The sequence below is a fragment of the Nocardia sp. NPDC005746 genome (genome assembly GCF_040630785.1).
GTDB lineage: Bacteria > Actinomycetota > Actinomycetes > Mycobacteriales > Mycobacteriaceae > Nocardia.
Map to the genome: position 1 here is coordinate 1 of NZ_JBEXYE010000003.1, position 57009 is coordinate 57009.

At 68.7% G+C, this 57009-nt stretch carries 54 protein-coding genes (1 of these 54 only partly in view); 23 read left to right on the top strand and 31 right to left on the bottom strand.

Annotated elements, in window-relative coordinates; genetic code table 11:
* The first annotated feature begins 234 nt into the window (after window positions 1-234).
* The gene (locus tag ABZ412_RS06635) at window positions 235-1641 is read left to right on the top strand and encodes a selenium-binding protein SBP56-related protein (RefSeq protein WP_357277169.1); all 1407 of its coding nucleotides are present in this window, start codon (window positions 235-237) and stop codon (window positions 1639-1641) included.
* Between the two features lie 250 nt (window positions 1642-1891).
* Here ABZ412_RS06635 and ABZ412_RS06640 read toward each other — a convergent pair whose 3' ends face one another.
* A complete protein-coding gene (locus ABZ412_RS06640) occupies window positions 1892-3265 on the bottom strand; it encodes an alpha/beta hydrolase domain-containing protein (protein ID WP_357277171.1) in 1374 nt (457 codons plus the stop codon).
* 240 nt (window positions 3266-3505) lie between these two features.
* The gene (locus tag ABZ412_RS06645; RefSeq protein ID WP_357277174.1) at window positions 3506-4873 is read right to left on the bottom strand and encodes an FAD-dependent oxidoreductase; all 1368 of its coding nucleotides are present in this window, start codon (window positions 4871-4873) and stop codon (window positions 3506-3508) included.
* A gap of 527 nt (window positions 4874-5400) precedes the next feature.
* Here ABZ412_RS06645 and ABZ412_RS06650 point away from each other — a divergent pair.
* Complete coding sequence (locus ABZ412_RS06650; protein ID WP_357277176.1) at window positions 5401-7161, top strand: leucine-rich repeat domain-containing protein; 1761 nt, start codon at window positions 5401-5403, stop codon at window positions 7159-7161.
* 134 nt (window positions 7162-7295) lie between these two features.
* On the opposite strand, the gene ABZ412_RS06655 is transcribed toward ABZ412_RS06650, so the two are convergent.
* Window positions 7296-7592 carry a hypothetical protein gene (locus tag ABZ412_RS06655; RefSeq protein ID WP_357277179.1) on the bottom strand — a complete coding sequence of 99 codons (297 nt, stop codon included), beginning with the start codon at window positions 7590-7592 and terminating at the stop codon, window positions 7296-7298.
* 358 nt (window positions 7593-7950) lie between these two features.
* Here ABZ412_RS06655 and ABZ412_RS06660 point away from each other — a divergent pair, with 358 nt between their 5' ends.
* Window positions 7951-8217 (top strand): hypothetical protein, encoded by a 267-nt coding sequence (locus tag ABZ412_RS06660; RefSeq protein ID WP_357277181.1) that lies wholly within the window; start codon window positions 7951-7953, stop codon window positions 8215-8217.
* 624 nt (window positions 8218-8841) lie between these two features.
* Here ABZ412_RS06660 and ABZ412_RS06665 read toward each other — a convergent pair.
* The 6 genes from ABZ412_RS06665 to ABZ412_RS06690 all read right to left on the bottom strand — a co-directional run bounded on the left by ABZ412_RS06665 (window position 8842) and on the right by ABZ412_RS06690 (window position 14286).
* On the bottom strand, window positions 8842-9066 hold the full coding sequence (locus ABZ412_RS06665; protein WP_357277183.1) for a hypothetical protein: 225 nt from the start codon (window positions 9064-9066) through the stop codon (window positions 8842-8844).
* A gap of 268 nt (window positions 9067-9334) precedes the next feature.
* Complete coding sequence (locus tag ABZ412_RS06670; protein WP_357277185.1) at window positions 9335-9835, bottom strand: hypothetical protein; 501 nt, start codon at window positions 9833-9835, stop codon at window positions 9335-9337.
* 25 nt (window positions 9836-9860) lie between these two features.
* Window positions 9861-11042 carry a hypothetical protein gene (locus ABZ412_RS06675; RefSeq protein ID WP_357277187.1) on the bottom strand — a complete coding sequence of 394 codons (1182 nt, stop codon included), beginning with the start codon at window positions 11040-11042 and terminating at the stop codon, window positions 9861-9863.
* 771 nt (window positions 11043-11813) lie between these two features.
* Complete coding sequence (locus ABZ412_RS06680; RefSeq protein ID WP_357277189.1) at window positions 11814-12998, bottom strand: SPFH domain-containing protein; 1185 nt, start codon at window positions 12996-12998, stop codon at window positions 11814-11816.
* A 189-nt stretch (window positions 12999-13187) separates the two neighbouring features.
* Window positions 13188-13397, bottom strand: coding sequence for a DUF397 domain-containing protein (locus tag ABZ412_RS06685; protein WP_357277191.1), 210 nt, complete (start codon window positions 13395-13397; stop codon window positions 13188-13190).
* On the bottom strand, window positions 13387-14286 hold the full coding sequence (locus ABZ412_RS06690; RefSeq protein ID WP_357277193.1) for a helix-turn-helix transcriptional regulator: 900 nt from the start codon (window positions 14284-14286) through the stop codon (window positions 13387-13389). Before ABZ412_RS06690 ends, ABZ412_RS06685 begins: the two co-directional genes overlap by 11 nt.
* A 178-nt stretch (window positions 14287-14464) precedes the next feature.
* On the opposite strand from ABZ412_RS06690, the gene ABZ412_RS06695 reads away from it, so the two are divergent.
* Both ABZ412_RS06695 and ABZ412_RS06700 read left to right on the top strand, forming a co-directional pair.
* On the top strand, window positions 14465-14848 hold the full coding sequence (locus tag ABZ412_RS06695) for a hypothetical protein (protein ID WP_357277196.1): 384 nt from the start codon (window positions 14465-14467) through the stop codon (window positions 14846-14848).
* Window positions 14835-15140, top strand: a complete 306-nt coding sequence (locus ABZ412_RS06700) for a hypothetical protein (protein WP_357277198.1) — start codon at window positions 14835-14837, stop codon at window positions 15138-15140. Before ABZ412_RS06695 ends, ABZ412_RS06700 begins: the two co-directional genes overlap by 14 nt.
* Before the next feature lie 21 nt (window positions 15141-15161).
* Here the strand turns inward: ABZ412_RS06700 and ABZ412_RS06705 are convergent, their stop codons facing one another.
* Window positions 15162-15815, bottom strand: a complete 654-nt coding sequence (locus tag ABZ412_RS06705) for a hypothetical protein (protein WP_357277201.1) — start codon at window positions 15813-15815, stop codon at window positions 15162-15164.
* Window positions 15816-15833: 18 nt separating this feature from the next.
* Here ABZ412_RS06705 and ABZ412_RS06710 point away from each other — a divergent pair, with 18 nt between their 5' ends.
* Window positions 15834-15992, top strand: a complete 159-nt coding sequence (locus ABZ412_RS06710; RefSeq protein ID WP_357277203.1) for a hypothetical protein — start codon at window positions 15834-15836, stop codon at window positions 15990-15992.
* Window positions 15993-16019: 27 nt separating this feature from the next.
* On the opposite strand, the gene ABZ412_RS06715 is transcribed toward ABZ412_RS06710, so the two are convergent.
* Window positions 16020-16607, bottom strand: coding sequence for a suppressor of fused domain protein (locus ABZ412_RS06715; RefSeq protein ID WP_357277205.1), 588 nt, complete (start codon window positions 16605-16607; stop codon window positions 16020-16022).
* A gap of 241 nt (window positions 16608-16848) precedes the next feature.
* On the opposite strand from ABZ412_RS06715, the gene ABZ412_RS06720 reads away from it, so the two are divergent.
* Complete coding sequence (locus tag ABZ412_RS06720) at window positions 16849-17064, top strand: hypothetical protein (RefSeq protein ID WP_357277208.1); 216 nt, start codon at window positions 16849-16851, stop codon at window positions 17062-17064.
* A 164-nt stretch (window positions 17065-17228) separates the two neighbouring features.
* Here ABZ412_RS06720 and ABZ412_RS06725 read toward each other — a convergent pair whose 3' ends face one another.
* The 3 genes from ABZ412_RS06725 to ABZ412_RS06735 form a co-directional block, all read right to left on the bottom strand.
* On the bottom strand, window positions 17229-18119 hold the full coding sequence (locus ABZ412_RS06725; RefSeq protein ID WP_357277210.1) for an SAM-dependent methyltransferase: 891 nt from the start codon (window positions 18117-18119) through the stop codon (window positions 17229-17231).
* A 413-nt stretch (window positions 18120-18532) separates the two neighbouring features.
* Window positions 18533-19360, bottom strand: coding sequence for an SDR family NAD(P)-dependent oxidoreductase (locus tag ABZ412_RS06730; protein ID WP_357277212.1), 828 nt, complete (start codon window positions 19358-19360; stop codon window positions 18533-18535).
* 34 nt (window positions 19361-19394) lie between these two features.
* A complete protein-coding gene (locus tag ABZ412_RS06735; RefSeq protein ID WP_357277215.1) occupies window positions 19395-20966 on the bottom strand; it encodes a succinic semialdehyde dehydrogenase in 1572 nt (523 codons plus the stop codon).
* A 101-nt stretch (window positions 20967-21067) separates the two neighbouring features.
* Between ABZ412_RS06735 and ABZ412_RS06740 the strand changes: the two genes are divergently transcribed.
* Window positions 21068-21757: a TetR/AcrR family transcriptional regulator gene (locus ABZ412_RS06740; RefSeq protein WP_357277217.1), complete on the top strand. Its 690-nt coding sequence runs from the start codon at window positions 21068-21070 to the stop codon at window positions 21755-21757.
* Window positions 21758-21828: 71 nt separating this feature from the next.
* On the opposite strand, the gene ABZ412_RS06745 is transcribed toward ABZ412_RS06740, so the two are convergent.
* Window positions 21829-23088: a glycosyltransferase gene (locus tag ABZ412_RS06745; protein WP_357277219.1), complete on the bottom strand. Its 1260-nt coding sequence runs from the start codon at window positions 23086-23088 to the stop codon at window positions 21829-21831.
* Between the two features lie 348 nt (window positions 23089-23436).
* On the opposite strand from ABZ412_RS06745, the gene ABZ412_RS06750 reads away from it, so the two are divergent.
* Entirely contained in the window at window positions 23437-24537 is a 1101-nt protein-coding gene (locus ABZ412_RS06750; protein ID WP_357277222.1) for a hypothetical protein, read from the top strand.
* A gap of 54 nt (window positions 24538-24591) precedes the next feature.
* Window positions 24592-25560, top strand: coding sequence for an EamA family transporter (locus ABZ412_RS06755; protein WP_357277224.1), 969 nt, complete (start codon window positions 24592-24594; stop codon window positions 25558-25560).
* Here the strand turns inward: ABZ412_RS06755 and ABZ412_RS06760 are convergent.
* Complete coding sequence (locus tag ABZ412_RS06760) at window positions 25514-26014, bottom strand: DUF2199 domain-containing protein (RefSeq protein WP_357277225.1); 501 nt, start codon at window positions 26012-26014, stop codon at window positions 25514-25516. The genes ABZ412_RS06755 and ABZ412_RS06760 overlap by 47 nt on opposite strands.
* 198 nt (window positions 26015-26212) lie before the next feature.
* On the opposite strand from ABZ412_RS06760, the gene ABZ412_RS06765 reads away from it, so the two are divergent.
* Both ABZ412_RS06765 and ABZ412_RS06770 read left to right on the top strand, forming a co-directional pair.
* Window positions 26213-26950, top strand: coding sequence for an ankyrin repeat domain-containing protein (locus ABZ412_RS06765; protein WP_357277227.1), 738 nt, complete (start codon window positions 26213-26215; stop codon window positions 26948-26950).
* A gap of 145 nt (window positions 26951-27095) precedes the next feature.
* Entirely contained in the window at window positions 27096-28151 is a 1056-nt protein-coding gene (locus tag ABZ412_RS06770; protein WP_357277230.1) for an IS630 family transposase, read from the top strand.
* Between the two features lie 7 nt (window positions 28152-28158).
* Here ABZ412_RS06770 and ABZ412_RS06775 read toward each other — a convergent pair whose 3' ends face one another.
* The 5 genes from ABZ412_RS06775 to recC form a co-directional block, all read right to left on the bottom strand.
* On the bottom strand, window positions 28159-29613 hold the full coding sequence (locus ABZ412_RS06775; RefSeq protein WP_357277231.1) for an NAD(P)/FAD-dependent oxidoreductase: 1455 nt from the start codon (window positions 29611-29613) through the stop codon (window positions 28159-28161).
* Between the two features lie 45 nt (window positions 29614-29658).
* A complete protein-coding gene (locus ABZ412_RS06780; protein WP_357277234.1) occupies window positions 29659-30501 on the bottom strand; it encodes an alpha/beta hydrolase in 843 nt (280 codons plus the stop codon).
* Window positions 30502-30645: 144 nt separating this feature from the next.
* Window positions 30646-32607 carry an exodeoxyribonuclease V subunit alpha gene (gene recD / locus ABZ412_RS06785; protein ID WP_357277236.1) on the bottom strand — a complete coding sequence of 654 codons (1962 nt, stop codon included), beginning with the start codon at window positions 32605-32607 and terminating at the stop codon, window positions 30646-30648.
* A complete protein-coding gene (locus ABZ412_RS06790; protein WP_357277238.1) occupies window positions 32604-36395 on the bottom strand; it encodes a UvrD-helicase domain-containing protein in 3792 nt (1263 codons plus the stop codon). The genes recD and ABZ412_RS06790 overlap by 4 nt, the downstream gene beginning before the upstream one ends.
* 49 nt (window positions 36396-36444) lie before the next feature.
* Complete coding sequence (gene recC, locus ABZ412_RS06795) at window positions 36445-39795, bottom strand: exodeoxyribonuclease V subunit gamma (protein ID WP_357277241.1); 3351 nt, start codon at window positions 39793-39795, stop codon at window positions 36445-36447.
* A 178-nt stretch (window positions 39796-39973) separates the two neighbouring features.
* On the opposite strand from recC, the gene ABZ412_RS06800 reads away from it, so the two are divergent.
* The 6 genes from ABZ412_RS06800 to ABZ412_RS06825 all read left to right on the top strand — a co-directional run bounded on the left by ABZ412_RS06800 (window position 39974) and on the right by ABZ412_RS06825 (window position 44101).
* A complete protein-coding gene (locus ABZ412_RS06800) occupies window positions 39974-40180 on the top strand; it encodes a hypothetical protein (RefSeq protein ID WP_357277243.1) in 207 nt (68 codons plus the stop codon).
* A 121-nt stretch (window positions 40181-40301) separates the two neighbouring features.
* The gene (locus tag ABZ412_RS06805) at window positions 40302-41180 is read left to right on the top strand and encodes a tat pathway signal sequence (protein ID WP_357277245.1); all 879 of its coding nucleotides are present in this window, start codon (window positions 40302-40304) and stop codon (window positions 41178-41180) included.
* A 217-nt stretch (window positions 41181-41397) separates the two neighbouring features.
* Window positions 41398-42849 carry an NAD(P)/FAD-dependent oxidoreductase gene (locus ABZ412_RS06810; protein WP_357277247.1) on the top strand — a complete coding sequence of 484 codons (1452 nt, stop codon included), beginning with the start codon at window positions 41398-41400 and terminating at the stop codon, window positions 42847-42849.
* Between the two features lie 120 nt (window positions 42850-42969).
* Window positions 42970-43293 carry a hypothetical protein gene (locus ABZ412_RS06815; protein WP_357277249.1) on the top strand — a complete coding sequence of 108 codons (324 nt, stop codon included), beginning with the start codon at window positions 42970-42972 and terminating at the stop codon, window positions 43291-43293.
* A 29-nt stretch (window positions 43294-43322) separates the two neighbouring features.
* Complete coding sequence (locus ABZ412_RS06820) at window positions 43323-43601, top strand: hypothetical protein (protein WP_357277252.1); 279 nt, start codon at window positions 43323-43325, stop codon at window positions 43599-43601.
* Window positions 43602-43789: 188 nt separating this feature from the next.
* Window positions 43790-44101, top strand: coding sequence for a hypothetical protein (locus ABZ412_RS06825; RefSeq protein ID WP_357277254.1), 312 nt, complete (start codon window positions 43790-43792; stop codon window positions 44099-44101).
* Between the two features lie 155 nt (window positions 44102-44256).
* Here ABZ412_RS06825 and ABZ412_RS06830 read toward each other — a convergent pair whose 3' ends face one another.
* The 4 genes from ABZ412_RS06830 to ABZ412_RS06845 all read right to left on the bottom strand — a co-directional run bounded on the left by ABZ412_RS06830 (window position 44257) and on the right by ABZ412_RS06845 (window position 46610).
* Window positions 44257-44907, bottom strand: coding sequence for an urease accessory protein UreD (locus ABZ412_RS06830; RefSeq protein WP_357278125.1), 651 nt, complete (start codon window positions 44905-44907; stop codon window positions 44257-44259).
* Window positions 44897-45628 (bottom strand): urease accessory protein UreG, encoded by a 732-nt coding sequence (ureG, locus tag ABZ412_RS06835; protein ID WP_357277257.1) that lies wholly within the window; start codon window positions 45626-45628, stop codon window positions 44897-44899. Before ureG ends, ABZ412_RS06830 begins: the two co-directional genes overlap by 11 nt.
* A 66-nt stretch (window positions 45629-45694) precedes the next feature.
* Window positions 45695-46327 (bottom strand): urease accessory UreF family protein, encoded by a 633-nt coding sequence (locus ABZ412_RS06840; protein ID WP_357277259.1) that lies wholly within the window; start codon window positions 46325-46327, stop codon window positions 45695-45697.
* A 61-nt stretch (window positions 46328-46388) separates the two neighbouring features.
* Window positions 46389-46610 (bottom strand): hypothetical protein, encoded by a 222-nt coding sequence (locus tag ABZ412_RS06845; protein ID WP_357277261.1) that lies wholly within the window; start codon window positions 46608-46610, stop codon window positions 46389-46391.
* 167 nt (window positions 46611-46777) lie between these two features.
* Here ABZ412_RS06845 and ABZ412_RS06850 point away from each other — a divergent pair, with 167 nt between their 5' ends.
* Window positions 46778-47755, top strand: coding sequence for a zinc-binding dehydrogenase (locus tag ABZ412_RS06850; RefSeq protein WP_357277263.1), 978 nt, complete (start codon window positions 46778-46780; stop codon window positions 47753-47755).
* On the opposite strand, the gene ABZ412_RS06855 is transcribed toward ABZ412_RS06850, so the two are convergent.
* Entirely contained in the window at window positions 47744-48640 is an 897-nt protein-coding gene (locus ABZ412_RS06855; protein ID WP_357277265.1) for an SDR family NAD(P)-dependent oxidoreductase, read from the bottom strand. The two genes, ABZ412_RS06850 and ABZ412_RS06855, sit on opposite strands and share 12 nt — an antisense overlap.
* Before the next feature lie 114 nt (window positions 48641-48754).
* Here ABZ412_RS06855 and ABZ412_RS06860 point away from each other — a divergent pair, with 114 nt between their 5' ends.
* Window positions 48755-49594 carry a hypothetical protein gene (locus ABZ412_RS06860; protein ID WP_357277267.1) on the top strand — a complete coding sequence of 280 codons (840 nt, stop codon included), beginning with the start codon at window positions 48755-48757 and terminating at the stop codon, window positions 49592-49594.
* Here ABZ412_RS06860 and ABZ412_RS06865 read toward each other — a convergent pair.
* Window positions 49591-51087, bottom strand: a complete 1497-nt coding sequence (locus ABZ412_RS06865) for an MFS transporter (RefSeq protein ID WP_357277270.1) — start codon at window positions 51085-51087, stop codon at window positions 49591-49593. The genes ABZ412_RS06860 and ABZ412_RS06865 overlap by 4 nt on opposite strands.
* Before the next feature lie 127 nt (window positions 51088-51214).
* Here ABZ412_RS06865 and ABZ412_RS06870 point away from each other — a divergent pair, with 127 nt between their 5' ends.
* Window positions 51215-51883, top strand: a complete 669-nt coding sequence (locus ABZ412_RS06870) for a TetR/AcrR family transcriptional regulator (protein ID WP_357277272.1) — start codon at window positions 51215-51217, stop codon at window positions 51881-51883.
* Window positions 51884-52098: 215 nt separating this feature from the next.
* Window positions 52099-54450: an arylsulfatase gene (locus tag ABZ412_RS06875; RefSeq protein WP_357277275.1), complete on the top strand. Its 2352-nt coding sequence runs from the start codon at window positions 52099-52101 to the stop codon at window positions 54448-54450.
* Between the two features lie 150 nt (window positions 54451-54600).
* Here ABZ412_RS06875 and ABZ412_RS06880 read toward each other — a convergent pair whose 3' ends face one another.
* Window positions 54601-55011, bottom strand: a complete 411-nt coding sequence (locus ABZ412_RS06880; RefSeq protein WP_357277277.1) for a YchJ family metal-binding protein — start codon at window positions 55009-55011, stop codon at window positions 54601-54603.
* A gap of 4 nt (window positions 55012-55015) precedes the next feature.
* Window positions 55016-55423 (bottom strand): nuclear transport factor 2 family protein, encoded by a 408-nt coding sequence (locus ABZ412_RS06885; RefSeq protein ID WP_357278127.1) that lies wholly within the window; start codon window positions 55421-55423, stop codon window positions 55016-55018.
* An 89-nt stretch (window positions 55424-55512) separates the two neighbouring features.
* Between ABZ412_RS06885 and ABZ412_RS06890 the strand changes: the two genes are divergently transcribed.
* Window positions 55513-56055, top strand: coding sequence for a PadR family transcriptional regulator (locus ABZ412_RS06890; RefSeq protein WP_357277280.1), 543 nt, complete (start codon window positions 55513-55515; stop codon window positions 56053-56055).
* Window positions 56056-56059: 4 nt separating this feature from the next.
* Here ABZ412_RS06890 and ABZ412_RS06895 read toward each other — a convergent pair whose 3' ends face one another.
* The gene (locus ABZ412_RS06895; RefSeq protein ID WP_357277282.1) at window positions 56060-56731 is read right to left on the bottom strand and encodes an O-methyltransferase; all 672 of its coding nucleotides are present in this window, start codon (window positions 56729-56731) and stop codon (window positions 56060-56062) included.
* Window positions 56732-56796: 65 nt separating this feature from the next.
* On the bottom strand, window positions 56797-57009 hold the 3' end of the coding sequence (locus ABZ412_RS06900) for an amidohydrolase family protein (protein WP_357277284.1). The gene runs 912 nt beyond the window's last position; only the last 213 of its 1125 coding nucleotides appear in the window; its start codon lies off the right edge, out of view — the gene reads right to left on this strand; the stop codon is at window positions 56797-56799.

The following is a 57009-nucleotide window of genomic DNA, read 5'->3' on the forward strand; positions in this document are numbered from 1 at the left end:
CGCAACCAGCACGCCAGACCCGTCCGCGACTTCGCAGTCGGATCCAAGATCCGCCGACCGGATTACCTATCCAACGTTGCCTGACGCGGCACTAGCTGGTGGATCTACGTCGAAAGGCCGAGACTGGTTACTGCCTGTCCGCGCCATTGCGACCACTCGGGTCGCCCCACCTCGGATCCGCCAGATCGGGCGACGTGCGTGAGTCTCCGCCTATCGACACGAAGGAGGCTGGAAATGGAGCACTCAGACTTGGACCCGACCTTCTATCGGAGCGCAGCGGAGGCGGCTGCCGCGCCGCCGGAGCGGCTCGCCTACGTTGTCGCGTTCGACCGGGCGGCGCAGCAGCCGGATGCGCTGTCGGTGGTCGATGTGGATCCGGGCTCGGCCACCTACGGCAAGGTGGTGGGCTGGACCGAGGTGCCCCACCTGGGCAACGAGCTGCACCATTTCGGCTGGAACGTCTGCAGCAGCGCGCTGAAGCACGAGGGCCACCACATCGACGGGATGGCTCGGCGCTACCTGATCGTGCCGGGTCTGCGCTCGTCGCACCTGTACGTGTTCGACACCCAGCCCGACCCACGTCGGCCCACCCTTTCCAAGATCGTGGACAGCTCCGAGCTCGCGGCCAAGGCCGGCTACTCCCGCCCGCACACGCTGCACTGCGGGCCGGACGGTGTCTTCATGACCTGCCTGGGTGGGGCAGACGGATCGGACGGGCCGGGCGGGATCGCGCTGCTCGATCACGGCACGTTCGATGTGTTGCGGCAATGGGAGACCGACCGCGGGCCGCAATACCTCGCGTACGACGCCTGGTGGCATCTCAACCAGAACACCCTGATCAGCAGCGAATGGGGCACTCCGTCCATGATCGAGGACGGGTTGCAGCCGGAGTTGCTGCTGGCCAACAAGTACGGCCACGCGATCCACTTCTGGGACCTCACCGCCGGTCGGCACCAGCAGCGGGTCGATCTCGGGGAACAGAACCAGATGGCACTCGAGCTGCGCCCTTCGCACGATCCGGACGCCACCTGGGGATTCGTCGGCGTGGTGATCTCGACCGAGGATTTGTCGGCCTCCGTATGGCGTTGGCACCACGACGGGGGTGTGTGGGCGGTCGACAAGGTGATCACCATCCCGGCCGAGCCGGCTGATCCCGACCTGCTGCCACCGGCACTGAAACCGTTCGGCGCGGTGCCGCCGCTGGTCACCGACATCGACCTGTCGGTTGATGACGCATACCTCTACGTCTCGTGCTGGGGCACCGGGGAGCTCAAGCAGTTCGACGTGCGCGATCCGGCCAGCCCGAAACAGACCGCGTCCGTCCGGCTCGGCGGGATCGTGGGCCGCGCCGCCCATCCGGCCGCGCCGAACCAGCCGCTTGCGGGTGGCCCCCAGATGGTCGAGATCAGCCGTAACGGTCAGCGGGTCTACCTCACCAACTCGCTCTACGGCGCATGGGACGATCAGTTCTACCCGGATGGGGTCGGCGCCTGGATGGCCGTGCTGCACACCGATCCCGACGGCGGAATGACCATCGACGAGTCGTTCTTCCCACACGACGAGGACTTTCGAGGTCTGCGGGTGCACCAGGTGCGCCTCCAGGGCGGTGACGCCTCCTCCGATTCCTACTGCTACCGCTAGCTGGACCGCCCCGACGACGACTGGACCCGATGTGGGCACGGCTCACTCGCCGCATTGTGCTGCAGATCGCGAATTGCCGCCGCTCGAACCGGCCGACCTGGCAGCCGGAAAGTGAACGGCCAGTGATCATCTCGGCCTCCTACCCGCATCCGCAGACTCGTCGACGGCCATGGAGCAGATCAGCGGTAGATCACCGCCCTCCCCGTATCGCTCTGGTTGAAAACGGTGACCACCAACTGATCGGTGATGGCTACCGGGTTGCCTGCTTGGTGCTCAACGCTTGATTCGCGGCTGCCACGGCGAGGATTTCCGGAACATCCTCGGCCAGCAGGAAGCCTGCCGCGACCGTGTTGTTGGTTGCCGCTCGGAACGCTGCGAGGTAGTCGGCCGGCGGGGGACCCGGGAGCGGTCGCGTGCAGCCGAACATGATCGCCGGGCCGCCGCCCTCCTGCCCGAGCCCGGACAACACCACCAGTGGTACGTCCAGCCATGGCGTGCGGATGCCACCCAGCGCGTTGCCGTGGACGTCCAGCACCAGTTCCCCGGCGGATACCGTGAGCCGATCGGCCTGCGCCGGAGCGGGTCCGCCGTCGGCCCATTGGGACAGCGCCGCGATGGCTGTCTGCACGACGTAGTGATGTTGCGGACCGGAATTGATCGGCTCGGGGAAATCGACGCCCAGCGGATTGCGGCGCGGAGCCATCCGCTCGACCAGTTCCTCCGCGGTCAGAGAACCCGAGTCGGTGAACGATGCGCCGACGGTGTAGGAGTCCGCGTGCGCGGCACCGGCCAGTTCCCAGAGCCGGAACCGGTCGGAGTCGGGCTGGCGGGAGGCAATCGAGCGCATGAGACCGACCACCTCGAACTCGGTTTGGAGCACCAGCACCGGCGCGGTCGAATCCGCACGCACCCGCGTACCGCCGTCCAGCGACTCGGGGTCCACCGAACCGGTCAGCGTGGCAGGGCGGCCCGGCCGTCCGTCGATGAGGTACGCATCGTACGGCGAGCCATGCGGCGCAATGGCATTCACAAATGTGACGAGCGCGGCCGCGGATTGCGACTGCCCGGCCGCGAGCAGCTGCCGGGTCCCCGGCTGCAGTCTTCGAATCACCTCTCCCGCCTGCCGGTAGATGTCGTAGCAGTAGGCATCGCCAGGATGCGAAAGATCGGCATACCGAACCGGATCCGCCTGCTTCAGCGGCGGCAGCAGGACCGAATTCCAGGTGTCGTCCTCCTCGGCCGCCGCGGCCATGAGGCTGCCGCCGTGAATCGGCGCGTACTGTGCGGAAACGCCGATCCAGGCCATCCGGGCCCGGATGAGATGCCGGTGTGCCAGCAGCCAGATCGGCGGCGTGTCCGCTCCAGAGGACGCGTTGAGCCACTCCACGACAGCCGTTCCGCAGTAGCCCTCGACCGGCCGGTACACCACCAGTCTGGTCGTGAACGGTGCAAGGCCGTCCGGCTCGGTCACCCACTCCCCGTCGTCACCAGCCGAGCCACTCAGGCGGTAGGAGCCGGCTGTGCCGGACAAGAAGTACTCCTCGGCGATGTAACCGACATCGGCCAGTGGGAAGAACGTTGAGATCAGGTTGATCGGACCTGCCGCCGGACCGGAAAGCTCCACCGCGAAACCCTAACAAGTGCTTGGTTTTTGGACAATCGCCAGACTCGCGCCGACCCAGCATCGGGCGGGTCACTCCGGCTCGGCCGGCCAGCCCGCCAGCATGTAGCCCACATCGGCACGTGAGCAATCCATACGACCGCATCGATCCCGCCCATCGAAACGCGCTGCAGTGCCCGTGGTGGCGGTGGCGATCCAGGACCGCGCGGTCGAGATCGCCCGCTGGCGGCCGGGCGCTGAAACCTACCTCGCCACAACGCCTTCGGCGGCCATGACCTCTGTGGCGGCACGTTCCCCCGACCGCACCGCACCGTCGATCCAGCCGCACATGATCGCCGAGCTCTCACTCCCGGCCCAGTGGATCCGCCCGCAGGGGGTGCGTAGCGCGTGACCGAACTCGGTGAGCACACCCGGTGGCGCATGACTGATCATTCCGCCGCCGGAGTAGCGCTCGACCGTCCAGTTCTGCTCGTGGTAGCTGACCGGGGACGAGGCCTTCGCCCCGAACCTGTCGACCAGTTCGTTGATCACCACAGCTTTGCGCTCCGCCGGATCGAGTAGTCCGAGCTTGCGAGCCGCGGGACCTTCGGTGATCACGCACATGATGCCGGGGGTGCCGGTGTCCGTGCAGGCGTCGATGGTCAGAGTGGCCGGGCTGCCGGGCGCGGCCGACTGTCCACACAGGCCGTCAGCGCGCCAGAACGCGGTGTCGTAGACGACCGAGATCTTGTAGACGGCACCACTGGGCATGCGCCGGTGCAGGAAGGTGCGGTCGACGGGAAGCATTGGCTCGTAGGCGATTTGCGTGGCGACGGCCAACGGCACGGCGACGATCGCGTGCCGAGCACGGACGGTGAGCCGCTCGGAGTGGACGCTGACGCCGTCCTCGTCCTGCGCGATGAGGTCCACCGGTCTCGAAAGATGCAGCGCGTCACCGAGTTCGGCGGCCATCGACCCATAGATCGCACCCATACCGCCGTGCACCCTGGCGTCCTGGGCGCCGTCCTTGTTGGAGATGACGAACACCGGCCCGCCGCCCGAGCCCATCTGGTGCAGCGCCCACAACAACGACACCTCCGAGGCCGCCGAGGTGTAGATGCCGGCGAACGCCATGTCGAGCATCTCGCGCGCCTGATGGGAGTGAATGTTTCGACTCAGCCACTCCCCCAAAGAGATTCGGTCCCATTCGCTGGCCTTCTCGGCCTCCCACGGAGCGTCGAACGGGATCGACTTGCACATCTGCCCGACCTCGAACAGGCCGGCTCCGAGGTTGGCGATCGCCCACGGGCTCATCGCCCAGGGAATGGTGCCGGAGTAACGGTGCTTCTTGCCGTCGACGATCATCATCGCGTCGCCGTCGACATACTCCTTGTATTCGGTCACGCCGAATTCAGCCATCAGGGCCTTGATACGGTCCTGCCCGGGGCCCACCCACGCGCCGCCGCGATCGATCCAGGTCCCGTCGGGCAGGAACTCGGTGAAGGTGCGACCTCCGACCCGGTCACGCGCCTCCAGCAGAGCGACCGAGCGGCCGGCCTGCTTCAGCCGCAGCGCGGCGGTCAATCCCGCGAAACCCGCACCCACCACACAAAAATCGACATCGGCTGCCATGAGTCGCCCCTTCGTCCGGAAGTTCCGCACTAGCGCCACGTGTCCCCGCCACCACGTGAGGTGACTGGGCCAGCTCGTCGACCGCAGGGTCTGGCATAGCCAAAAGTACGCCGCGCGCCAGTCTCAGTATCGGGATTCGCAGGAAATCTACGCAGGTGGGGACGTGCCCCGGTGGATGGGCAGGTCAGTTGGTCTCGAGGATGGTGATGTCCTCGGGTACGCGGTCGAATCGCAGTCCGCGCCAGGATGGATGACGCAGGCCGGTTCGCGGTGGGCGATGTCGCCGACCAGCCGCGGTGCGACCCAATGCGCGGTGACCGCGATCGACGACGGTGCCGTGCCGGTGACCGGCGGCGTGGCGGTGGACGGTGCCAGCAGGGCGAAACCCACACCGACCACGCCCGCGGGTCGTTCGTCGACCGCTCCGGGGGCGTCGCCGCGGCCGCGCGGGCCCGGCTCGAACGCCCCCGTGACGGCGGCTGGTCGAGCGAGCGACGCAGCCGAGCCACGAACATATGCTCTCCCGCATGTCGACCTTTTCCATGCCCGACCTCTTGTCGTACGCCGACGTGGACGCCCGCCTGGGCGGCGTGCTGTCCGCCGAGTTCGAGGGAGCCGCAGACGAGCCCGACGATCCCACGGTGCTGTTCTTCGACGGTGACCTCACCCTCGACGGGGATTTCCTGTCCGCCGTCGCCGAGCTGCGCGGTGTGGACGCCGATGGCGACGGCGATGTCGAGTTGATCGTGGTGACCGGTGACCTGACGGTCAACGGCCCGATCGCGCTCTACGAGGACTTGCCCGGGCTCTACGTCGGCGGCCACACCCGGGCCGAGACGCTGGAAGGCGGCGACGCCGAGATCTGCATCCACGACGGCACCTTCACCCACATGGTGTACGGCTATTACAGCCACGGCTCCCTGGCGGCCGGGGTGGTCGACACCCCCTGGGTGATCGACTTCGACCACCACATGGCACTGGCGGCCCCGGGCGCGCGCTGGGTGGACAACCTCGGCGTCTGTGACCGGGACGTCGACTTCGTCGCCGGGAACGGCCTCGGCGAGGCGTTCGTGCCCGAGGTCGTCGACGACGAGGGTCGCCTGGACGTCGACGCATTCCTGAACCGGCTGCGTGCCGGGCTGCCGGTCCTGCGGCCCGGGGCCCGGTCGGCGCGCGAGTCGGCGGCCGCGGCGCTGGACGACCAGCTGTCCCGGGCCTTGGCCGGCCGGGCCGACCATCTCGACCTGGCGGGGCGCAAGCTGAAGGCGTTCCCCGCCGAGGTGCTCCGGATGCCGTGGCTGCGCACCCTGATCCTGGACCGCAATCCGATCCGCGAGCTACCCGAGGAGATCGGGACCCTCACCGGACTGGAGCACCTGTCGGTGCGCGACTGCAAGTTGACCGCCCTGCCCGGATCGATCGGCGACCTGGCCGGGTTGCGGGTGCTGCGGGTCGCCGGCAACTCGTCCCTGGACGAGAACGAGGTCGAGTTCACCCTGCCCGCCGCCATCGGGCGGCTGTCCGCGCTGGAGGAACTCGACATCTCCTCGCTGTCCGTCCGCACCGACGCGGAGTACGAGCCGGGACGGATGCCACCCGAGTCGACGCGGTTCGTCCTGCCGGACACCTTCGGCGGCCTGGTCGGGCTGCGGAAGCTGGTCGCCGACGGCACCAACGTCGTGTTCCCCGACTCCGCGCGCGGCCTGACCGGCGTCGAGGAGGTGTCGATGTCCGGCAGCCCCGCCCGGTACCTGCTGACCTTCCCCGAGGTGGTCACCACCTTCCCGAACCTGCGCCGTCTCGATCTGAGCTGCAACAACTTCGACACCGTCCCCGACAGCCTGCTCCGCTTGACCCGGCTGGTGGAACTCGACCTCGGCGGCAGCCTCGGCCTGCTGCGCGACCCGCTGCCGAACCTCGGCCGCCTGCCCGCACTGCGGGTCCTCGGCTTCAGCGGGCAGAGCAGCCGCGGCCCGGAACCCGGGCACGCCTTCCTCCGGGAGTTGTTCGCGATGGAGCTGACCGGTCTGGAGGAACTCCGGATCGACAGGTGGCGCCGGGACGGCAAGCGCCGCCGGCTCGAGCCCGAGCACTTCGCCGGGATCGGGACGTTCCGCCGGCTGCGGACCGTCCGCCTGGCCTTCAACGGCCTCGAAGACCTGCCGCCCGACTTCGACACGCTCCCCGACCTCGAGACCGCCGACCTCTACGGCAACCGGTTCCCCCGAGAGGTCCGCGACCGGATCACCGCCGCGCACCCGAGCGCCCGGATCGACTTCGGGTCGTAGGGGTCCACCGGGCCCGAGCCGGCTGCCGCCCACCTCAGGGGTGTTCAGAAACGATGGTGGGATCTCCAAACCACAAGCGACGCATACGGCTTGCCCCGCCTGCGCCTGCCTCTCGGTAGCCCGACCCTCAGGTTTCAACCACGTGGGCGAGGTGGGGTTCCGGTAGTCATCGGCACTGTGCCCGTGGGCTCTGCGAGCCGGTGCCGGCCACCGGCCACGGGCACCACCGCGGCCGGGCGCACGACGGTGGGTGTGTCCAGCAGAGCGTGCAGACGGGCGATGAAGACGTCGAGGCTGCCGTAGCGCGCGAGGATCTGTGCGAGCAGTTCGTGCGCGGTCGATCCCATCAGATCGGTCATGTCCACCCCATGAAGGTTCACCGACCGGTCGGGCCGGTTCTGATCGGCATTCTGCACGACAATCTCGATCACTTAGCTATTTCCGAGATTTCGGTGACCACCCGTGCCTGGACACTCTCGATTCGTGCCATCAGCGCGGTATTCGGGCCGCTCCAGCCCAGGATCTCGATACGGTGCGGTGCGGGTGAGCCGATCGTGGAGCGCGGCGGGAATCAGGGTGCGGTTATCGCGCCGCATTCACATTTCGGATCATCCGACCGGGGTCAACCGTGGACGACTCCGGAATCGATGCCCCGCTTCACCGACTCCGAGCGGTGCATCGTGCTCGGCAGCCGGGTGGATCGGCCCGCAGACTCTTCCTGTCCACCCGGCCCGAGCAGCAATTTTTACCGTCACGGCGGAAATCGTCGTTCGAAGAGGAAGTGCTCGCGTGCAGATGTTCATCAGCGGCCGGGTCACCCGCCGCGGTAGTGAGGCCCACGTCGTCATCGGCGCACCGCGCCCGGTCGCCGGGTCCGCCCGCGGTGACAAGGTCTGCCACGTCGAAATCCGGCGGGCGGGCACCCTCGTGCGACTGCACCCCCAGCCGGGGTCCACGCGGGCGGCACTCGACAACGCGCTGCGTGAGGTCACCCAGCATCTGGGCATCGACCTGCCGGCGTTTCTCGCACACGTCGCGATCGGACCCGCGGTATAGACCCCAGAATCGGTAGCCGAGATACGAATTCGGCGTCGATCCCGTGCGGTGGCCTGGTCGCCGGCGAGGACGATGACGGTGAGTTCGGGCCCGGGGTGCCTGCACACCATGGGAAAAGAACTGACGCGCCAGTGGCTCATCGGAGCACGGGGATCGCCGGAATCTGCTGGCCTGCCTCGAACCGGATTGGGACACGATGTCTGATGAACGAGGGTCTCGCCCCAGCGTCGCTGTAGTGCACGTGGGGCGAGACCCTCGTATCGGCTCAGCGGTCAGGGTTGTTGTGTGCTGCGCCGACACTTCAGCGCATACCAATGGGTCGGTCTTCTCAACCGGTCGGTGCGCGATCGTGGCCGACAGATGATGAGGTCGTTACCGGCTGTCCGGAACCCCGAGATACCGACGAATGACCCTGGTGCGTCTGCTGATTCGGGACTGAACGAACAGGCCGCGCGGATCGCACGGTTGTGTTCGCACGGTTGCGTTGCAGTGATGTCGACACCCGACTGGGGCTGTTCGGAAACCGATCGTCGTATGGATCTAGCGGGCGTCGGTGCATCTAGGAGATCTGTGTGTGCCTTGAGGCCACGCACTACATTGCCGCGAGCCGCGCGGTTCGGCGCTTCAGAACAACCGATCGCCCGACGGCTCCGGCACGGGCGTAGTCAGCATGCGGCCGCGCTCCTCGTCGTCGATGACATCCTGAATCGCGTCGATCTGGTCCTGAACGACCTCGGCGCGCGCCACCAGTTCGACCCGGTCGGGCTCGGTGAGGCTCTCGTGACCGAGCTTCTCGAAAACGCATGAGAGCACTGACCGTAGGTCCTCCAGCTTGCTGTCTGACTCCACAGGACCTCACCCTACGTCCGAATCCAAACGACGACCGTCTGAGCCCATAGCGTCGTGTTTCCGGTGGCATAAACGCACCGGTGTGCATGGGCCAGAGGTGGAGGCGCAAGTCGGCGAACTCGCTCGTGGACATACGCTCGGCGGGCAGAATGGCGGCCCTTTTCGCGTCCTCACCGATGTCGGTCATGGTCCCCTCCGGTTGCCCGGCGCGACTGGTCGCCACTCGGTCTGCGCCTCGGCCGAGGGACTGCGCGGCGCTTCCCCGGGTTCAGCCCGCCTCGAGGGATTTGCGGATCTCGGCCTGGATCTCGAGTTGCGCCCGCGCCGCGGTCAGCCCCGCGGTGACCTCCGCGGCGGTGCGCTGGGTTGCGGCCGAAACGTATTGCGCCACCGCGGTTTCGATGGATTCGACGGCCTGGGTGGCGGTCGCCCGCTGCTCGGTCAGTGCGGCGGCGGGCAGGGCCGCCATGGCGACCAACCGGTCGTCCCAGGCGAGGGCGGCCTGCTCGAGTTCGGCGCGCAACACGATCGTGGTGGCGTCGTCGAGGGTGTCGGCGGTGTACAGGGCCCGGATGGCGTCGCGCAGACGCCGGTGCAGCCGCGGCTCCGGGTCGTGCGAGCCCGCCCACGAGGCCGGGGCGCGGGTCGGGGTGCCCGGCACCACCTGGTTGGCGGTGGCGGTCGAGGCGCGCTGACTGCGCGACACCAGGACGATGCCGGCGGCCACGGCGGCGATCAGGATCAGCGCGACGGCTACGAAGATCAACACGGTCGGTTCCGCTCTGCTCGGTGGGTCATCGATGGGTGGTGGGGCGCGTCGGCACGACGGTGGAGTGGCTCGGCCCGCTCGGATGATGGCTCGGCGTGTGATGCCCGCGCGCGACCGCGAACGCCACCACCACCGCGACGATCACCGCGAGCACCGCCAGGATCGCGGCGATGATCTTCGCCTTGCTCCATGGCCGGTCACCGGACACCTGCCCGGTCAGGCCGTTGATGTACACCTGATAGGTCTTGTCCATGTAGACGACCGTCAGCAGCCAGATCGGCAGCAGCACATGCTTGTACGCCAGCCAGTTCCAGTTGGTGTTCAGCTCGTGGATGCGCTGGTGGTCGCCGCCGATGTCGGCGCGCACGCTCGACTCGATGGCCGACTCGATCCGCTGCTGCGCCTCCGGGAACGACTCCTCGGCGTCCTTGTCGTAGGTGCGGCACAGGTGCCCGGCCACGAACTCCGGCGAGTAGGCGCGCGCCTGCTCCACCGGCCACGGTTCCAGCGACCGGATCCGGTCCCGGTTCAGGTTCTCGTTGGCCAGCACCGGCAGATCGGCGAACTCGTTGCTGACCTCACCGGCCACCGGATGCCACCGGGTGTGGGTCTCGTAGATCGGATCGCCGTCCTCGTCGGTCCCGACCCGCACCTGATAGTCGTCGCCGCGTTCACCCTGATACCAGCTCGCGGTGTCCGCGTCATAGGTGAAGTACGCGGTGTACAGACTCGAGAAGGCACCGATTCGCCGGTACTTCCGGAAGTTCGACGGCGCGAACCACCGCTTCGACACCCACTTCTCGACCAGCTCCCGGGCCTGCTTCTCCCCCACCAGGAACGGCACCACCCCGTCCACCGGCAGCCGAGCGGGCGCATTGTGCACGTCATCACGCTGAATCGGCGTAGCGCAGTATGGGCACCGAGTGGCGGTGAGGCTGCCATTGAATCCCGTGGTCCCACCACAGTTCTGGCACTTCACCTCCCACTCCCCCGTCACTTGCGGCCCCGCCGCCTGCCCCTGCAACTCCCGCAGCGCCGCCATCGCGGGCCTCAGCTCCCGAGCCTGCACCGGCACGTTCGGCGCGGTCACCGGCGACCGGTTCCCGCAGCTCGGGCACAGCAGATCCTGCCCCACCGGATCGAACACCAACTGCGCCCCACACGCCGCACACGGATACGTCCGAGTCATCTCCGTGCCGTGCAACATGGCCCGATCCGGCGCCACCGACTGAGCCTGCGGCCCAGGACCTCCCGCCCCATGCTCGGGCTCGCCCGCCCCGGGAACGAACACCGGAGCCACAACCATCGGCTGCGGCATCGCACCCATCGGGGCCTGTATCGGCGCATTCGGCGCGAATCCACCCGGAAGCGGCGGCGGCACAGCCATTCCCACGCCCGCACCGGCGGGCGGGGCGCTGACAGGACCGCTCAACCCCTGCGGCGGAAGCGGCGGCGGCAGGGGGGAACCTGTAGCCCCCGACAGGGGCGGAGGGCTGACTGCACCCTGAGGCGGAATCATGGCACCCTGGGGCATCGACGGGACACCGGTCGCATCGCGCGGCGGAAGCGGCGGCGGCACAGGGTTTCCTGCTCCGGGCATCGGCGGTGGCATCGTCCGTCCGGGTTGCGCGGCACCCGGGAGGGGCGGCGGGCCGGACGGGGTCGCCGCCGCGCCGCCGGGGTCAGCCGCGACGGGAGGGGTCCACTGGCGGGGTTCGGTGGTGTGCGGGGCGGCGTCGCTGCCGGGGAGCGGGGGCGGGCCCGCGGGGTGCTGTGGGGGCTGGTGGTCGTTCATGTGCGCTCACTCGGTGCGGCGGACTCGATGGTCACGCTGTTGCGGTGGAAGGAGTTTCGGGACGCACCGAGTTGTCGGGCGTTCGATCGGGCGGGTGACCGGATTCGGGTACGGCGAACCGACCCGTCGGCGGTCATGGGCCGACGGGTGGGCCGGGCGGATCCGGTTGCGGAGGTTGCCCCGTTACTGCGGGGGCAGTGGCGGCGGGGTGCCCGGCAGCGGCGGCGGCGTCGCGAAGAGGGACTGCAACGCCGGGACGGTGGAGGCCGGGGCCCAGCCCGCCATGCCCTCGGCCCACACATTGGTGTCGCGGGTCAGCTGTCCACCCGAAACGTATTGGCGTAGCTGGTCGATCGGGAACGGGCCCGCGGCCTGGCCGCCATTGTCGAAGTGGAACTGCTGCTGACCCGGCAGCGGCGGCGGGGCCTGCTGCGGCGCGGGCTGGGCGTAGCCGCCCTGCTGGGGCTGGCCGTAGCCGGGCTGCGGCTGCATGCTGGCCTGCATGGCGCCCGCCATCTGCCCGCCGAGCACGACGCCCATGCCGGCCTGCATGGCGGCTCCCATTCCCCCGCCGGGGTTCTGGGCGGCGGCGAGCATGGCGTCGGCGGCCTGCATCTGCTGGTACCGGTTGAGGTCGACATTGTTCATGAACCCGCCGGCCTCGACACCGCGCGCGACGCCGCGGGTCATGGCCTGCTGGATCTCCTCGGGCAGCGAGATGCTCATGGTGACGCCCTCGACCCCGACACCGAAGCCGGACAGTCGCTGGCCCACGAATTCGCGCAGCTTGTCGGACAATTCGACCTGGCGGCCCTGCAGGTCGATGGCACCCAGCCCGCTGGCCAGGACCATGTCGGAGAACGCGAGTGCGACATTGGCGCGCAGCTGCTCACTGAGCACGTCCGCGTCGACCTCGGCATTGGTGCCGATCATCTGGCGCAGGAACACCTCGATATCGGTGACCCGCACGTTCGCGGTGCCGTTGGCGCGGATCTGCACCATCCGGAAGTCGGGGTCGCGCACGGTGACGGGCTGCGGTGTGCCCCACCGCATATCGGTGACCGCGCGGGTATTGACGTAGTACACCTCGGACCGGAACGGCGAGTTGAACCCGTGCCGCCACCCCTGCAGGGTGGACATGATCGGCATGTTCTCGGTGGTCAGCGTGTAATGCCCGGGCCCGTACTTGTCGGCGAGCTGCCCCCGATACACGAAGACGGCCTGCTGCCCCTCCCGGACGATCAGCTCCGCACCGTTCTTGATCTCGTTCTCGTAGCGCGGAAACCGCCAGGCCAACGTGGTCCGGCTGTCATCCAGCCATTCGATGATGTCGACGAATTCGCCGCGGATCATGTCGAACAGGCCCATCGAGCTCTCTTTCCTCCCTCAGGCGCGACCGCAGCCCGCGCCGAGTATGGCACAGGACAGCAACGCGCCGGTCACCGTCAGATGGCTATCGAGCCAACCACGAGCAGTGTTAATGATCCACGAACGACCAAGGCCCGCGCGGACTTTCCCGCACAGGCCATAGCGATCGGCTACCGCTCGCCGCATGGCTCAGGCGGGCGCGCCGAGCCCTCCACCCGCCACGCCGGCGGTGAACGCGTCCCACTCGCCGGGCGCGAACACCAACGCCGGACCGGTCGGATTCTTGGAGTCCCGGATGCCGACCATGCCCCCGTCGAGGAACGCGACCTCCACACACTGAGAACCGGTTTCGCTACGGCTGCTCTTGAACCAACGCGCCCCGGACAGGTCACCGTTCACGATCGAACTCCCTAGCTACCTGGCGGACCAGGTCTCGCGTCCGTACTTCATCCAATGTTTCGGCACGAATGGCCGCAGCCAGCTCACTGTATCGCTGGACGTCCTCGAACCTCTCCACGTACAGATCGCTCGTCAGCCGCCCTTCGACGTAGACGACCGGCGGCTCGATCTGGTTGTTCTTCGCGTCCGCGCCGAAGTCGAGCAGTACGAACGGTCCGTGCTGAAAGCCCCACGTATACCCGGCGGTGTACGGCTGGATCCGCACGATCACATTCGGCCGGGTGCTCAGGTCGGCGATGTGCTTGAGCTGCGCGGCCATTACACGCCTTCCACCGACGACCCGCCGCAGCGCCGCTTCGTTCAGCAACACTTCCACAGTCAGCGGATTCGCCTTGCGGGTCACCATCACCTGGCGCTGCAACCGGATATCAACGCGCCGCTCGATGTCCTCGTCATTGCCGAAGCCCGGAAAGGTCCGGAACAACGCGCGCGCGTAGTCGGAGGTCTGCAGCAGTCCCGGAATCTGCTCCTGATACGTGACCAGGCGTCGAGCGGATCGCTCCATGCCGACGTACATGTTGAAGGCGTCGCTGAAAAGCCCTCCCAGAGAGAAGATCCCACCCTCATCCTTGGCCGTCGCTGCCCGGAACGCCAACCCGACCGCCTGCTCGGTCTCTTCGGCGTCCACCTCGTAGAGCGTGCACAACTCGCGTACGTCCTGTCGTCGCGGCTTCACCGTGCGACCGGTTTCGAGGCGCTGTAATGCGTTGAAGCTGAGCTGAACCTGAACCGCGGCCTGTTCGAGTGTCAAACCGGTTGCCTGGCGTCGTTCCCGCAGAAACCTGCCCAGTTGCCGCCGCAAGAGGGTCGGCGATACGTCCTCTGCCATCGATGCTCCCCTGAAAAGTGAATACACCTGCCACAGAATCTGAATGCTGCTACGCGCTGGATATGGGTCCCACCCTGGGATTTCAGACTACCTAATCTGAATATTCAGATTCTTGTTTTTCAAGAAGCTCCTCGCTGATGTGCTTGACGGACAACGACGACACCCCAGGTAGGTGACGATGTCCAGCAAGAACCCGTGGTCGGTGCAGGCGATCATCGACCGGATCGAACGAGAGAAGCGCCAGGCGGCCGAACCGGCGGCGGAGCAGACCGCAGTGGTCGGTTATGCGGTGCGCGGGCTGTGGTCGTGCTATTCCGATCCCGGCAAACTGACTGCCACGCAAGCGCATATCGCGATGCAACTGCACCTCGGGTGCGGAGTCGGCACCTGCCTGGTGCGGCGGCGGGCGCGCACCGCTTTGGTCTCCGCCGGGCGCATGGTGCTCGACGCACGCGCGGAGCGGTCCTCGGCGACGCCCAAGCGGTCCCTGCTCACTCTGCTCCGGGTGGCCGCAATCGCCTACAGCACACTGTTCTTCGGTGGTCGCCATGCCGTGCGATGACCCGGACCTGGTCGAGATTCAGGTCATCCAGGACGTTCTCGACACCATCGAGGCTCGCCTGCGCGACCGTGAACGCCACGGCTGGCGCTTGATCGTCCCCCGCTCTCGCGTGTACGCGACCGTGCTGCACGCGGTCATCGTCAGCGCCCGCGAATCCCGCCGTCTCCCCGCGACTCTGGACCACGCCGCCATCCTCGACACGATCCTCGACGGCGCCGAGGCCACGGACCCCGACACCGGCCTCCGCCCGATCGAGGACGTCCTCGACCATCACACCGTGCCGATGAACTGAACCGTTCCGGATGACTCCGGATCAGTCCGCGGGGACCTTGACCCCGATTTCCCCTCCGAGGTGGTAGCCGTCGGCCAGACGCAGGTTGTCACCGCTCCAGAACCGGCCCGGGTCGTACCAGTTCGGGCGCTTCTCCGGCAGTAGACCCATGGCCTGGTAGGTCATGGCGACGATCTCCGCGCAGTACGCGTTCTCCAGTCCCGCAGCGGTTTCGGGCGGGTTCGATCGCTTCGCCCGCGGTACCCGGCCACGCAGCCACCGTCCCGCGAGGGCGGTGGTGGAGGGGAAGGGCATGCCGTCCAGCCTCGCCACCATCCGCAGCGCGGCGTCCTCCATCTCCCGGGTGACCGGCCGATCCAGCTGGCGGATCCACGCCTGCTGCTCATAGACGTTGGCCCAGCGCATGACCGCGGCCCGCAGGTCGTGCAGCTGGGCCCCGCGATGGTTGTTGCCCGACCAGACGTCGGGCAGCGAACGACCGAGCTCGGCATGCCAGATCAGGGCCGGGAGATCATCGATCACTACCGCCATCCCGACATGGTTGACCGGACTATTGGTCAGTCCCCGAATCGCCCGGTCGGCACCGGAATGCCCTCGAAACAGCCACAGATCACCGGTCCTGGTGAGATCGACCGCTTCATCCAAACCGACACTCGACAGCGCTTCGCGTGACACAACCGCTAGCCTAGGCGCATGCGCTGGTGGAAGTGGCTCGGCCTGGCAGGCGCCGCGGGTGTCGCGGCAACCGGAGTGGTGATCGTGCGCTCCGAACGCAAACGCCGCGCCTACACCCCCGACGAGATCCGCGACCGCCTCCACGCCCGCCTCAACGATCGGCCCGCGGAGGGCTGAGCCCCTGTCGTCCTCGGCCTCGAAGCATCAGAGCAGACAGGGCCGATCCGGGTCGAACACCTCACTGACCTCGCCTCGATCGAGCGTCGCGATGAGGGCGTCGGTGCCATGCTCGATCTTCAGCGCTACCTCGTCCTCATGTAGCGGCACTACGGCGAGAAGGTTGATGGCCGTGCTGGATTCGATGACCCTGGCTTCCGGTTCGACGTCGAGCATCGGAGTCACGACCACACCCGCGAACGGCGTATCCGGGGCATAGGGCTGGACCGGATTGCCGTTCGGTACCAAATGCCATGCGCCGAGCCACGTCTCGCGTTCGTGCGGGAACCGAGCCAAATACTTCAGCACATGGACCGGCCACGACCCGCCGTCCTCCTCCAACGGCCAATCCGCGGGCAGGCCGATCATCAACTCGGCGAAGGGGCTCACCCCCTCCGGTACCCGCATCGGCCGTCCGCTCATCCCCTCGGTGACCAGCGTCCGGTACGGTCGCCGTTCCGTCGGCCCCACCACGAGCACATGCACGCGATCCGCCATGCCGACCTCGTGCATCACGAACTCGATCGGCCCGAAGTGCTGTTCGACATGACGTTCGATGGCTTCGTCGTGCTCCACGACAGCGAGCCTACGGTGCCGGCCACGAGTGTCCGGCAGTGCGTCGAATTGCCGGCGCCCATGCTTCGTCGCGGTGTGGGCACACTGGCGAGTGTCAACACGGGCAAGTGACTTAGAGACTTTTCAGCAAACCAATTCTCTGATGTTAACGTGACGCTCACGGCCCAATTGACCTGTCATATGCAACCGACAGCAACCATCTGGCGCCGCCCTAGTCGCGACCTGGAGGAGTAGAACCCAGATGCTGGCATCCATCGCCCGCTCGGCAGCAGTAGCCGCACTCGCAGTCCCCCTGCTGACCCTCGCGGCCCCGTCCGCCTCCGCGGCCGAGCCCGCCGCCCCGGCCCCCGCCCAGCCCGCGGCGCTGCAGAACATCGACGCCCCCTACATCTCGATCAACATCTGCCTCCACATCCCGACCCCCGGCTCCGCCACCCTGGACTGGTGCTGGCCGTAATCCCGACAGCCACACCACGGACGGCCCGCTCGGCTTGGATCGAGCGGGCCGCCGCCATTCCTGAACCCCGCAGCGGCCGGAGCGCCTGGATAGCCTTCGAAGGCATTGATAGGGCGAATGAGCCGCAGCGGGAATGAGTTCCGTGCCGGTGCTTGCCCCCAGGTTCAGCGCTTCTCGGCGCGCGAGTAGTGCCCCTGCCGCATGAGGTCGAGCAATTCGGCGGGCAGGTCGGTGACCGGGTGGGCGTAGGCGGCGGCGAGGTCGACAGGCGTGGTGATGTGGACCGACCAGCCGTGGCGTGACAGCCAGTCGCCTGGATCGGCGCGGGCGTCGTCGTACAGGAGGTCACTGACGTCCAGGTCGCCGAAGGGGTTGCTGCCGAAGAACTTCTCCTCCGTATCGGCGAAGTGTTGCGGGTCCAAGCCGCGACTGAAGTCGTCGGAGGCCACACTGCTGCCGGGCGCGGACAGCGCGTCGATGCGTTCGAACAAGGCGTCGTGCGCGGGACCCGGCAGGAACGGCAACAGCCCCTCGGCCGACCACACGGTCGGCTGACCCGGATCGAATCCGGCGGCGACGAGCGCAGCCGGCCAATCGTCGCGCAGATCGACCGCCACCACGCGGCGATCAGCCTTCGCCACGGCACCGTGCTCGGCGAGGACCCGGTCCTTGAACTCCAGCACCCGGGGCTGATCGATCTCGAAGACGACCGCGCCCGCGGGCCAATCCAGCCGGTACGCCCGCGCATCCAGACCAGACGCCAGGATCACCGCCTGCCGCACACCCCGCTGAAACGCCGCGGCGAAGAACTCGTCGAAGAACCTCGTCCGAACACCCATGAAATGCCCGAACCGCCTGACCTCGCCCACCGACTCCGGGTCGGCCAGCATGTCGGCGAAGTGCGATTCACCGGCCGCTTCGACGAACCACGCCGCGTAGTCGTCGCGGATCATCGGCTCGGGATCGGCCGTCTCGAGTGCGCGAAACGCGGCGACGCCCAGGGCGGTCAGGCCCACGCTCGTCACTATGTCCCAGCTATCCCCTTCGGTTCGCATCAAGGTCACCCCACTGGTGTCAGAGATCGTCCGGGTTATGTCGAGCGGAGCCAAACGCCCGAGTGTCAACCCAGTCGATTCTGCGCCGATACGGAAGCTCCGGCAACCAACCAGACACCTTCGTCGCCAAGTCCGGCGCGTATGCACGCGACATCCCTTTGCGGCACGAAGATGAGGCCAACGACAATCTGGGGATCAACCCGGGATTCTCCGCCACATTCCCGAACAGCCGTCAGTTCTGACTTTCAGCAATGTTCAGGCATCCTCGACGATGGGAAGTCTGCCGCATCTCCGGCCCGGGTGAATTCTGTATCGAACCGCACCGGGCCCCGATAGCGAACACCACCCGGACCAGGCGGCCGGGTGGTGTCGATGCGGCGCGTCGGAGCGCGTTCGCCGTTCAGCGCGAATCCCTACTTGCGGCCGGTGAATTCGTCCATCGAGTGGTAGACGCCCACCGTGTTGAGATAGAAGTCGCGCAGCTTCAGCGGGAGGAGGCCGGAGATGGCGCGGTTGAGGCGGGAGGTCCAGGGGAGGACGACCAGGGCCGAGCCCTTCTTCATCTCGGTCCAGGAGGTGTCGACCACTTCCTCCTGCTCGAGGATCGGGGTGAACCAGAAACCCTTGGCGCCGTCGAACATTCCGGTGTTGATGTAGGTCGGGCACACCGTGGTGAACTTGACGTGGTCGGTGCCGGACTGCTCGAGTTCCAGGCGGACCGAGTCCGACCAGCCCAGGGCCGCCCACTTGGAGGCGGCGTACACGCTCATGCGCGGGTTGGAGACCAGGCCCGCGGAGGAGGCGATGTTCAGCACGCGCGCCTCGACGCCGGTGTTGGCGACCATGGCGGGCAGGAACTCGAGGGTGATGTACATGGGGGCCAGCGAGTTGATCGCCATCGTCTTGTCGATGTCGGCCTTGTTCGCGGTCTCCCAGAAGTAGCCGTTGCCGCGCACGATGCCGGCATTGTTGACCAGCACGTCGATGCCGCCGACCTCGGCGCGCACGGCCGCGCCCGCCTCGGCGATGGCGTCGCGGTCGGACACGTCCACCACGTAATGGTGAATCCGGCTGCCGCCCAAGGCCGCCAGCTCGGCAGCGGTCTCCTTCAGCGCCGTCTCATTGACGTCCCACAACACCACGTCGGCGGCCTGCTCGGCCACCGCGCGCCGCGCGAACGACTTGCCCAGACCCATGGCGGCCCCGGTGACCAGGACCTTCTTACCGGCTACGGACTTCATACCCCTCTGTACCCCTGTCGAATGGTCGGCGGAATCACTTCTGCCGCAGTGTCTTCATGACGTTCAGGTAGAGCGTCATGGTCTTGGCCCACAGTTGCTCCGACATGCCCGGCAGCGGCGCGATGGGCAGCACCCGCTGCACCGCGATGGTCTGGGTGTCGATGTACTTCAGCAGGCCCTCAGGTCCGTGGCGGCGGCCGGTGCCGGAGATGCCGAGTCCGCCCGACGGCGCGGCGACCGAACCCCAGGCGGCGATGAAGCCCTCGTTCACATTGACCGATCCGGCGTTGACGCGGGCGGCCACGTCGCGACCGCGGGCGGTATCGCGGCTCCACACGCTGGCGTTGAGGCCGTAGGCGGTGTCGTTGGCCTGCGCGACGGCCTCGTCGTCGCTGTGCACGCGGTACAGCGATACGACCGGTCCGAAGGTCTCCTCGCGGTAGACCGTCATGCCTTCGCGCACGCCCTCGAGGATGGTGGGCTCGTAGAAGTACGGGCCCAGGTCCGGGCGCGCCTTGCCGCCGGCGAGGACGGTCGCGCCCTGGGCGACGGCGTCATCGACATGCTTGGCGACATTGTCGATCTGGCGCGGGAAGGTCAGCGACCCGATCTCGTAGCCGAAATCGAGGGTCTTGCCGAGCGTCAAATCCTTGGTGTGTCCGACGAATTCGCGGACGAACTGGTCGTACACCTTGTCGTGCACGTAGATTCGCTCGATCGACTCGCACAGCTGCCCGGCGGAGGCGAAGCAGGCGCGCACCGCGATCTTGGCGGCCGCGGAGACATCGGCATCCTCGAGCACCAGCAGCGGGTTCTTGCCGCCCAGTTCGAGCGAGTAGCCGATCAGCCGCTCCCCCGCCTGCTGGGCGATGGTTCGGCCGGTGGCGCTGGACCCGGTGTAGTCGACGTAGTCGGCGCGCGCGATGACCTCGGTGCCGACGACCGCGCCACGCCCGAGCACGGCCTGCCACAGCCCCTTGGGCAGGCCCGCCCGCTCGGCGATGTCGATGGCCCACAGCAGGGTCAGAGCGGTCTGATTGTCCGGCCGCCCGATGACGGCGTTACCGGCGAGCAACGCCGGCAGCGCGTCGGAGGCGCCCAGCGCGAGCGGATAGTTCCACGGCGAGATGACCGCGACCACGCCCTTGGGCCGGTTGCGCACCTCCACCTGGGTCAGCACCGGCATCACGCCGCGCGGCTTGCGGTGCGCCAGAATCGATTTGCCCTCGGCGGCGTAGTAGCGGGAGTTCACCGCGACATCGGACACCTCGTCGAAGGCGTGCACCCGGGACTTGCCGGTCTCGAGCTGGACGATGTCGAGGATGGTGTCCTGCTCGGCCAGCACCAGATCGTGAATGCGGCGCAGCAGCGCGGCCCGCTCCCCGACCGGCACCTTCGCCCATTCGGCCTGCGCGGCGCGCGCGGTGGCGAAAGCGGCCTCGATATCGGTGACCGAGGATTGCGGCAGGTCGGCGATCTTGGCGCCGGTGGCGGGCGCGAACACCTCGACCGAGGGCGCACCACCCGCGACGGCATGGCCGAGCAGGCGCTGGACCAGGTCAAAAGGCAGCGCATCGGCGGCGGCGAGCTGCGGGGCAGTCGTCATTGGTCGCCCTCTCGAAGAGTCGTATCCGGTGGAGCTCACTATTAACTGAACACCAGTGTTACATGAACACCAGTGTTAGATTAATAGACGTGACGCATGCGATGTCAAGCCCTCCGGCGGACAAGGCCACCCCCGCCCGCCGTGGCCGCCCCCCGCAGACGGAACAGCAGGCCGACCAGGTGCGCGCCCGCATCGTGCTGGCAACCACCGAGGTGTTCGCCGCGCACGGGTCCCGCGGGCTGAGCGTGGCCCGCATCATCGAGCAGGCCGGGATCGCGCGGCCGACCTTCTACCGGTATTTCGCGAATGCCACCGAGCCCCTGCACGCGGTGCTCACCGTCTCCAACGACGACCTCGTCGGCGGTATCCGATCGGCTCTGGAACGGACCGAGGAGCCGGTCGAGCTCGGCATCAACATGATCGAGGCGTATCTGCACTGGGCGGGCGGGCACGGCTCGATGCTGGCGCCGTTGTTCGCCGAACTGCACGATCCGAGCTCACCGGTGTCGGAGTATCGAAATCGGGTGGTCGACGACATCCGGGTTCTGGTGCGCAACAAGATCACCGGGCTGGGCCGGCCCGCCCCCACGGACCTCGAACTCGATACCGCGCTGCACACCTGCGAATACGTCGTCTTCCGCATCTCGGCTGCCGCCCCACACGGCGAACCCGACCAGGCCACCATCGATGCCGCCCGGCTGACCATGATTCGCGGCGTACTCACCATGCTCGGCACCCGCCAGGACGTGGAGTACGCGCTCACCGTTCCCGGGCTGTTCGAATCAGCCTGAGCAGGGCCAGGCCGTGCGATCGCCCGGACCGGCGATCGAATGACGTACGAACTGAACGGATTCGAGTCGGTTCAGTGTGCGCCGAGGTGGGCTTCGATGAGTTTGACCGCGGTGCCCGCGCCGTCCTCCTGGGCGATCCGTTCCGCCAGCCGGGTGGCGTTGTCGCGGTAGAAGCTGTCGGTGGTCATCACGTGCAGGGCGGAGACCAGGCCGTCGACCGAGAGTTGCTGCTGCGCGATGGTCGCCGGGCTGACGCCGAGTTCCCGCATCCGCCGCGCCCAGAAGCCCTGGTCCGCCTGGCCGGGGACGGCGGCGAACGGCATGCCCGCGCGCAGGCTGGCCGAGGAGGTCCCGGCGCCACCGTGGTGAATCGCGGCGGCGACCTGCGGGAACAGCCAGTCGTAAGGCACGCTGCCGATGGTCATGACGTCGTCACCACTGATGTCGAGATTCATCCAGCCCGTCTGCACGAGTGCGCGGCCGCCGAACCGCCGCAGCGTCTCGTTCAGCAGCTCCGAGAATTCGGCGCGACGATCGCGACCTTCGGTGGTGCTGCCGAATCCGACGAACACCGGGGGCGGTCCGGCTTCGAGGAAGTCCACGAGTTCGGTGGGCGGCTCCCAGTCGAGAGGCCGCGGCGGCCACCAATAGCCGGTGACCTCGAGCCCCGGACGCCAGTCCGCGGGCCGCGGCGACACACTCGGCGAATAGCCGTGCAGCACCGGCCATTCCGACGCGGTGCGCCGTCGCCGCAACTCGCGGGCGGACACCTTCGGCAGCCCCAGGTCCCGCCGGAAGTCGGCGACCGGCCCGCGATAGACGGTGTCGAACACCCACGCCCCGACATTGGCCGTCAGCCGATTCCGGAACCCCCCGAAGTCCTTGTCCCCGACCAGACTCGGCGGATGCTGCGTGGTCGCCGACAATGGGAACAGCCGCAATCCGATCGCCGGAATCCCCTTCGCCTCGGCGAGCTGGAATCCCGAGAACTCGGTGATCGGACTGAGCAGCAGCGCATCCATCGGCTCGTCGATCAGCGCCTCGATCAACCCGTTCCCCAGGAACCGCTGCCCCTCCGGCCAGGCCAGCTTCTCCGGCACCACCAAATCCTCGTGCCCGCTCAGATCGACATTGAACGGATCCGACTCGTCCACTTTGACGTCGGCCCCCATCAGCCGAAATTCGAGCCCCGCCTCGCTGATCAACTCCCGGAACAAACAATGCGCGGCAACCACCACCTCATGCCCCGCATCCCGCAACCGCAACGCCACATCCAGCAATGGCGCCACATCCCCCCGGGTCCCCATCGCCGCAATAACCAACTTGCTCACGCGTCAACTCCTGCCCGACGAGACCCGATCGACTTCACCCCTCGAATATCGAATGCGCACTCCCACTTGGCAACTGATCGAACGCCCCAGTCATGTGCGTGCGGGCGGCGGGCGACCACGGCCTCGGGCACCACCACCGTCCGGTACCACCGGCAGGGGTAGCGAATTCGACGGCCGCGAAACACTCCAGCGCGGGAGTCGGTAGCGTTCCACACCGGTGGTCAAGATCGACTCGGGGGAAGGACACACCAACACGTGCAAACGATTTCACGGCCGTCGACACCGCGGCAGCGGAACCGACGCACACGGTTTCGGCTGTCGGCGGCGCTGGCGGGCATTCTGCTCACGGTGCCGGCTTGCTCGTACGGCACCGAACCGGACAGCCCGACCGGGTTCACCTCGCCGCCCTCCTGCGACGATGCCGACCGCTCCATCCGGAGCGCGTTGCGCGAGTATGTCCCGAACTTGTTCCAGGAGAACCGGCATCTGCGGACGGAAAGCACCAATTCCTCGGGCTACTCCCGATCGGTGCGCTGCGAAATCGTCCTCGAGAATCCAGTGCCACGCACGGCCGATGCGCCCGCGGCCGGGCCGCTGTCGCGCACCATCGTCATCGCCCTCGATGTCTCCCGGCCACTGAGCATCAGCACAACCATGAAGCCGAACCGGCCGGATCCCTGGGTCGAGTCGACCACGTCACTGTCTGGCGTGGGTGAGGAGGCGCTGAGCTGGTCCGGCCGACAGAACCCGGCGTACGACGAAGGCGGAGCCAGCGCTCGGGTCGGCACGCTCCGCATGGATGTGCAAATCTCCGGTACGGACTGGTCCGGCGGTGAAGCCATACCGGTGTGGGAGTCGCGCTATTTGAAGTCGGATCTTCGCTCGGGCGCGGAATCCCTCGTCCGCGCTCTGGCCGCCGACCTTCCACCGAACCTGCCGCGGACCACGCTCACCTGGCCACTGCCTACGCCGTCGACGACAAGCCCTCCGATCGAAGACCCGCCCATAACGGTGTGGGATCCGTGCACGATTCCCGACTCCTCGATCACGGCCGCGGGGCTGGATCCGGCGAGTAAGAAGGTGGGCGGATTCACCCTGGTCGACGGCCAGAGTGCCTGCCAGTGGCACAAGGACGATTACGACTTCTCGATCAGTTCCGGGTCCAGCCGGTTCCTGTATGCCTTCTTCTACCCCGGACGCCACACCCAATTCCGACCGATCGGCATCGGCGGGCGTGTGGGCTTGAGCCTCCCGAAGGACGCGTACACCGAGCACAGCTGCAACCTCGCCTTCGACGCACCACAGGGCGAGCGAGCCGGCGCACCGATCGGTGTGGTCGAGATGGTTGTCTCGTCGTACAGCGATCGAAACTACAGCCGAGATGAGCTGTGCGGCAAACTGTTCGGCATCGCGGGCCCGCTCATCGCACAACTGCCACCGGGACGCTAGACCGGCACAGAAATCCAGTGGCCAGCTTCCTGGTGCCGGATTCACAATCCAGCGGTGGCAGTCACGGAGAGGGCGGGCCGGATTCCGATCCGAGTGCAGGCGACCGGATGGGGCCTGTTGTCGTGGGTGTTGTTCGCCGGCTCGGGTCCGTTGGCCAAGGCCATGATGGTGGCCGGCTGGAACCCGGCGGCGGTGACGTCGGCGCGAATCGTCCTGGCGGCGGTGCTGCTGGTGCCGGTTGTGGCCTGGTTTCGTCCGCACGCGCTCCGGTTCTCGCGGTCGGATCTCTGGCTACCGGTCGCGTATGGACTGCTCGGTGTCGGGGGCGTTCAGCTGTTGTTCTTCGTCGCGGTGGCCGAAATCCCGGTCGGGGTGGCGATCGTTCTCGTCAACCTCGCCCCCGCATTCGTCGCACTGTGGATGCGGACCGCCCGGGGTGCGCGCCTGCGCGGGTCGGTCTGGGTGGGAATCGGATTCGCCATTGCCGGATTGGCCGTTGTCGCCCAACCTTGGCAGTCCGCCGGGCTGAATATCGTCGGCCTCACGGCGGGCCTCGGTTCGGCGATGTGCTCGGCCGCCTACTTTCTGCTCGGTGAATACGGCGCCCGCCGAACCGACCCGTCCGGGCTCACCGCGACCGGACTGGCCGTCGGAGCTGTCGCGGTCACCGTGATCGCCCCGCCGTGGGCGTTCCCTCCCGGCCTGCTCACAGCCCCGATCGCACTCGGCGACCGGCAGCTGCCCGCGTGGCTGGTCCTGCTGATCCTCGCCGCCTTCGGCACCGCCGTGCCCTACCTGGCCGGGCTCCGAGCCCTGCGCGAGCTGTCTCCGATCGCGGCCAGCGTGCTCGCCGTGGTGGAGCCTCTGGCCGCCGCTGTCCTGGCGTGGCTGCTCCTGGGCCAGTCCCTCCACCCGGCCCAGGTCATCGGCGCGGTCATCATGCTGATCGGCGCGACAGCGGTGCAGGTCGGCGGTGTCAGTGGAGGAGTTGTTCGGCGATCGACTGGACTCGGGCGCGGGTGATGCCGGTTCGGTGCTCGACGGCGAGGGGGTGGTCGGTGGGTTCGAGTTCGAGCAGGGGGCGGGTTCCGAGTGGCTGGGTGTGGAGTTTGGTTTTCAGGTTGATGGTGGTGGGGGCGTAGATCGGGATTTGGGTGGAGAGCCAGCCGAAATAGGGTGGTTCGTCGACTCGGGCGGGGTCGTTCCATAGTTCGGACATGCGGTGGAAGTTCTGTTCGCTGACGGAAATCCATACGCCCCAGACGAATTCGTCGTCGCTGTCCAGGATGGGCAGGATGATGCGGGCGCGGACGAAGAAGTGCTCGCCGGCGATGACGCACTGCTCTTCACCCAGAACACTGCCGGGCGCTTCGGCCACTTCGTCGTTCCAATAGGCCGGGGCGGGAAAGGCGAAGCTGAGCGGCGGGCCGTCGTGGAGTTCATCGCAGCTGGTGCAGGTGAAAGTTGAGCTGGTCACAACGGCAGCGTAGGCGCGGTCAGCCGATCGGTTGACGAGGGCCTCGACTGGATGGCGGTGGGAGAAGGAGCCGGTGCACCGATTCGGGGGTGGGTGGGGGTGCGGAGCATGGGAGGGGAGGCAATTCGGTCGACGGATGGAGCAGTGGTGATGAGGACCTCGTGGTGGCGTGGTCGTGCTCGGGGAGTCCGGGTCGGGGTGGCGGTGGTGGCCGGGGCGGTGCTCGTCGCCGCCTGCTCGGCCGAGCAGCGGGCGAAGGATGGCGCGGAGACTGGTCAGCAGACGCAGAACGGATCGGTGATGATGTCCGACAACAATGGTTCGGGGCCGGCCGGCATGCCGGTGGAGCAGGCGAACAAGGCTTTGCGCAGGGCGTCCAAGGACGGGGACGCGGACGGAGTTCGGGCCGCGTTGAATCAGAAGGCGCAGGTGGAGACTCGGGATGGGTCCGGGCGGACGCCATTGATGATCGCTGTGCTGGATGACAATCTGCCGGTGGCCAAGGTGCTGATGGAATTCGAGGCGGATCCGGACGCCAAGGACGATCGCGGGGAGAGTCCCTGGGTGAATACCGGGGTCACCGGCAGTGTCGCGATGATGGAATTGCTGCTGCCCGCGCAGCCGGATTTGACGTTGCGGAATCGGTTCGGCGGGAACGCGCTGATTCCGGCCGCGGAGAAGGGGCATCTCGACTACGTGCGAGAAGTGTTGCGGCAGACCGATATCGACATCGATCACGTGAACGATCTCGGTTGGACCGCACTCCTCGAAGCCGTCTACTACGGCAATGGCAGTGCCGTGTATCGCGATATCGTCCGGGCGCTGGTGGACAATGGCGCGAACGTCTCGATTCGTGATGCCAAGGGGCGCACGGCTTATGACCACGCGGTGCGGCGCGGGTTCAGTGAGATCGCGGCGATGGTGAAACCCACGTGACCCCGAGCGGCTAGTGCCGCGTCCGGGAAGGTTGGTGCTGGAACCGCCGCTCGGGGTGGCGGGTTGATCATCGGCCGACGACCGGTGATGCTGCCGGTTGGAGGTGGTGCCGGTGGCTCGGAAGCCGGAGGTGTTCGTCAGACAGGTGACGCCCGAGGAAGGGCGGAAGCTGGCTCAGATCGCGCGGCGCAGCAAACAGCCGATTCGGATGCGGCGTGCGGTGGTGGTGATGGCGTCGGCGCAGCATCAGCCGGTCGGGTTCATCGCGAAGCTGATGCAGGTGTCGGAATCGTATGTGCGGCAAGTGATCCACGACTTCAACGAGAAGGGGTTCGACGCACTGGACCCAAAATGGAGCGGGGGCAGGCCGGCGAAGACCGATCAGGCGACACGTGATCGGATCTGTCAGATCGCCCGGTGCTGCCCCCGTGACCTCGGATGGCCGTTCTCGACATGGAGCCTGTCGAAACTGGCAGAAGTGTTGCGGACCAACAAGATTGCCGACATCAGCCGCGAGACCGTCCGGCAGATCCTCAAGGCCGGCGGGGTGTCGTGGCAGGCCACGAAAACCTGGAAAGCCAGCAACGACCCCGACTTTCAAGCCAAGATGGCACGAGTCCTCGATCTTTACGACAACCCGCCCGCCGACGGCCGGGTGATCTGCGTGGACGAGTTCGGCCCACTGAACCTCCAACCCCGCAGCGGCCGAGGCTGGTTCACCGCCCGGCGGCCACGCCGGCTGCGGGCAACCTACCACCGAACCCAGGGTGTCCGGCACATGTTCGGCGCCTTGGACCTGCGGACCGGGCAGTTGTACTACCGGATCCGGGACCGGAAACGATGGACCGAGTTTTTGGCGTTCCTGAAGTCTCTGCGGGCCCGGTGGCCGGGCCAGAAACTGTATCTGATCTGCGACAACTACTCGGTCCACAAACGCGCCGAGGTCCGCGCGTGGTGCTCGGTCAACGCCATCGAACTCGTGTTCCTGCCCACGTATTCGTCGTGGCTCAACCGGATCGAATGCGAGTTCGCCGCGCTGCGGTACTTCGCCCTGGGCGGCACCGACCACCGCAGTCATGGCGAACAAGACGACGCGATCGGCACCTACGTCCGTTGGCGCAACCAGCACGCCGAACCCATCCGTGACTTCGCCGTCGGATCAAAGATCCGGCGGCCGGATTACCTAACCAACGTTGCCTGACGTGGCACTAGGCGCGTTCGAAGTGGATGGCGGGGTCGGTGATCTTGCCGAAGCGCAGGGCGGGGAGATCGCGGAGGTAGTTCATGTGCAGTTTCCACGGGGCGCGGGTGCCCTGCTTGGGGAGGATGTCGAGGGAGCGCAGGACGTAGCCCGGCTCGAAATCGAGGAAGGGGGCCGGGCCGACGGCGGGGTCGCGGATCGGGGTGGCCTTGGTGTAGCCCTCGGCATCCATGTGGCGGAGCAGACGGACGACGTATTCGCACACCAGGTCCGCCTTCAACGTCCAGGAGGCGTTGGTGTAGCCGATGATGAAGGCGAAATTGGGGATGCCCGAGAGCATCATCGCCTTGTAGGCCATGGTGTCGGGCAGGTTGACGTCGTGGCCGTCCACAGCGAGGGCGATGCCGCCGAAGGGGATCAGGTTGAGGCCGGTGGCGGTGATGACGATATCGGCGTCGAGGTCGCGGCCCGATTCGAGGCGCACGCCGGTTTCGGTGAAGGTGGCGATGCGGTCGGTGACCAGGTCGAGCTTGCCCTGGCGGATGGCGCGGAAGAAGTCGCCGTTGGGTGACAGGCACAAGCGCTGGTCCCACGGCTTGTAGCTGGGGTTGAAGTGGGTGTCGATGTCGAAACCCTCGGGGAGCCAGCGTTGCTGCCAGCCGCGGATCCAGGCCCGCATGCGGGTCGGATAGCGTTGCGACAGTTGGTACATCGCGGTGCTCAGGGCGACGTTCTTGGCGCGGGCCACCGCGTACGCGGCGCGGGCGGGCAGGAACTTGCGGGCGCGGTCGGCCAGGCCGTCGCGGGCGGGCAGGGAGATGATGTAGGACGGCGACCGTTGCAGCATGGTCACGTGCGCGCCCTGCTCGACCAGCGCGGGACCGAGGGTGACGGCGGTGGCGCCCGAGCCGATGATGACGACGTGTTGGCCTTCCACGTCGACCGACTCCGGCCAGTGCTGCGGATGGATGATCGGGCCCGGAAAGCGTTCGGTGCCCGGGAAATCCGGGGTGTAGCCCTCGTCGTAGCGGTAGTAGCCCGAGCAGCTGAACAGGAAGTCCGCGGTCAGGGTGACCGGTTCCCCGTCGTGGTCGGCGGTCACGGTCCAGCGGTTGCGCGGCGAGAACCATTCGGCCCGCACCACCCGATGCCGGTATCGGATGTGGCGGTCGATGTCGTTCTCGGCGGCGGTGTCGCGCAGGTACGCCAGAATGTCGTCGCCGTCGGCGATGGCCTTCTCCCCCAGCCACGGACGGAATCGATAGCCGAGGGTGAACATATCGGAGTCGGAGCGAATGCCCGGATAGCGGAACAGGTCCCAGGTGCCGCCGCTGGCCTCCCGTGCCTCCAACACGGCGTAGGTGCGCCCGGGAAAGGCGCGCTGCACATGGTAGGCGGCATCGATGCCGGATAACCCGGCCCCGACAATGAGCACGTCGACGTGCTCCGGCGTAGTGGCCATTCCCCCAGCGTATTCTTCACGCCGCGGGCGCAGTGCCCGATGCCGCTACGAACGCGACAAGAATTCGCCGATCACGCCCGCCACCTGGTCCGGCGCTCCCTTGTCGATGCCGAAGTGGTCCAGTCCGGGCACGGTGACGCGCTCGCACCGCGGGATCACCGAGGCGAGCAGCTCCTGGTCGGAGGCGGTCCATGCCCGCCGGTCCTTGTCCCCGTCGACGAGCAGCACCTCGGCGCTGATCTCCGCGTAATTCCGATACGTATTGTCGAACCGCGCGTACTGCCGATGTTCGACGAGATTCTGCGGCAACTGCGCGATGACCTCGTCTTTCTCGGGCGCTTTCATCATGACCGGCATCATGCGCCGGAACATCCACCGCGGTGTCTTCCGGACGGCATCCGGCCCGATGGCCCGCAGGAACTCGATGAAGGCCTCGAGGGGTTTGCCCTGGGCGAGGTATTTCTCGTAGGCGTCCATCCATCCCAGCGGCATGGACCCGTTCACCGACAGTCCCGGCTCGTAAACCGCGACCTTCGCGATCCCCGTGTTCTGCCGCGCCGTCTCGAGCGCCACGAATCCCCCGTAGCTGTGCCCGACCAGAAACGCCGCGCCCGTCTTGTCCTGGAGCGCTCGCACATCCGCGCAATCGTCCTCGACCCCGTGCCCGGGGCGCTGCGGCCCGCTCTCCCCGTGCCCCCGCCGCTCGATGGTGTGCACGGTGAACTCGCTGGCCAGGGCTGTCGCGAACTGCTCGTACCCGCTCGCGAGGGCCAGCACTCCCGGAACCACGATCACCGCGGGCCCGCTGCCCCTGCTCAGGTACGCGATCCGGGTCCCGTCCTCCGACACCACGGAGTCCGTGCTCGGTTCAGCTTCGAAATCGACCATCACAAGCCCTCCCCTCGTCGGGCCGCCCTGCTCAGAAGGACCACGGCGACAGCGGCATCGAGCACCGCCCACGCTACGCCGCCCCGGCCGCCACGCCCACGCCCGGCAGAACTTCGCACCCCCGTAGCGTGTCCCGGCCCCGGATCACTCCCGATTACGCAGGCCGCTCGCACGCAGGACGCGGCGGGCGATGCCCGACCGGATCGATTCCTCGGTCCCGAGGATCCGGACGTGCTTCCGGGCCCGGGTCACAGCCGTGTACAGCAGCTCTCGCGTCAACAGCGTCGATTCGGGGCCGGGCAGCACCGTCGACACGGTGTCGTACTGACTGCCCTGGCTGCGGTGAATCGTCATGGCGTACACGGTGGTCACCCCGGGGAACTGGGTCGGATGCACCAGGTACGGCTCGGTGCCGCGCTGCAGCGCCGCACGCAGCGTCCCGTCGGGCGCGCGCACGATGACACCGGTGTCGCCGTTGTAGATCCGCGCCTCGTGGTCGTTGGCGGTGACCAGCAGCGGCTGCCCCGGATACCAGTGCCCGGCACCGGGATCGGCGCTGATCCCCGCCCCGATCACCCAGCCCGCGGCCAGCCGGTCCCAGCGTTCCACACCGGCCGGGCCCTGCCGGTGCGCACACAGCAGACGATGCGATTCGAGGGCGGTGAGCGCGGCGGTCGCGTCTCCCGTCAGCGCCGCGTCGGTGGCTTCGCGGGCCGCCCGCAGCACATCCGCGCGCACGCCGGCGATGTCGTCGGGCGCGTGCAGCGACAGTTCGTCACCGCCATCGGCGAGCAGGGCCAGCGCCCCGTCGGCGTCACCCGCGCGAATGGCAACCGCCAGCTCCGCGATCCGCCCACCGAAGCGGCGACCGCGCGTCAATCGGACGATGCCGCCGCGCAGCCGTTCCCGTTCCCGCCCGGACAGCGCGTCCGGATGCGCGGCCGTCGCCTGCAAGTCCCCGCCGAGGATCCGTTCGAGCGCCGGATTCGCCTGTCCCGGAACAGGTCCGGCCACCAGGTCGGCGAGCACCGCGCCCGCGTCGACCGATGCCAGCTGGTCCGGGTCGCCGACCAGGACGAGCCGCGCGTCCGGGCGGACCGCGGGCAGCAGTCGGCTCATCATGGTCAGCGACACCATGGAGGTCTCGTCCACCACGATCACGTCGTACGGCAGCCGATTGAACTCGTTGTGCTTGAACCGCCCCGCGCCTCCACGCTGCCAGCCCAGCAGCCGGTGCAGGGTGGCGGCGGTCAGCTCGGGCAGGCCGATCTCCCCGGCCTGCTCACGCACCGCCTCCTGCATGCGCGCGGCGGCCTTGCCGGTCGGGGCGGCCAGCGCGATACGCAGCGCGGGCGCGCCCGGCACGACCTGCTGATGCGCCACCAGCAGCGCCAGCACCCGAGCGATCGTGTGAGTCTTGCCCGTACCCGGCCCGCCCGCGACCACCGTTGTCCACTGCGTGGTGGCCAGCGCGGCCGCCAAACGTTGCCGGTCGGGCGGTTCGCCGGGCCCGCTGTGATCCGGGAACAGTCGATCCAGTTCGCGGCGCACCAGTTCCGCGTCCACCATCGGGTGGGAGGCGGCCCGCTCGGTGAGCACCCGCCGGATGGTCTCCTCCTGCCGGTAGTACCGGTCGAGGTAGAGCAGCGGACCTGTATCGCCGCCCGAGTGCGCCCCGGTGCCACCGCCGCGTGGGCCGGAGTCACCACCGCCACGCGAGCCGGAGTCCCTACCGCCGGACGGGTCGATGAGCCGCAGCGGGCGCAGCGGCCCGGCCGGGCTTCCGGTCACCAGCGGGCTCACCCGCAGGGCCGCGATCACCCTGTCCACGTCCGGCCAGGGCAGTGTGGCCGGATCGATGGCTGATTCCTCGGTGTCCTGAGCGTCCACGCCGATCTCGTGCATGCGCCGCACTTCCAGGCACACCGACCCCGAGCGCACGGCGCGCACGGCCAGCGCGGTCGCGAACACGACCGCCTCGGACCGTTCCCCGGCGAGCCGCGCCAGCCGCAACGCCACGTGCACGTCCGCCGCCGACAGCACCCCGGCGGTATTGAACACCTGCAGCAGCCCGGTGCCGCGCTGCGCCAACTGAATCGAGGTCATCGCACCACTCCCGTGTCACCGGCGAGCAGCGCCGACAGGTCCTCCACCAGGGCGGCGGGCGGATGCCAGTCGAATACGCCGCAGCCGTCCGGGGTGTCGGGCCCGATCATGCCGCGCACGAACAGGTACCGGATGCCGCCCAGGTGTCGCGCCGGATCGTAGCCGGGCAGCCGCCACCGCAGATACCGGTGCAGCGCAACCGAATACAGAATCGCCTGCAGCGGGTAGTGCGAGCGCATCATCTCAGCCGCCATGCGCTCGCGGGTGTAGTGCGCCACCGTGAGATCACCGACGCCGAGCCGGTTGGTCTTGTAGTCGACGACCAGGAATCGCGGCCCGGCCGTCCGCAACACGGCGTCGATACTGCCGGTCAGGTACCCGCGCAACGGGGTGTCGTCCAGGTGCGCGAGCTGATCGGCGTAGGGCGCGAACACGTCGTCGGCGGGCAGGTGCCGACGCAGCAGATCGGCGATACGCGGCACGGTCACCCGCGCTGCGACCGGATCGTCGCCGCCGGCGAGCGGCAGTTCGAAATCGAGTTCGCTCAACCGATCCCGCGCCGAGAACCCGGCGAGCGTCCCGTCCCCGATCGGCGTGTGCATGACCGCCAGCAGCGCCCCCGACAACACGTCGGGGTCCGCGTCGAACATCTGCTCGTTCACCGCGTGCAGGCAGCGGGCCCGGATCTCGGCGGCCAGGTCGGCGGCGTCGGTGTCGACGTACTCCAGCACCTCGTGCACCAGGGTGCCGAACTCCGCGCCGTAGGGCAGCGAATTCATCAGCGAGGGCGCGGCTCCCGCGAACGCGCTCAGATCGTCGGCGAGCACAGCCGGATCAGCCGGTTCGTCGGAGACACCGCCGCCCTCGGGCAGATCGGCGGCGGGCAGAGCGTCGTGCGCGCCCGCGGTCAACGCCGAATAGGACGTCCGCCGCCACGCCTGATCCAGCACCCGGTCGAAGCGGGCCGCGGCCAATGGCTCGGAGGCCGTGGTCGTGTCGTCGTGCGGCAGCCGGGCACGGGCGATCTCCCGCACCGGCTCGACGGCGATGACCCCGGGTTCCGCGGTCGACGCCCACTCCCGGATCCGTTCCAGCACTACCGAATCCGCGGGCACCGGCACCTTGTCCGCGACGGCGGGGCTGCCCGGTTCGCGCCCCAGCAGCATGCGGTGCAGCGGCGCGGTCTGGGTATCGTAGGCCGGCGCCCACCACGCCACCACCTGCGCGCCCGCCCGCGTCAACGCCACGTAGAGCAGCCGCAGTTCCTCGGCCTGCTCCTCGGTTTCGGCGCGCAGACGCCGGGAGTTGTAGCCCGGAGCTTCGGAGCCGCCCACATCGAGGACGCGGCGACCCTGCTCGTCATGGAACAGCAGCGTCGGCGGATTGCGCAGCTTCGCGGCGTCCCACGCGAAAGGCAGGTACACGACCGGGAATTCGAGCCCCTTGCTGGCGTGCACGGTCGCCACCTGCACGGCTGCGGCGTCGCGATCCAGCCGACGACTCCGATCGGCGACGCTCCCGGAGGCCGGATCGCGCACGCGGTCGGCCAGCCACCTGGTCAGCGCGGACAGTCCCAGACCCTCACGCAAGGCCGCGTCGTCGAGCAGCTGCGCGATCTGCCGCAGGTCGGTGAGCTGCCGTTCCCCGCCTTCGAGAGCCAGCAGACGCGGCGCCAATCGGGTTTCGGCACTGAGCTTCTCGGCGACCGCCGCGAACCCGGCGCGGGCGAACAGCCGGGCCGCGTCGCGCAGATCCGCACTGAGCCGACCCACCAGATCGGGTCCCCCGGCGTCGATCTCGGCCGCGCTCACCCCGAGCAGCGCCGTCCCGGCCGCCAGCCGCACGCGGTCCCCGCGATGCGGCTGCTCCACCGCCCGCAGCACCCACAGCCATTCGGTGGCCGCGGGCGTCCCGAACACGCTCGCGCCGCCGGCCAGCACCGAGGCGACCCCGGCCGCCTCCAGCTCGGTCCGCACCATCTCCAGTTGCGCGCGATTGCGGACCAGCACCGCGATATCGCCGGGCCCGATGGCCCTTTCGCGGGGAGTCCCGGCATCGATGCGCACCCCGGACCCGAGCAGCCCGACGATATCGGCGGCCACATCGATGGCCACCCGCTCCCGCTGCCGGCCCACCGCCGGATACCCGGACTTGTTGAGCGGTCCGGCCCCACTGCGCGGCAGGCACCGCAGCCGCAGCGGCGTCACCCGCTCGGGCGCACCCGACAGCCGTGAGAACGGGCGCGTCGCCGCCACCCGGTGCACGGTGATCTCCTTGTGCCCCAGGGCCGCACCGCCGTGCACGTGCTCGAGGGCGGCCAGCAGCCCCGCGTCACTGCGCCGGTTGGTGGTCAGTTCCCGCTTGCTGTCGGCGTGCGCCACCGCGTCCAGGTAGCTGAGCACCTCCGCGCCACGGAAGGCGTAGATCGCCTGCTTCGGGTCGCCGACCAGCACCAGGGTGGCGTGCCCGTGGAAGGCGCGGCGCAGGATGTCCCACTGCAGCGGGTCGGTGTCCTGGAATTCGTCGACCAGCGCCACCCGATACCGGTCCCGGATCCGCCGGCAGGCGCGCGGGCCGTGCTCGGGGTCGGCGAGCACCTCGTGCAGCAGGACCAGCAGGTCGTCGAAGTCCCGAAGTCCCGAAAGCCGTTTGCGGCGAGCGGTTTCCATCCGCACCGCCGACGCGAACGCCACCCGCTCGGCCGCCGGATCGTCGTCGCCCTCGGCCTCCGGCATCAGCAGCGCGTGCGGGTCGCCGACCGCGGCCGCGGCCAGTCGCTGCGCGTCGGCGGGACCGAACACCGATCCGCCGCGCGCGTACCGGCTCAGATACAGGTCGTCGGCGACCGTCGACACCACATCGGCGACGCTCTCGACCAGCCGCACCCCCGGGTCCTGCTCCCCCGCCAGCCCCAGCTCGTCGAGCATCCGCTGACAGAAGCTGTGGGTCGTGGCGATGGTTCCCGCGTCGAAGTCCGAGAGCGCCGTCAGCAGCCGCTCCCGCCTGGTCGCGATCTCGCCCGGGTTGCCCTGTGCCAGATGCCGGATCAGCTCGTCGTTCGACGCGAGCGCCCGCTCCGGTTCGGCCAGCGCGGCCGCCACCGCGACGAATCGATCCCGGGTGCGCTCCCGCAATTCCTGGGTCGCCGCCCGGCTGAACGTCACCAGCAGCAGCTCCGAGACATCCACGCCCAGCTCGGCGACGAATCGAACCGCCAATCCGACGATGGCGTACGTCTTTCCGGTGCCCGCACTCGCTTCGAGGACGGTCGTCCCCGTCGGCAGCGGCCCGGTCAGCTCGAACCGGTTCGCCGAATCCGCGAAAGCCCCTGATGCGGCGGCGGTTCCGGACGCGCCGTCCCCGGACACCGTTCCCTCCGCTGATCGCGATGCCGCCGAACCGTCGTCCCACAACCCTTGTCCCGCGGAGTCATCACCCGAGCGCAGCGAGACGCTCACACCGGTGGTATCCGAATCGTGGCGCGCCCCGGACGGATCGTCCGGCTGCGACTCCTGCCGACCGGTCGCCTCGGGAGCGGCGGCCCACAGCCCCTGCGGCCCGCCGGAATCGGCCGCCTCGGCGACCGTTTCGCGCGCGTCGGCGCCCGAGTCCAGCCCACCCAGCGGTGTCGGTTCAGCCGTGTCGAACAGATCCGGGGTGCCGGAATCAGCCGGCGCGCCCTCCGGACGCCGTGGTTCACCCACCGCCGGGTCCGCCCGCAGCAGCCTTCGCCGCGCGGGGCGCGGGGCCAGATCCGGATCGGTGAACGAGAACAGGTCGTCGGTCATGCGGGGCTCCCGGGGACGGTCACGGGCAGGAGAGTCCTCCTCGGGGTGGTCATGGCTGACCCTGATTCTCGTTGGTCAGCAGGGGATTCCAGAGACGACGCGCCAGCTCACCGAAACGGGTCGGTTCGGATTCGACTCCCGGCAGCGCGGGCGCGGCGGCCTCGGTCAGCTGATCGAACCGCGGCGACCGGCCCAGAATGTGCCGGAAGTAGCGGTCGGTGTGTTCACCGAAGCGATCGTCGAAGTCCTGGCTCGCCGCATGCAGCGCGTCCTCGGGCGACGCGCCCGCGAGACGGCGCTCGGCATAGGTGGCCGACGCCGACGGCGCGATCGGCAGAGGTTCGGTGAGGCCCTCGTCGCGCAACAACGCCAGTTCCCGCAACAGACCCCGCGCCAGGGGGGCGGGCGGCGCGGTGAGCGTCGACTGCCAGGCCGGACGATGGTGCTTCCCGCGCCCGATGGTGATGGCGCGCCACGACTGATGGGCGCCGGTGGCGGCCAGCGCCAGCAGGCGAATCCAGGCCGCCATCCGATGCTTCGGGGCCAACCGCGAGAACGTCGTGCGCAGCAGCGCGTCGTCGTGGACGTCGGGCACGGTGCCGGTCAGACGACGCCCGTCACCCAGATCCACCGCGATATCGATGGTGCGCGACGGGATCTCGTGCAACGGACGCGCCACCCGCACCAGCTGGTCGACGGTCCCCTCGACCTCGTCGAGCACGGCCGCGCCCATCCCGAACGGCGGCAGCGTCCCACGCCGCCACTCCGCGGCCCGCAACACCGTGGGATCCACGCCGGTGAGCCGCGCCGACAGCATGCGCTCGCCCATATTCCACTTGGTCAGCCCGTCGAGTTCGATGGGGAGCCGGTCGGCGATCTCCTCCTCGTCCTCGGGCACGCGAATTCCCAAGCGCTGCCACAGGAATGCCCGCACCGGATGCTCGGCGAAGGACACCAGATCGGCCAGCTCCACATCTCCGGGCTCGCGGCCCGGCAGCGTGGTCGGCAGGAACAGTGGCCGCGGCTCCGGTGCACGACCCGCCGCCACCGCACCCGCCAGCGCGACGGTGTCGAAACTGAACGGATTCTCCGGCCGGAAGTTGCGGCGATCGAAGGGCTGCAACGGATGCCGCGTCACCACCTGATCCATCGCCCCCGCGCCGATGTGCGCGCGCACGGTGTCGAGCAGCTCGGCCAGCGGGATCGCGGGCGGTCGGTGCGCGCCGGAGACCGGATCGGATCCGGTGTGCAGCAACACCAGTCGCTCCCCCGCCGCCATGATGGCGTCCAGCAGCAGCTGCCGGTCCTCGCTGCGCGGATCCCGATCTCCCGGGCATCGGTGCCGTGCCAGCACATCGTCCCCGTCCACGCCGCCCGCGCGCGGGAACACCTCGTCGTCGAGACCCAGCAGCACCACCACCCGGTGCGGCACCGACCGCATCGGCACCATGGTGCACACCGTGAGCTCCCCGGTGCGGAAGTTGGCGCGCGAGGGCCGACCGGCCAGCCGCGCCGTGAGCAGCGCGCCGATATCACTGAGCCGCAAGGGAACCGAACCGGCCGGTTCCAGCGCCGTCGCCAGTTCGCGACGCGCCTGCACCGCCATCCAGCCCTGACCCGACGGCACCTCGGTCAGCAGATCCAGGGCGCGCCCCAGCACCGCGGCCCATTCCGACGCGGGCCGCGCGCTGCCCGCGGGCTCGTCCAGGGTGGAGCCGCGCAGGTCGCGCAGGCACACCGCGAGCCGGTCCACGAATTCGGCGAACCGGCCGCCCAGGTCGATGTCATTGCTGTCCACGTCGTCCAGCGGCAGCACCAGATCCAGCCAGTCCTCACTGGATTCGCCCGCCGCGACCCCGAGCAGGATCCGGTCGACCGCCGCATTGAGCGTGTTCTGCGGGAAGTCGCCCAGCCCGAACGCCTGCCGCTGCCGCTGCCCGATCCCCCAGCGCGCCCCGGTCTCGGCCGCCCATTCCCGCAGCCGCTCGATATCGTCGTCGTCGAATCCGCAGCGCACCCGAACCGGTTCGGTCGCACACAGATCCAGCGCCTCGGTCACGGTGACGCGGCCGTCGGCCAGCTCCAGCAGCGTGCCCACCACATCCAGCACCGGATTGACCGCGCGCTGGGCGCGATCGGCCAGCCGCACCCGCAGCCCGTGCGCGGGATGCCCCGGCTCGGCCCCGTCGAGGGACCACTGCCCGAACGCCGCCCGCACCAGCGGCGCGTAGCTCTCCACGTCGGGGCACAGCACGATGACGTCGCGCGGTTCCAGCGTCGGATCGGCGGCGAACACGCTCAGCAGCGCGTCACGCAACACCTCCACCTGCCGCGACGGCCCGTGGCAGGAGTGCACGGTGACCGTCCCATCCACCAGGCCCGGGTCGGGCATGAGCGACCAGCGGTCCTGACGCACCGCGGCCTGCAGCTCCGACAGCAGCGTGCGCGGCCCGATCTCGTCCGGTCCCGGGTGATAGGTGTCGATGTGGTCGTAGCCCGCCAGCCGCTCCTGCAGCTCCCGCACATCCCGGCCCAGCGCCGCGAGCAGCGGATGCCGGACGCGCACATCGGAATTCGGGATCACCTCGGCGTCGGCGAGCTTGGTCCACAGCGCCGGGCTGGGGTGCACCAACCACAGGTGCACCTGCCGACCGGTCGACAGCGCCGACAGCACCTCCAGCTGATCGGTGGTCAGCCGTGTCACTCCGAACAGCGAAATCCGTTCCGGCACCGAGACGATCGACGGCTCGGCCCGCAGCCGGGCGCACGCCGCCGCCAGCCGCTCGGCGGGACTGGGCACCCCGACCACGCCGCGCACCCGCCGCCACAGCATCGCCTGCCACACCAGATCCGCCGGGAGCGCGTGCCCCGCGCCGTCGGTGTCGCCGCCCGCGGCCCACTCGGTGATCATGGCCGGGCGCTGGGTGCCGTAGCTGTCGAACAGCGCCGCGATCCGCGCCGCCGTCGCGTACCGGCGTCCCACCCGGTACCCGCCCGCGTCGCCGTGGCCGAGGTGGCGCGCGAGCACCGCGCTCCAGGGTTCGGACAGCACGTCGTCGAGGACCGGCAACAAGGTCCAGACCAGTCGCTCCGGCGACCACGGATCCTGCTCCGGATCCACTCCCGTCGCCTCGGCGAGGACCGCCGACACCAGCGCCGCCGGATCCGCGAAGTCGATATTGGCCGAGATCCCGTCGGTACCGAGCCCACCAGCCGCACCGGGGTCGGGGTCACCACCCGCGCCGAGTACCGTGGCCAGCCGCTGCGTGAGCCAGCGCTCGATCCCCTTGGCGGGAACCGCGACGACTTCCGGGGTGAACGGATCGCCGAGCGGTTCGATCAGCAGCCCGGCGAGCGCGTCGGCGAGCGTGTCCGCTCGTTCCGCCCGGTGAATGTGCACGACCTGTGTTTATACAGTCGGCGAACGACATGCAAACACCGAGCTGCGCGGCTCGCCGGGTGACACCTGCCACATGCCGGATATTTGCTAGGGCGCGTCACTGCGAAATTCGAGTGTGGTATGCGACAGTGCCTTTCGGGGTGGTTCTCAATTCTCGCTGAAAGGCTGGTCCGCGTACATGTCTGCGTCGGTGATTCCCCTGGTGCCCAGAACCGGGTTCACGGTGCGACGGGTGGGAGAGCGCTGGGAGCTGGTCAACTCCCGACATTACGGACGCGGCGTGGTGCTGCAGTCCTGGCCGCGGGACCGCCACACCGAGGCCTTCGAGCACTGCTACCGGCTCAATGGCCGCGGAATCGAAGAGCTACGGGCGGCTTTCCGCTGATCCGGACGAAACTCGCGAGCCGTACACGAAAATCCGTGTGACAGTGTCGATTCGATAACAGACAACCCGATCACCTGCAAGACGTGCGAATCGGGCATTGTCCCCTCTATTGTGATCCCTCGTGCGTTCCCCCAAGGCCCGGCGCGTGGCCTCCTCCGCTTGTGTCCTCGCGGCCGCTGCCCTGATTCCGGCCGCGCCCGTCCTCATTCCCGTCGCCGGCGCGGTCCCCGCGCACACACAGGGCCCGATCGCGGGATTCGACGCGGATATGAGCAGACGCATCGCCGCGGTCGACGACTATCTCGCCACCCGCCCCGGCGTCACCGGTTATGTGATGCGCGACCGTGTCACCGGCGGCATTTACCGGAATGGCAACGCGGACACCAACTTCTGGACCGCGTCCACCATCAAGCTGGCGATCGCGGAGGATCTGCTGAATCGCGCCCGGGTCGGCGCCATCACGCTCGGTCCCGACGACCGCGCGCTCATGGAGTCGATGCTGGCAACCTCCAACGACAATGCCGCCGACATCCTGTGGAACAAGTTCGCCGGCTTCGACCGCATGGCGTTCAACAACGCCTTCCGGGCCAACGGCATGGTCGGGCTGGTCCCGCTGCCGCCGACCACCTCGATCGAGCAGATCAAGCTGTTTCCGGACTGGGGCTTCCAGCAGTGCTCGCCCGCCGACCTGGATCGGCTGATGGACAACATCCTCACCCGCATGCACCCCGACGACCGCGCATACCTGCTCGACCGCATGCGCCGGGTCGACACCAACCAGCACTGGGGCGTGTGGGGCGCGGGCGCGGCCATGAACCCGGGTCTGAAGAACGGCTGGTCCGACGAGCAGGGCGGCTGGGTGGTCAACTCGGTCGGCTTCGCCGGTCCCGGTGAGCGCTACACCCTGGCGATCATGACCGAGCAGGGCAACCAGGGCGGCTACCTCGAAGGCTCCGAAACCACCACGCGCGTGGCGCAATTGCTCTTCCAGGGGCGCTGAGCCACCTCACCCGATCACGAGCGCGGGCGGCCTTCGCGGCCGCCCGCCACGGGCCTCACGCCAATCCGCACTGAACGACCGTCCATATTGTATTTTCGAGTGAGCTGTCTGGAAGGTCTGTTTTCGGTCGGTCCTGATTGGGCTGCGCTACTCACACTGCATTACCGTTGTGCGTGAGTTGTCGTAGTTTCACCGTCTGGCGAGGAGCAGGAACTAGATGAACGCCGAGAATTCCGTCGCACAGCGCCATCGGGTGGTGGTGATCGGGTCCGGGTTCGGTGGACTGTTCGCCTGCAAGCACCTGCGCAAGGCCGACGTCGACATCACACTCATCTCCAAGACGTCCACGCACCTGTTCCAGCCGCTGCTGTACCAGGTCGCGACCGGCATCCTGTCCGTCGGCGAGATCGCCCCGGCCACCCGCATCGTGCTGCGCAAGCAGCAGAACACGCAGGTGATCATGGGCGAGGTCACCGATATCGACCTCGAGGGCGGCACCGTCACCTCGCGCCTGCTCAACCGGGACTACGTCACCCCCTTCGACAGCCTCATCGTGGCCGCGGGCGCGCAGCAGTCGTACTTCGGCAACGACCACTTCGCCACCTACGCCCCGGGCATGAAGACCATCGACGACGCCCTCGAACTGCGCGCGCGCATTCTGGGCTCCTTCGAGGAGGCCGAACTGGCCACCGACCAGGAGACCCGCGACCGGTTCATGACCTTCGTGGTGGTCGGCGCCGGCCCCACCGGCGTCGAGCTGGCCGGGCAGATCGCCGAACTCGCCGACCGCACCCTGGACGGCACCTTCCGCAATATCGACACCCGCGACGCACGCGTCATCCTGGTCGAGGGCGCGGGCGCGGTGCTCGCCCCGATGGGCCCCAAGCTGGGCGCCAAGGCGCACAAGCGGCTCGAGAAGATGGGCGTGGAGATCCAGCTCAACGCCATCGTCACCAACGTCGACGCGCGCGGGGTCACCGTCAAGGACAAGGACGGCTCCGAGCGCCGCATCGAATCCGCCTGCAAGGTGTGGTCGGCGGGCGTGCAGGCCAGCGGCCTGGGCAAGATCCTCGCCGACAAGTCCAAGGGCACCGAGGTGGACCGGGCCGGGCGCGTCATCGTCGAACCGGACCTCACCATCAAGGGCTACCCGAACGTGTTCGTGGTCGGCGACCTGATGTCGGTGCCGGGCGTGCCCGGGCAGGCCCAGGGCGCGATCCAGGGCGGCACCTACGCCGCCAAGGCCATCAAGGCCGAGACCGAGGGCAAGCAGAAGGTCGAGGACCGCAAGCCCTTCAAGTACTTCGACAAGGGCTCGATGGCCACGGTGTCGCGGTTCAGCGCGGTCTGCCAGGTGGGCAAGCTGGAGTTCAGCGGCTTCTTCGCGTGGCTGGCCTGGCTGGGTCTGCACCTGTGGTACCTGGTCGGCTTCCGCAGCCGGTTCGTCACGGTGCTGGAGTGGTTCGTGTCGTTCCTGGGCCGCCACCGCGGTCAGATGGCGGCCACCGAGCAGTGGGTGTTCGCGCGGCTCGCGCTCGAGGCGCTCGACGATCCCGCCGAGGCACTGGAATTGGCCAAACAGATCGGCGCGGCCGAAAACGCTTCCGGCAACGGCAAATCCGTCGCGAATTCCGAATCGGCGAAATCCACCGAACAGCGCGCGGGCTGACAGCCCGGCCCGGCCGTCCTTACGAATGAGGGGCTGATTGGGCGGCGTGTCCAGACCAATCCGGGCACCAGCCGGATCCGAATGTTCGACGTCTGTCGATATTCGGAAGAAAGGTCATTCATGGGCAAACGCCAACCGGTCGATACTGTTTCGCCGCCGCGACGGCGCCTGGGCACACTGGCGGTCGCGGGCGCGCTGCCGCTGGTCGCCGCCCTCGCCGCCGCCGGAACCAGTGCGGCGGAACCGGTTTCGCCCGACGATACCCACCCGGCGGTGGTCGACAACCAGCCCGGCGCCATGCTGCCGGACGGCACCGACACCCAGCCGGGCGTGGTCATCGACACCCCGTTCGGCAAGCTGGCCGTGCCGTTGCCGCAGGCCATGGCCACGGCGCGCACACCTATCTGGCCGCCACCGCAGCCGAGGTCGCCCCGGATGAGCTGATCGAGCCCGCCGCCGAGGTCGTCCTCCCCGTGCGGGTCCGCCACCACCGGCGTTCGGGCAGTGTCATCGGCGCGGTGGCGGCCACGCCGTTCGCACCGGCGGGCTGGGTCTTCGGCCCGGCCGCGGGCGCGAGCCTGATCGCGATGCCGACGGCGACTGTCGGGGCCGTGATCGGCGGCGCCGTCGGCGCGGTCAACGGCTACCTGGCTCCGGCCACCCCGGGCGCCGTTATGGACCGGGCGACCGGTGACGACGACACCACCACGGTGGACGCGCCGGGCGCCGAAGAGGCGTCCGTTCAGGAGTGATCGCCGAGCTAGCGAGGCCGGAATCCGTTACCAGGGATTCCGGCCTCTTGCCTCGTCGAAACCCGCTCAATCCGCTAATTTTCGGTTATCGCAAGGATTTTCGGCCGTCCCTTTCCTCACCAATCCAGGTGGTCGGCGGGTTCGAATGTCGGTCGTCCTGATGTTCCCCCTGTCCAGAAAGGTCATGTATGGCCGCAGGTAAGCACCGAGCGCTCAACCCGCACCGGAACAAGGTCGGCAACGTGGTGGCGGCGGGTGCGGTCCCGCTAGTCATGGCGATCGTCGGATCCGGTGCCGCCAACGCCGCCCCGTCCGAGGTCGCTCCGGTGGCGCAGCGTGACGACGCGCCCAGGGCCCAGTGGCCGGCCGCGGCCTCCCCGAATGTGAATCCCTATGAGGGCCTGCACATTCCGAATGACACCAAGAGCTCCCTCCAGCTCGGCGCCGCCGTCGGCGCGTTCAACGGATTCAACGCACCGCCCCGCGTCGTCGGGGCCTGATCCCTCCCCGACGAGGCCGCTTTGACCAGGTAGATGTGCGCACGCGGCGGAAACCAGCGGTGATGTCGGTTCCCGCCGTGAACGCGGCCCGCCGTGACCCGAAGGCTCCGCGGCGGATCGAAGTTCGTGCGCGACAGCCGTTTCCGATACGCCGGTCAGGCCGTCAGCAGCCGACCGGTCCGCGTGAACAGCGTGCCACCGGCGGCCAGTGGCAGCAGCGCCTGATCCAGGCCCGCCGTATCGGCCGGGCGATCGTCGGGATAGGTGAGCACGCTCTCCAGTGCCCGCGGCCCCGACAGCGCGTCATCGGTTATCGCCTCGGAACCCAGTTCCAGTCGGTGCCGCAGCAGCGGAATCGCACCGACATCCGCGATCAATTCCCCGGTCCAGTGACCGTGGTCCTCCCCCGCGCGGCCGATCTGCACCCGTTCCCGAAGTCGCAGCCGCGCACCGTCTTCCAGGCGCACCGTGGTGAACGTGTCGTGTTCCGCGCCGCCCGCGACCACGGTCGGTTCCGGATCGAAGTCCAGGTCTCCGCCCGCGGCCACCTCGAAACGCCAGTGCGCCACCGACTTCCGGGTCTCGCGGCCCGGCAGCGCGATGGTCGCGGCCACCGACCGCACCCGCAGCCGCGCGCCCGCGCCCACCGTGATCGTGATGTCCAGGACGTCGCCGCCCAGCGGTGTGGCGGCGGTGCCGATCAGGTGCACCGTGTCCGGGCCCGTGTGCCGCGCCGCCAGGCCGCCGACCGCGTGGATGCGCGGCAGCGTCCCGGCGGACGCGGTGATGCGGAGCTCAGTGCGAATGGGCACCGCCCGCGGTGAGCGAATGGGCACCGCCCGCATCCTGTTCGGCGGCCAGCCGCAGCTGCTCGCGCACCCACGCCAGCACCGGCGTCGCGGCCGGGTCCTCGGTGAGGGAGGTGAACACGAACGGGCGGCCCTCGCGCACGGTCGTCGAATCACGTTCCATGACCGACAGATCCGCGCCGACCATCGGGGCCAGATCGGTCTTGTTGATGACCAATAGATCCGACCAGGTCACACCCGGGCCGCCCTTGCGCGGCACCTTGTCGCCGCCGGCCACGTCCACCACGAAGATCTGGGCATCGATCAGGCCGGAGGAGAAGGTGGCGGTCAGGTTGTCGCCGCCGGATTCCACCAGGATCAGATCCAGCGGCGGGTTGGCCTCGATCAGGTCGTCGATGGCGTCGAGGTTGGCGGTGATGTCGTCCCGGATGGCGGTGTGCGGGCAGCCGCCGGTCTGCACGGCGGTGATGCGCTCGTCCGGCAGCACCGCGTTGCGCCGCAGGAAGTCGGCGTCCTCGGTGGTGTAGATGTCGTTGGTCAGGACGGCCAGCGACAGCTCGTCGCGCAGCTGCCGGCACAGGGCCGCGGTCAGCGCGGTCTTGCCCGATCCGACCGGACCGCCGATCCCGATCCGCACCGGTTCCCCGGGCGTGCGCTCCCGCTTGGGCCGGTCGTGACTGTGATCGTGCGGTTCCCCGTCGATGAGGTGAGGTGGCATGTGCGCTCCTTTCACCCCCATCCTGACCCAGTCACGTAAACCGGGTGTTACCTGGCCTGTGACCGGCTACGACGCGAACAGCGGCATGTCCCGGCGGGGGTGTCGTTCGGCGAGCACGTCCTGCAGCGGGTCGGACAGCGCGGCCAGCGATTCGGTGGCGGCGCGGGCGGTGGCGTCGCACACCGGGGCGAGGCGGATGGTGCAGGCGGCGACGGCGGCCGGATCGAGGGCGAGCAGGCGCTGTGCGGCGGTGGCCGCCCCGGTCATGGTGGTGTAGACGGTGACGGCCGCGATGTCCGCCGGGGTGGCCTCGCACACCGTGCCCACCACGCCGAACACGGTGGACAGATGGGGACGGGTGCCGAGCGCGCGCCACTCGGCGTGCGGCCAGACCTGTTTGGCCAGCCGCAGCAGGCCACGGCCCTGGGCGCGAGAGGCGGTGCGGGCGGCCGGGGACGGGGTGCGCGCGTCGGCCTCGAGTTCGGCGCGCCGCGGGTCGAGGGTGCCCGCGCAGACGGCCGCGGCCAGCGAGGCCGCCACCAGCCCCGAGGTGCGGATGCGGCGGCGCAGGAACAGTTCCACGCTGGGCACGTCGCGCAGCAGCCCGGAGGCGATGGCCTCCTCGACGCCGCCGGAGTGCACGTGCCCGCCGATCGGCAGCCGGGAGTCGGCGAGGGTCAGCAGGGTGGCCAGGCTCATCGGCGCACGTCCGGGTGTCGCATGGGTCGATCCTAAGCGGCACCCGGAGCGGCGGTGTCGACTAGGTGAGCAGGCAGGGCATGGCCGCCGAGATGCTCTGCAGCGCACAGGTGATGGAGTTGGACAGCCCGGCCGAGCCGGTCATCGGCACCAGCCCGGCGACCGGGGCGGCGCCGGTGTCGGTGACGGGCACCAACTCGACCGGGGCGGCCATGGCCGGGGCGGCGCCGATGCCGGAGGCGATGGCGGCGACGGCAAAGGCTTTCAGTGCAACGTTTTTCATGAATTTCCCTTTCTCACACAGCATCCTCACCGGATGTGATCGCAGCGAGACTAACCCACGTTCCACAGGTGTGAACGGTGTTTGTTTCAAAATGCGTGACTTGACCTGAACAATAGTTGAGGTCGCAGACTGGGCGGGCAGAACGTCAACGAGGTAGAGGAGTCGCCGTGCACGCCATCCGTCTTCACGAGTTCGGGCCCGCCGAGAACCTGCGGTACGAGACCGTCGCGGACCCCGAACCCGGGGCCGGGCAGGTCCGGATCGCGGTCCGCGCGGCGGGGGTGCACTTGCTGGACACCTCGATGCGGCAGGGCGTGGCGGGCGGCCCGCTGCCCTTGCCCGAGCTGCCGACGATTCCGGGCCGCGAGATCGCCGGGACCGTGGACCGGGTCGGGCCCGGCATCGACGAAAGCTGGCTCGGGCGCGCGGTTGTCGCCCACATCGGGCAGGCGCCGGGAGGTTACGCCGAGCTCGTGGTCACCGAAGCCGAACGGCTGCACCCGATTCCGGACGGCCTCGACGCGGCATCGGCGGTAGCCATGATCGGCACCGGCCGGACCACACTGGGCATTCTGAGTTTCGCGGAGGTGGGCCCGGAGACCGTGGCCCTGGTTCCGGCCGCGGCGGGCGGCATCGGCACCCTGCTGGTGCAGTATCTGGTGGCGGCGGGCGCGACCGTCATCGGGCTCGCGGGCGGGCCGGTGAAGACCGATCAGGTGTACGAGAACGGCGCGGATCTCGCGCTGGACTATCTCGATCCGTCCTGGCCCGAGGCCGTGCGCGCCAAATACGGGGAGCGGCCCGCGACCCTGCTGTTCGACGGGATCGGCGGCGAGATCGCGCGCACCGCGGTCGATCTGCTCGCCGACGGCGGCGTGCGCCTGGTGTTCGGCTGGTCCGGCGGGGAAGTGAAACTCGACGAGCAGGCCTTGGCCGCGCGCGGCATCACCTCGCAGGTGACGCTCGGTCCGCCGATGCTGCAGCGCGGAGGCGGCTTGCGCGCCTTGGAGACTCGCGCGCTGGCCGAGGCCGCGGCGGGCCGGCTGCGTCCGGCCGTGCGGTCCTTCCCGCTCGCCGAGGCGGCGGCCGCGCACCACGCCCTGGAGACTCGCGCGACCACCGGCAAAGTGGTACTAGCGCCCTGACCGCCGCCCGAGGCCGCGTTCCATGAACCGTTGCGCGGCCCCGCGTCGCAGATCCGTCCAGGCCTGCACCGGGCCGGTCCACCACGGCGAGATCTCGAGGGGCCGCGCGACCACGGCGTGACAGACCAGGTCGGCCGCCTCGTCGGCGGTCAGCCCGGGCACTCCCGAGAAGTCGGTGGGCGCGCTCATGCGGGTGTGCACCAGCGGCATGTACACCGAGGTGGTGGTGACGCCGTCGGCGGCGATCTCGGTGGCCACCGTCCGCAGCCAGATGTCGAACGCGCCCTTCGAGGCGCCATAGGCCGCCCAGCGCGGCGCGGGCGGCATGCGCAGACCCCAGGTGGAGATGTTCACGATGTGCCCGCGGCCGCGTTCGCGCATACCGGGCAGCAGGGTCAGCAGCAGCCGCACCGGGCCCAGATAGTTGACGTCCATGGTGCGGGTGAAATCGTGGAAGCGGTCATAGGATTGGTCGATCGGGCGGCGGATCGAGCGGCCCGCGTTGTTGATCACCACATCCACCCGGCCGTGTTCGGCCAGCACCCGGCGGCCCAGCTCTTCGACGGCGTCGAATTCGGTGATGTCGGACTGGTAGACGTGCGCGATCCCACCCGCGGCGGTGATCTCGGCGGCCACGTCCTCGAGGTCCTCGCGCGACCGCGCGACCAGCAGGACCGTCGCACCCGCGGCGGCCAGCTTCCGGGCCGCCGCCTTGCCGATGCCGTGTGAGGCCCCGGTCACCAGGATCACGGTGCCCGACACCGCCTCGCGCAGGGCTTTCGCGCGCGGCCGGGAGGTCGGGTAGAAGATTCTGGTCGCCACGCGTTCGGCCAGCGGTCGGCCGTTCGGCCCGGCCGGCTGGTTCGGGGCGTCGTGCTCAGCCACGTTTCCGAGCCTAACCGCCGGACCGGCATGTGATCGCGAATGAGTGGAAATACCCTGGCCGCAATGCGGATTCCTGCACCAGGATGAGGACGATATCCCGGGGGAAGGAAACCGATGACGACCACTCGAACACCGGAGCGGCCGACGCCGGAACAGGTGACATTCTGGGGCTGGTGCGCCCGCGCGGTGGTGCTGGTGGTGTTCGTGCCGCCGCGGCTGCTGTGGGAGGGGATCACCCGCGTGCCGCGGCTGATCGCGGCGGCGTTCCGGCTGTTCGCCGACCATCTCGCGAAGCCGCTCGCGATCCTGTTCCGGGACTGGGTGTTCCGGCCGCTGCGCGATTTCGTGCGCAACTACCTGTGGCATCTGCTGATCCAGCAACTGTTGTTCGGCATGGTGCTCACGCCGATCGGGGCGTTCCTGCTCGCGTACTTCCTGCGCCCGATCCAGCGCGCTATCGAGGAATGGCTGTGGCGAAGAGTGCTGAAGCCCGGCATCCCGTGGCTGTTCCGCACGATCGTGAACCCCCTGGTGGAGGGCATCGTGCGGGCTGTGACCACGACCTGGAAATGGCTTGTCGCCATACCACTCTCAGCACTGTGGCGGTATGTGGTGCGCCCCGGCGGCCGCTGGCTGGTGACCGCCGTCATCGAGCCGCTGGTCGAATGGCTGATCGTGTGGCCCGCGAAGCAGCTGTGGCGCTGGGTGCTGCGCCCTCTCGTCTACGCGGTCATCGCGGTGATCGTGTTCGGCTGGCGGGTGGCCACCGCCGTCGTCGCGGTCACGGTGGTCGCGCCGTGCCGATGGCTGCATCGCACGGTGCTGCGTCCACTGTTCGCGGCCGTCGCCCGGGCGTGGCGAGCCCTCGCCGACCCGGTGCGCCGGCTGTATCAGCGGGTGATCATGCCCTGGCGCGCCCGGATCACCGAGGTGTGGACCGGTCTGTTCGGCTAGTGCGAAGCGGCTTTCACCGCAGCCTCTTTCGCGGGTGTCCCGGTCCTGGCGAAGAACGCGATCGCCGCCATCGCGGCCAGCAGGACCGCGCCGGCGGTGGTGGCGACGTGCATGCCGGTCACGAACGACTCGCGCGCCGAATCGATCAGGGCGGTATCGTCCCCCGCCTCGGCGACGGTCTCCCCCAGCGTGGACCCGAAGTTCCCGCCGGACCGGAACACCAGCGCGGCCAGCGAACCCAGGAGCGCCAGGCCCAGGCCATTGCCCAGCTCGAAGCTGGTCTCAGAGATTCCGACCGCGGAACCGGCCCGCTCCGGCGGCACCGAGGACACCGCCACCTCCGACACCAGGGTGAAGGCGATGCCGAAGCCCGCGCCCGCGACCACGGATCCGGCCACGTACCAGCCGATTCCGCCGTTCACGCCGACCCCGAGCAGCATCAGGTTGCCCAGCGCGGCCAGGCCCAAGGCGAGCACGAAGGTGGTCTTGGTGCCGAACACGCGCCCGATCCGCGCGCCGCTCATGGAGAACACGAACACCACGACCGCGCCCGGAATCCCGAGCAGCGCCGCGGCCAGCGGGTCGCGGCCGGTCACCGACTGCAGATACACGCTGGTCAGGTAGCTCATCCCGGCCAGGGCGAGCATGCCGACCGTGCTGGAGCCGATGGCCACCGAGAACAGTCCGCGACGGAACAGGCTCAGATCCAGGAGCGGTTCCTCCAGGTGGCGCTGACGACGGACGAACGCGGTCAGCAGCAGTGCGCCGACGATGCCGATGCCCACCGCGGGCAGGTCGAAGCCCTCGGCCGCCAAGCGCTTGATGGCGTACACGATCGGCAGGATGCCGCCGATCGACAGCAGCACGCTCACCCAGTCGAGGGGGCCGCGCGCGCTGGCGCGGTGTTCGGGGAGCAGCAGCGGCCCGAAGACCAGCAGCACCAGCAGGACCGGAGCGTTGATGAGGAAGACCGAGCCCCACCAGAAGTGGTGCAGCAGCACGCCGCCGATGATCGGCCCGACCGCGGAGCCGCCCGCGAAGAACGCCGTCCACACGCCGATCGCGGTGGCGCGGGAGCGGTCCTCGGGGAACAGGGTGGAGATCAGCGCCAGCGAGGAGGGCAGCAGTGTCGCGCCGCCCAATCCCATGAGCGCCCGCGCCGCGATGAGCACGCCCGCGCTGGGGGCGAAAGCGGCCAGCGCCGAGGCGATTCCGAAGACGGTGGCCCCGGCCAGCAGGATATTGCGTCGCCCGATGCGATCGCCGAGGTTGCCCATGGTGATGAGCAGGCCGGCGATCATGAAGCCGTAGATGTCGAGGATCCAGAGCTGTTGGGTCGCCGACGGATCCAGGCTCTGGGTCAGGGTGGGCATGGCCAGGTAGAGCACCGACATGTCCATCGACACCAGCAGGACCGGGAGCAGCAGGACGGCCAGGCCCGCCCAGGCACGGCGCGGCGTCTTCGCGCCGGGGCGCGCGAGGGTACTCGTCATGACCTATCCTTCGGGCTGCTCGGGGCCCACCGGGCCCTGTCCATGGAACGCGCCCGGGCGTACAACGTACGCTCGAGCGCGGGTACAGTGTACGCACACCCCGCGCCGGAAGGGAACAATTCGTCCGATGACCGAGGCCAAGCTCACCCGGGCCGCCATCGTCGACACCGCCATCGCCCTCGCCGACGAGTCCGGACTCGACGCGCTGTCCATGCGCCGCATCGCCGAGCGGATGAACGCCGGGGCCATGTCGCTCTACCGGCACGTCCCCAACAAGGACACCCTGCTCGCCGCCATGACCGACGAGGTCTCGCGCCGCAATCCCTATCCCCCGGCCGAGGGGCAGGACTGGACCTGGCGCGACCGCGTGCGCATCGCCGCCGAGGTGGATTGGCGGCTCTACCAGGAGCATCCGTGGGTGCTGTTCACCTTCGCGGTGCCGCGCTACAACTTCGGCGAGCACAGCCTGATCGTGCTGAGCTGGCTGGTCGAGGGGTTCGCCGAACTCGGCGTGGGCGCCCGTGAGGCGACCCGGATGTCGCTGTCGGTGTGGAGCTACATCGCGGGCGTGGCGTTGCAAGAGGTCAGCGCCCGGATGCTGCACGGCCGCGACAGCGACGGGGAAGACCGGTCAGGCCTGACCGCGCTGCTCGACGGCGATCCACACTGGCCGGTGCCGCCCGCCCTGGCCGGACTCGAGGGCACCCGCGACACCGCCCTATTGAATCCGGAGCATCTGCTCGACACCGGCCTCACCGCGCTCTGCGACGGCTTCGCGGCCCGCGCCGCGCTCTGACCCACCCCGAAAACCGTTCGGTATCGGGCTCGTTCAACCACCACCGCAAGTACATTCCGGTCGGTACTCTTTGGGGGGTGCGAAAGGTGGGTGATCCGCACGGTTTCCGGACGCAAGTCCCGGAACCGCGTGATCACCGACGCGTCGATGAACTCCCAGCGGTCACGCCGGAGCTGGGTATCACTCCCAACGATTCTCCTTTCCCGAGGTGAATGATGGCCAGGAAGTTCGAAGGACATATCGCCCTCGATATTCGTGATTCGGTCGCCGATTGGGGACCGTACGCGGAACCGACCGCCCCGCCCGGCGCGCCCAATGTGCTGTATCTGGTGTGGGACGACATCGGCATCGCCACCTGGGACTGCTACGGCGGCCTGGTCGACATGCCGAACATGAAACGGATCGCCGACAGTGGCGTGCAATTCACGCAATTCCACACCACCGCACTGTGTTCACCCACCCGCGCCTCACTGCTGACCGGGCGAAACGCGTCGTCGGTCGGCATGGCGACCATCGAGGAGTTCAGCGACGGATTCCCGAGCCTGTCGGGACGCATCCCCGCCGACACCGCCCTGTGCTCGGAGGTGCTCGGCGAACGCGGGTGGAACACCTACGCCGTCGGCAAATGGCATATGACGCCGTTGGAGGAGGAGAACCTCGCGGCATCGAAGCGGCACTGGCCGCTGGGGCGCGGATTCGAACGGTTCTACGGTTTCCTGGGCGGCGAAGCCGACCAGTGGTATCCGAATCTCGTCTACGACAATCACCCGATCGAGCAGCCGTATTCGCCGGAGGACGGGTATCACCTGTCGAAGGATCTGGCCGACAAATCGATCGAGTTCATTCGCGACGCCAAGGTGATCGCCCCGGACAAGCCGTGGTTCATGTACCTGTGCCCGGGCTGCGGGCACGCCCCGCACCATGTCGCTCAGGAGTGGGCCGACCGATACCGCGGCACGTTCGACATGGGCTACGAGAAGTACCGCGAGATCGTCCTCGACAACCAGAAGCGCATGGGCCTGATTCCGGAGAACACCGAGCTGTCGCCCATGAACCCGTACAGCGATGTCACCAGCGCCGACGGCAAGCCGTGGCCGGCGCAGGACACGGTGCGCGCCTGGGATTCGCTGTCGGAGAACGAGAAGCGGCTCTTCGCCCGCCAGGCGGAGGTGTTCGCCGGATTCCTGTCCTACACCGACGCCCAGATCGGCCGGGTGCTGGACTACCTCGAGGAGACCGGCCAGCTCGACAACACCATCATCGTGGCCTTCTCCGACAACGGCGCCAGCGGCGAGGGCGGCCCGAACGGTTCGGTCAACGAGATGAAGTTCTTCAACGGCTACATCGACACGATCGAGGACAGCCTGGTCAAGCTCGACGAGCTGGGTCTGCCGACCACCTACAACCACTACAGCATCGGGTGGGCGATGGCCTTCAACACCCCGTACAAGCTGTACAAGCGGTACGCCTCCCACGAGGGCGGCATCGCCGACCCCTGCCTGATGGCCTGGCCGGCGGGCATCCCGGCCCGCGGCGAGATCCGCCACCAGTACCTCAATGTCTGCGACGTCACCCCCACCGTCTACGAGCTGCTGGGCATCACGCCGCCGGACACGGTGAAGAACGTGCCGCAGCGTCCCCTCGAAGGAGTCAGCTTCCGGGCCCTGTTCGACGACGCCGAGGCCGATGTCGGCAAGCACACCCAGTTCTATTCGATGCTGGGCACGCGCGGCATCTGGCATCGCGGCTGGTTCGCCGACACCGTGCACGCGGCCTGCCCGTCCGGTTGGGGACACTTCGATAAGGACCGCTGGGAGCTGTTCCATATCGATCAGGACCGCAGCCAGATGCACGACCTGGCCGAGGAGCATCCCGAGAAGCTCGAGGAATTGAAGGCGCTGTGGTTCTCCGAGGCGGAGAAGTACAACGGGATGCCGCTCAATGACCTCGACATCGTCTCCGCGCTGGTGCGCTATCGGCCGACGTACGCCAGGGGCCTGGACCGTGCCGTCTACTACCCGGACAGTGCGGAGGTCGGACCGGGCGCGGCGCTCGAGATTCTGGGCCGTTCGTTCGCGCTGCTGGCCGAGACGACGATCGTCAGCCCGGACGCGGAGGGCGTGCTGTTCGCCCACGGCGGGCGGCTCGGCGGGCACGCCCTGTTCGTCCAGGACGGTCACCTCTGTTACGTCTACAACTTCCTCGGCGAGGAGGAGCAGGCCATCGTCTCCGATTGCCGGGTGCCGCTCGGCGATCACATCCTCGGGGTGCGCTACGAACGGCACGGCACCCGGCCCGACCACTACACGCCCACGGGTGAGGCCGTCCTCTACATCGACGAGAACCCGGTGGGTTCACTCGATGACATGCGGATCCAGCCGACCGTGTTCTCCGGGGTCGGGGAGGGCGTCCGGGTCGGCCGGGACACCGGCCAGTCCGTGTCGGGCCGGTACCACTCGCCGTTCCCGTTCACCGGCGGAACCATGCACCAGGTGATCGAGGACGTGAGCGGGAAGCCGTACATGGATCTGGAAATGGCTGCGGCCGCCGCGTTCTCGCGCGACTGAGCCGCGCGCTCGGGGCCGGTGTTCCCGTCGGGACTTTCCGCTGGTCGCCGCCCCGAGCGCAGCCATGGTGGCACGCTGTGCACGATTGCCGATCGTGCACGGTCACGCGGTGTGCGAATACGCAGGGGCGGCAAGGGGTCAGCGGCTCGGTCAGTGCTCGATGTCGCCGTCGAGGTACACCCACTCGCCCTCGGCCCGGCGAAATCGACTGTTCTCGTGCAGTTCTCCCGCCGCCCCGTGCGCCCGGTAGTGCGCCCGGAATTCCACGGTCCCCTCGGTGTGGAACGGTCCCCCACCGGTCGCGCCGAGGATCTCGAGCCGATCCCAGCGCATGCCCGGATCGAAATCGACCTCGGTGGGCCGGGTTTCGGGGTCCCAGCTGCGCAGCAGGTACGCCTCGTCCTGAACCGCGAAGGCACTGAATCGGGACCGCATCAGTTGTTCGGCGGTGGTGGCGGCCCGCTCGCCGCGGTGCAGCCGCCCGCAGCAGTCGGCATAGGCGGCGGGCAGCCCGCACGGGCAGGCCTCGGGCGCGGGACGGTTCGCGCGGCGCTTCGACATGGACTCAAGCGTAGAAGCTGCGCCCTTCGGCCCCGCCGGACACCGACCACACCTCCACGATCTGCCCGTTCTCGGCGCGCAGGATGTCGGTGCCGCTGAGTTCGCGCACGATCGTCCCGTCCGGTGCGGTGATCCGGGCGCCGTAGGGGCGGGCGATGATTCCGGTTCGGGTGTCGTCCATCTCGACGACCGGGATGCCCTGCGTGGAGAACTCCAGGCCCGGCCGCTCGGCCCGGAAGGTGTCGATGGCGGCGGCGAAGGCCGCGCGGTCCCGCACGCTGTCGTAGGCGTCCGCGCCCGGCTGGGCGTAGCGCAGGGTGAAGGCGGGGGCCATGATCTCGTCGGCCAACGCGAGGTCGCCGTTCCACATCTGGGTCCAGCGGTCGAACAGGTCGATGGCGTAGTCGCGCATATCCACTCCGATAGTCTCATTGATACCGTATGACTGACACCAAGGTATAGTCTCAGCGATACGGTGTCAAACGAGAGAGGGGATTCGGAATGGCCGCGTTAGGCCCGCAGGACCACATCGTGCTGGGACTCATCGCCCGCCACGGACCGCTGACGCCCTACGACATCAAGGCGCGTCTGGAGGAGAGCGTCGACAAGTTCTGGCCCATCCCCCACGCGCAGCTCTACCGCGTCCCCCCGCGCCTGGCCGATCAGGGCCTGCTCCGCGAGGAGACCGAGGAGTCCGGCCGCCGCCGGCGCATCTTCCACCTCACCGACGCCGGGCGCGCCGAATTGACCCGCTGGCTGGGCGATCCCACCTCACCCCAGCCCGAGACCCGCGACCCCGCCCAGCTGAAACTGTTCTTCGCCGACCTGGGCGAACCCGGCGACGTGGTGGCGCTGGCCCGCAATCAGGTTGCCGAACACCGGCATTGGCTGGACATGTACCGGGCGCTCTACGACGAGATCGACCCCACCGACAGCGTCCGCGCCACCTCGCGGGCCCGCATCCTGCGCCTGGGCATCATGCACGAGCAGGCGTACGTGGACTATTGGGAGGAATTGGCCGCGAACCCCGATCCGCGGCCATGACCGGTCAGTCGTCGTCGCCGATCACGACCGCGTACGCGAATCCGTCCCACCCCTTGCCGCCGACGGTCTGCACCACGGTCCCGTCCAATCGCGGCTCGGCGGCGATGAATTCGATGACCTCCCGGCCGGCCCGCACCGCCGCGTCCCCGGAATCCGCGTCCGCGATCGCGCCGTTGCGCACCACATTGTCGACGACGATCACCGATCCGGGCCGCGTCAACCGCAACGCCCACCGCACATAGTTGGTGTTGTTGACCTTGTCGGCATCGATGAACACCAGATCGAACGGCTCGGGCCGCTCGGCCTCGAGCTCGGGCAGCGAGTCCAGCGCCGCGCCGACCCGAATCTCCACCCGATCCCCCACCCCGGCCCGATCCAGGTTCTCGCGCGCGACTTCCGCGTGCAGCGGCTCGAATTCGAGCGTCACCACCCGCCCGGACTTCCCCACGGCCCGCGCCAGCCACGTGGTGCTGTACCCGCCGAGCGTCCCGATCTCCAGCACCCGCCGCGCCCGCACCGACTTCCCGAGCAGATACAGGAACTTCCCCTGCGGCGGCGACACATCGATGGCGGGCAACCCCGCCTCCGCGTTGGCCCGCAACGCCCCCGAATCCTCGTCCCCCACCAGGGTTTCGACGAGGTAGCGATCAACATCGGCCCAGTCGGCAGTCGTCATACCTCGCAGTCTGCCAGGGGTTCGGGCACCCGCCCAGCATTGTGCTCACGCTGACAATTTCACGTTCAGGAATTGACCGCGTCCGCGAGCCGTGGGAGTTGGCGGAGTGGATTGTGGTGTTCGATCTCCATGCGCTGGTCGGCGTCGAAGAGGGCGGACAGTCCCGGAGCCGGGTCGTGGGATCCGATCTGGGGCAGGGTGAGTGCACTGAAGGGCCAGTCGGATCCGAAGACGATGTGGTCGCGGCCGGTGACCGCGAGCACGCTCGCCATGGCGGC

Coding starts and splice junctions, on each gene's coding strand:
- ABZ412_RS06635 (WP_357277169.1), top strand. CDS start 235: ATGGAGCACTCAGACTTGGACCCGACCTTCTATCGGAGCGCAGCGGAG.
- ABZ412_RS06645 (WP_357277174.1), bottom strand. CDS start 4,873: ATGGCAGCCGATGTCGATTTTTGTGTGGTGGGTGCGGGTTTCGCGGGA.
- ABZ412_RS06650 (WP_357277176.1), top strand. CDS start 5,401: ATGTCGACCTTTTCCATGCCCGACCTCTTGTCGTACGCCGACGTGGAC.
- ABZ412_RS06675 (WP_357277187.1), bottom strand. CDS start 11,042: ATGTTGCACGGCACGGAGATGACTCGGACGTATCCGTGTGCGGCGTGT.
- ABZ412_RS06680 (WP_357277189.1), bottom strand. CDS start 12,998: ATGGGCCTGTTCGACATGATCCGCGGCGAATTCGTCGACATCATCGAA.
- ABZ412_RS06690 (WP_357277193.1), bottom strand. CDS start 14,286: ATGGCAGAGGACGTATCGCCGACCCTCTTGCGGCGGCAACTGGGCAGG.
- ABZ412_RS06695 (WP_357277196.1), top strand. CDS start 14,465: ATGTCCAGCAAGAACCCGTGGTCGGTGCAGGCGATCATCGACCGGATC.
- ABZ412_RS06700 (WP_357277198.1), top strand. CDS start 14,835: ATGCCGTGCGATGACCCGGACCTGGTCGAGATTCAGGTCATCCAGGAC.
- ABZ412_RS06710 (WP_357277203.1), top strand. CDS start 15,834: ATGCGCTGGTGGAAGTGGCTCGGCCTGGCAGGCGCCGCGGGTGTCGCG.
- ABZ412_RS06720 (WP_357277208.1), top strand. CDS start 16,849: ATGCTGGCATCCATCGCCCGCTCGGCAGCAGTAGCCGCACTCGCAGTC.
- ABZ412_RS06725 (WP_357277210.1), bottom strand. CDS start 18,119: ATGCGAACCGAAGGGGATAGCTGGGACATAGTGACGAGCGTGGGCCTG.
- ABZ412_RS06730 (WP_357277212.1), bottom strand. CDS start 19,360: ATGAAGTCCGTAGCCGGTAAGAAGGTCCTGGTCACCGGGGCCGCCATG.
- ABZ412_RS06735 (WP_357277215.1), bottom strand. CDS start 20,966: ATGACGACTGCCCCGCAGCTCGCCGCCGCCGATGCGCTGCCTTTTGAC.
- ABZ412_RS06740 (WP_357277217.1), top strand. CDS start 21,068: ATGTCAAGCCCTCCGGCGGACAAGGCCACCCCCGCCCGCCGTGGCCGC.
- ABZ412_RS06775 (WP_357277231.1), bottom strand. CDS start 29,613: ATGGCCACTACGCCGGAGCACGTCGACGTGCTCATTGTCGGGGCCGGG.
- ABZ412_RS06780 (WP_357277234.1), bottom strand. CDS start 30,501: ATGGTCGATTTCGAAGCTGAACCGAGCACGGACTCCGTGGTGTCGGAG.
- recD (WP_357277236.1), bottom strand. CDS start 32,607: ATGACCTCGATTCAGTTGGCGCAGCGCGGCACCGGGCTGCTGCAGGTG.
- ABZ412_RS06790 (WP_357277238.1), bottom strand. CDS start 36,395: ATGACCGACGACCTGTTCTCGTTCACCGATCCGGATCTGGCCCCGCGC.
- ABZ412_RS06800 (WP_357277243.1), top strand. CDS start 39,974: ATGTCTGCGTCGGTGATTCCCCTGGTGCCCAGAACCGGGTTCACGGTG.
- ABZ412_RS06810 (WP_357277247.1), top strand. CDS start 41,398: ATGAACGCCGAGAATTCCGTCGCACAGCGCCATCGGGTGGTGGTGATC.
- ABZ412_RS06815 (WP_357277249.1), top strand. CDS start 42,970: ATGGGCAAACGCCAACCGGTCGATACTGTTTCGCCGCCGCGACGGCGC.
- ABZ412_RS06825 (WP_357277254.1), top strand. CDS start 43,790: ATGGCCGCAGGTAAGCACCGAGCGCTCAACCCGCACCGGAACAAGGTC.
- ureG (WP_357277257.1), bottom strand. CDS start 45,628: ATGCCACCTCACCTCATCGACGGGGAACCGCACGATCACAGTCACGAC.
- ABZ412_RS06840 (WP_357277259.1), bottom strand. CDS start 46,327: ATGAGCCTGGCCACCCTGCTGACCCTCGCCGACTCCCGGCTGCCGATC.
- ABZ412_RS06845 (WP_357277261.1), bottom strand. CDS start 46,610: ATGAAAAACGTTGCACTGAAAGCCTTTGCCGTCGCCGCCATCGCCTCC.
- ABZ412_RS06860 (WP_357277267.1), top strand. CDS start 48,755: ATGACGACCACTCGAACACCGGAGCGGCCGACGCCGGAACAGGTGACA.
- ABZ412_RS06865 (WP_357277270.1), bottom strand. CDS start 51,087: ATGACGAGTACCCTCGCGCGCCCCGGCGCGAAGACGCCGCGCCGTGCC.
- ABZ412_RS06870 (WP_357277272.1), top strand. CDS start 51,215: ATGACCGAGGCCAAGCTCACCCGGGCCGCCATCGTCGACACCGCCATC.
- ABZ412_RS06875 (WP_357277275.1), top strand. CDS start 52,099: ATGGCCAGGAAGTTCGAAGGACATATCGCCCTCGATATTCGTGATTCG.
- ABZ412_RS06880 (WP_357277277.1), bottom strand. CDS start 55,011: ATGTCGAAGCGCCGCGCGAACCGTCCCGCGCCCGAGGCCTGCCCGTGC.
- ABZ412_RS06885 (WP_357278127.1), bottom strand. CDS start 55,423: ATGCGCGACTACGCCATCGACCTGTTCGACCGCTGGACCCAGATGTGG.
- ABZ412_RS06890 (WP_357277280.1), top strand. CDS start 55,513: ATGGCCGCGTTAGGCCCGCAGGACCACATCGTGCTGGGACTCATCGCC.
- ABZ412_RS06895 (WP_357277282.1), bottom strand. CDS start 56,731: ATGACGACTGCCGACTGGGCCGATGTTGATCGCTACCTCGTCGAAACC.